Here is a 55,885-nt window from a genome sequence, read left to right as displayed (position 1 = left end):
GCCGTGCGCCTCCAGCCTGGTCACGAACTGCTGGACCGCGGTGATGTAGTTCGCGCCGGCGTACTCCGGCTTGACATGCGAGAGGCCGAGCCAGCACTCCTCGTTGAGCGGTATCCGTACGGTGTTGACCTTCCAGTCCGCGATGGCCCGCACCGACGCGTCGTCCACCGGGCCGTCGAAGACGCCGTAGCCCTGGACGCACGCGAACTCGCCACCGGAGCGGTTGACCCCGAGCATGCGGCGGGTCGCGCCGTTCTCGTCGACCAGTTTGTTGCCCGAGGCGCGCAGCTTGGGCGGGGCGCCGCCCGGCCCCGGTGGATCGGTCGGTGGATCGGTGGGGGGATCCGTCGGCGGGTCGGTGGGGTCGCCCGGTCCCGGACCGCCGTCGCACGCGACGCCGTTGAGCCTGAAGGCGGTGGGCGCCGGGTTGGCCCCGGACGTGGAGGCGAGGAACCCGGCGCTGAGCGAGCCGCCGGTGGCGATCTTCCCGTTCCAGCTCTCGTTGACCGCGGTCACGGTCCTGCCGGACTGCGACCACTTCCCGTTCCAGCCCTGGGTCACCTGCTGACTTCCGGGGAAGTCGAAGGTGAGCGTCCAGGCCTCGACCGGTGAGCCGTTGTTGGTGAGCGTGACAGCGCCCTGGAAGCCACTGTCCCATTCGTTGGTGGTGCTGTAGGCGACGGTGCAGCCGGCCGCGGTTCCCGACGCGGTCAGCTGCGGTGCGAGAGCGGTGCCGGCCACGGCCAGGGCCCCGGCGGCCAGCAGTGCGGTGAGGCGCGGTGGTGCTCGCATGGAGCGACTCCTCGATGGCCGATACGCCGCCTGACACGGCGTATGACTGATGGAAGCGCTCCCACTGGTTGGCTTCCGACGGTAGCGCCGAAGTCGCGTGAGTCAACAGTCCAGTTGAATTCTTTTATCTGGCGACTCGCCCGGACGTGCGTCGTGTTCAAACTCTTGACAGGTGCACGGTCCCGCTCAACGCTTGGGAGCGCTCCCACTGGTTCGCACCCCCCACACCACCCGCACCGGACCGCGAGGAGGACCACCCCATGCTCGGCTTACGAGGCTCACCATCAGGGGCACCACCGCCATCCGGAAGATCCGGCCGATCACGTGGCATCCGGCGGCTGCTCACCGCGCTGGCCGCCGCCCTCTCCCTGCCGCTCGGTCTGACCGCGGTCAACAGCACCCCCGCGCACGCCGCGGCCCTCCAGTGCGGTGTCGACTACAAGACCAATGACTGGGGCTCCGGCTTCACGGCCGACCTCACCCTCACCAATCGCGGTACGGACCCCATCGACGGCTGGACACTCAGCTACGACTACGCCGGCAACCAGAAACTCACCAGCGGCTGGAACGGCACCTGGAGCCAGACCGGCAGGACCGTCACCGTCAAGAACGCCCCGCACAACGCGAGCATCGCGCCGGGAGCGGCGGCGACCGCGGGTGCCAACTTCGACTACAGCGGCGCCAACGCCAAGCCCACCGTCTTCGCCGTCAACGGCGTGACATGCACGGGCCCGCATCAGCCGCCCCTCACCGTACTGACCAGCCCGGCGCCCGGCGCGGTGTTCACCGCGGGCGGCACCATCCCGATGGCCGCCACCGCGGTCGCCGCCGACGGCGCGGGGATCTCCAAGGTCGAGTTCTACAGCGACACCCAGCTGCTCGGCACGGACACCACCTCCCCGTACACCTTCGACTACGCGAACGTCCCCGCGGGCGATCTCTCGCTCTACGCGAAGGCGTACGACGGCCAGGGCGCCGCGGCGGAGTCCACGCCGGTCGGGGTACGGGTCACCGCGGGCCCGTCATTGGTCGCGAGCCCCGCCCAACTGGGCGTACAGCAGGGCAGGACCGGCACCTTCGGGGTGAAGCTCTCCACCAGGCCGGCCGCCGATGTCACGGTCACCGTGGCCCGCACCGCGGGCAACCCCGGCCTCACCGTCACCTCCGGCTCCACCCTCACCTTCACCGGCGCCAACTGGAGCACCGCCCAGCAGGTGACCGTCTCCGCCGCGGCCACCGGCACCGGCGCCGCCACCTTCACCGCGACCGCGCCCGGCCAGACCAAGGCCGAGGTGACCGTCACCCAACTGGCCGCGGCCGGTACCTATGACGCCCGGTTCCTCGATCTGTACGGCAAGATCACCGATCCGGCCGCCGGCTACTTCTCGCCCGAGGGCATCCCGTACCACTCGGTGGAGACCCTGATCGTCGAGGCGCCCGACCAGGGCCATGAGACGACCTCGGAGGCGTACAGCTATCTGATCTGGCTCCAGGCCATGTACGGCAAGGTCACCGGCGACTGGAGCAAGTTCAACGGCGCGTGGGCCACCATGGAGAAGTACATGATCCCCACCCACGCCGACCAGCCCACGAACAGCTTCTACAACGCGTCGAAACCGGCCACCTACGCCCCCGAGTGGGACCTGCCCTCGCAGTACCCCTCGCAGCTCAACAGCAATGTGCCGGTCGGCAACGATCCCCTCGCGGGCGAACTGAAGAGCGCCTACGGCACCGATGACATCTATGGCATGCACTGGATCCAGGACGTCGACAACGTCTACGGCTTCGGCAACTCGCCAGGCAAGTGCGAGGCGGGACCGGCCGACCAGGGGCCCTCGTACATCAACACCTTCCAGCGCGGACCGCAGGAGTCCGTCTGGGAGACGGTGACCCAGCCGACCTGCGACGCCTTCAAGTACGGCGGCAAGAACGGCTATCTCGATCTGTTCACCGGGGACGCCTCCTACGCGAAGCAGTGGAAGTTCACCAACGCTCCGGACGCGGACGCCCGTGCCGTCCAGGCCGCCTACTGGGCCTCGGAATGGGCCAAGGAACAGGGCAAGGGCGGCGAGGTCGCGGCCAATGTCGCCAAGGCGGCCAAGATGGGGGACTACCTCCGCTACGCGATGTACGACAAGTACTTCAAGAAGATCGGCGACTGTGTCGGCGAGACGGCCTGTGCACCGGGCAGCGGCAAGAACAGCTCGCACTATCTGCTCTCCTGGTACTACGCCTGGGGCGGTGCCACCGACGCCTCGGCGGGCTGGGCCTGGCGTATCGGGTCGAGTTTCAGCCACAGCGGCTACCAGAACCCGATGGCCGCCTGGGCGCTGAGTTCGTACGCCGATCTCAAGCCGAAGTCCGCCGGCGGTCAGCAGGACTGGAACACCAGCCTCAAGCGGCAGTTGGAGTTCTACCGCTGGCTCCAGTCCTCGGAAGGCGGTATCGCGGGCGGCGCCACCAACAGCTGGCAGGGCAGATACGCGCAGCCCCCGGCCGGCACCCCGACCTTCTACGGCATGTACTACGACGAGGCGCCCGTCTACCACGACCCGCCGTCCAACCAGTGGTTCGGCTTCCAGGCCTGGTCGATGGAGCGCGTCGCGGAGTACTACCACCAGACCGGTGACAGCGCCGCGAAGGCCGTGCTGGACAAGTGGGTCGCCTGGGCCCTGTCCAAGACCACCGTCAACCCCGACGGTACGTACCGGATCCCGTCGACCCTCCAGTGGTCCGGCAAGCCCGACACCTGGAACGCCACCACGCCCGGCGCCAACACCGGTCTGCATGTGACCGTCGCCGACTACACCAATGACGTCGGGGTGGCCGCCGCGTATGCCAAGACCCTCTCCTACTACGCGGCGAAATCGGGCAACGCGGCGGCCAGGACCACCGCGAAGGCGCTCCTCGACGGGATGTGGGACCACCACCGCGACGCGCTGGGGATCGCCGTCCCCGAGACTCGCGCCGACTACAGCCGCTTCGACGACCCGGTCTACGTACCGAGCGGCTGGACCGGCACCATGCCCAACGGCGACGCGATCAACGGGAGTTCCACCTTCGCGTCGATCCGCTCCTTCTACGAGAGCGATCCGGCCTGGTCCAAGGTCGAGGCCTATCTGAACGGCGGGGCCGCGCCGAGCTTCACGTACCACCGCTTCTGGGCGCAGGCCGACATCGCGCTGGCCCTCGGCTCGTACGCCGATCTCTTCGAATAGAGGTGTCCTTTCGGGGTGTTCGACCGATCGCTCATGTGGGGCCCCGCGCGTCATGGGCGCGGGGCCCTCCCGCTGTCAGGACCCCTGCCCGTGCGACCGATTGATGTCTGTATGCCGCACTCAATTGACAACACCAGGTCAAATCCTGGTATTTGATCTGTCCCTACGAGTCCGATCGATGTCACTCTCTGGACGGCTCAGGGCGCGTGGATCACGCGGTGAGCCAGTTCGTGGCATTCGCACAGCTCAGCACAGCTCAGCACCATCGGGCGGCGGTCCACCCACGGCCGTCGCTTCCCCACACAGGGCCGTTCCCGACGGCCCGGCACCCTTGGAGACTGAGTGAGACTCGTAGCTTCCACCCCCCGCTCCCACACCCCCCGCAAGAACGTCGTCCGTGTCGCGGCCCTGGTCGCCTCCGCCGCCATGGTGGTCGTCGGCGTCCAGTCGGGACCGGCCGCCGCCCAGCCCGACCCCACGCGGGAAAGCGGCGCCACGGCCCTGGAGCTGAGCCCGGCCCAGCGCGTCGACGCCATCAAGTCCGCCCAGGCGGACGCCGCGAGCGAGGCCGGTGCCCTCGGCCTCGGCGCCCGGGAGAAGCTGGTCGTCAGGGACGTCATCAAGGACGCCGACGGCACCGTCCACACCCGTTACGAGCGGACCTACGCGGGCCTGCCCGTCCTCGGCGGCGACCTCGTCGTCCATCAGGCCCCGGCCGGCGGGCGGGACGTGACCAAGGCGACCACCGCCCGAATAGCCGTGCCCTCCACCGACGCCGGGCTTCCCGCGGCCACCGCCAAGTCGAGCGCGCTGAAGGCCGCTTCGGCGGAGAAGACCGCCAAGGCGGCGGCGGACACCGCGCCCCGCAAGGTGATCTGGGCCGCGACCGGCAAGCCCGTGCTGGCCTGGGAGACCGTCGTCAAGGGCGTCCAGCCCGACGGCACCCCGAGCGAGCTGCACGTCGTCACCGACGCGGCCACCGGCGAGCGGCTGTTCACCGACGAGGCCATCGAGGCAGGCACCGGCACGGGCAAGTACAACGGCTCGGTGACGCTCGGCACCACCAAGAGCGGCACCACGTACAACCTCACCGACGGCGGTCGCGGCGGCCACAAGACGTACGACCTGAACCAGGGCAGCTCGGGCACCGGCACGCTCTTCACCGACGCCGACGACATCTGGGGCGGCGGCAGGCAGAGCGCCGCCGTCGACGCGCACTACGGCGCGGCCGAGACCTGGGACTTCTTCAAGAACGTGCTGGGCCGCAACGGCATCAAGAACAACGGGGTCGCCTCCTACTCCCGCGTCCACTACGGCAACAACTATGTGAACGCGTTCTGGAGCGACAGCTGCTTCTGCATGACCTACGGTGACGGCTCCGGCAACGCCAACCCGCTCACCTCGCTCGACGTGGCCGCGCACGAGATGAGCCACGGCGTCACCGCCGCCACCGCCAACCTCACCTACAGCGGTGAGTCCGGCGGACTCAACGAGGCGACCTCCGACATCTTCGCCACCGCGGTCGAGTTCTACTCCAACACCGCGAGCGACCCGGGCGACTACCTCATCGGTGAGAAGATCAACATCAACGGTGACGGTACGCCGCTTCGCTACCAGGACAAGCCGAGCAAGGACGGAGCGTCGAAGGACTACTGGTCGTCCACCCTGGGCAGCATCGACGTCCACTACTCCTCGGGCCCGGCCAACCACTTCTACTACCTGCTGTCCGAGGGCAGCGGCGCGAAGACGATCAATGGTGTGAGCTACAACAGCCCCACCTACGACGGCTCCACGGTCACCGGCATCGGCCGCGACAAGGCCACGCAGATCTGGTACAAGGCGCTCACCACGTATATGACGTCCTCCACCAACTACGCGAAGGCGCGCACCGCGACGCTGAGCGCGGCGGGCGCCCTCTACGGCACGACCAGCGCCGAGTACAAGGCGGTCGGCGCCGCCTGGACCGCCATCAACGTCAAGTGACCCCGATGGCCCGGCACAACGGCTGATCTCCGGGGTACGGGCCCGTGCGCTCCGAGCGCGCGGGCCCGTACCCCTTCCGGGCCTCCGGGTCCACCGGTCGGCGCGCTCCGGATGAGGGATCGGAGCGCGCGAACTAGGGTGCGATTCATGGCCGGAGATACAGGGCTGGGGAGCGGACGGGGCGCCGCCGCGGCACCGGACCCGCGCCGCTGGAAGGCGCTGGCCGTATGTCTGGTGGCGGGCTTCATGACGCTCCTCGACGTCTCCATCGTCAATGTGGCCCTTCCGTCGATCCGTGAGGGGCTGCGTACCCCGGTCTCCGACCTCCAGTGGGTGCTGTCCGGCTACGCGCTCGCCTTCGGCCTCTTCCTGATCCCCGCCGGGCGGCTGGGCGACGCCCACGGGCGGCGGCCGGTCTTCATGATCGGGCTCGCCCTCTTCACCCTGGCCTCCGCCGCCTGCGGAGCGGCCCAGTCCAGCCTCTGGCTGGTGATCGCCCGGCTGGTACAGGGCTTCGCCGGAGGCATGGTCACCCCACAGATCTCCGCGCTGATCCAGCAGATGTTCGCCGGCCGTGAGCGGGGCCGGGCCTTCGGCATGTTCGGTGTGGTGGTCGGCCTCTCCACGGCCGTGGGCCCGCTGCTCGGCGGTCTTCTCATCCAGCTGGCGGGCGCCCGGGAGGGCTGGCGCTGGGTCTTCTACGTCAATCTGCCGCTGGGCGTCGTCTGTCTGCTGCTGGCCCGGCGACTGCTGCCCGACACCCCCTGTGCGGGCCCGGCGCGCCTACGCGATCTCGACCCCTTCGGGGTACTGCTGCTCGGCACGGGCGTTCTGGCGCTGCTGCTGCCCTTCGTCCAGTCGCAGCAGTGGCACGGCTGGGAGAAGTGGCTGCTGCTGATCGTCGCCGCCGTGCTGCTGGCCGGGTTCGTGAAATGGGAGTCCCGGTGCCGGCCCGGCGGCACCCAGCCGGTGCTGGACCTGCGGCTCTTCCGCATCCGCTCCTACTGGCTGGGATGTCTGCTGAGTCTGCTGTACTTCGCCGGGTTCACCACGATCTTCTTCATCAGCACCCTCTATCTCCAGAGTGGACTGCACTACACCGCTCTGGAGGCCGGACTGGCCATCACCACCTTCGCGGTGGGCTCCGGCGTCGCGGCGGGCATCGGCGGACGGCTGGTCAACCGGTTCGGGAGACCCCTGGTCGTGGTCGGACTCCTCATCGTCACGGTCGGACTCGCGGCCACCACGGTCGCCGTACATCTGGTGCCGGGGCGGGGCGCGGGCTGGGCGATGGCGGCTCCGCTGCTGGTGGCCGGTCTCGGCAGCGGCCTCGTCATCACACCGAACCAGACACTGACCCTCGCGGAGGTGCCGGTGCCCATGGCGGGCAGCGCGGGCGGCACGCTCCAGACCGGCCAGCGGGTGGGATCCGCGATCGGTATCGCCGCCGTGGGATCGGTCTTCTTCGCCGAGGTGGGGCCGGACGGCTGGGCCACGGCGTTCGACCACGGGCTGATCGTCTCGGTGGCGTTCGTGATCGCGGCCCTGCTGGTCGCCGTCGCCGACGTACTCACCGGACACCGGGACAGAAAGCGGGGTACGGAACCGAAGAGGCCCTTCACCCACCGAACGTCCGAACCGCCGGAAGGAGACCAGCGATAGGTGCCACCGGCGGGACGCCCCTGAGACGCCCGCTCCGCCGGCCCCAAGACGCCCGCTCCACCGGCCCCGAGACGGCCGCTCCACCGGCCCCGTCAGCTCTCCAACGGGTGCCTGCGCAGCAGATACACCGCCACGCACGCCACCAGCACCATCACGCAGGCCGTGAACGTCAGCCCGGCGCCCTTCAGCCCCAGCCCGAGCGTCAGCGCGCCGACGCCGACGACGGGCAGCGAGATTCCCGTATAGGCCACGACGAACAGCGCGGAGACCGTGCCGCCCCGGTGCTCGGGCGGCGCCGCGCCGCTGACGGCGGTCATCGCCGCGCGGAAGGCCAGCCCCTGGCCCAGGCCGCCCAGGACCGCGCCCACGACGAGCAGCGCCAGCGACTCCACCGCGAGCGACGTGCCGACCAGCACCAGACCGGCCACCAGCACCAGACAGCCGTCCGGCAGCGCCCGGCGTACCCCCAGACGCCCCATCAGCGACTGGCCGATCGTGGAGGCGAGAAACAGGGAGAAGACGATCGCTCCCGAGACGGCCAGATTGTGCACGTTCAGGGTCTGGGCCACAAAGGACGGCGTCACCGCGGTGAACAGTCCCAGCAGGGCGAAGCCCGCGAACGCGGCGAGCGCGGACGGCGCGAACACCCCACGCACCTCGGGCGGCACCGCAAGCCCCCGCGGTTTCAGCCGGGGCCGCCGCGTCGGGTGCGCGACGGTCTCCGGCAGGAACCAGGTCAGTACGGAGGCGACGGCCACCAGCGCGAGATGGACGAGGAAGGGCAGCCGCAGCGGCCATGGCGCGTACTGCGCGAGCAGCCCGGCCAGCAGCGGGCCACAGCCCAGACCGCCCATGTTCGCCGCGGTGGCGGCGAGCCCGGCCCGTGCCTCGTGGCCGGGCGGCGCCAGCTCCAGCACGGTGACGGTGGCCGCGCCGCTGAGCAGCCCGGCGGCGAAGCCGGACAGCAATCGGCCCGCGAACAGCAGCGGGAGCCCGCCCTCGAAGAGGAAGCAGAGGGCGCTCGCGGCGGACAGCCCCAGCGCGGTCAGCAGCACCGGCCGCCGGCCCACCTGGTCCGAGAGATCGCCCGCCAGCAGCAGTACGGCGATCACCCCGAGGGCGTAGACGGCGAACACGACCGTCACGATCAGTTCGGAGAAGCCGAGTTGTGCGCGATAGAGCCCGTACAGCGGGGTGGGCAGTGTCGTACCGGCCATACCGACGGCGAACACCCCGGCGGCCACGGGATAGCCCAGGCGCCCGCTTCCCTGAGCGCGATCCGTCATACCAGCCCCGTCCGTCCTTCGCGCCCTGTGGGCCCTGTCCTTCGAGCCGGTGGGAGTCAGCTGTCGTTGGCCCTACCGGCCGTCCGCAGGTGGCGCATCAGGGCCGAGCCGCCGACGAGCGCGGCGACCTCGTCCAGCGGCCGGCCAGAGGGGCGCACGCTTGGATCCATCAAAGGCCCCTGTCGGACTTCTACGCCATCCGGGACCGGCCTAAGAGGTGACCGGCCCCCCGCCCGCCCCCCGCCCGGCCGGCGCCCTCGCCCGGCCCGCGCGCTATCCGACGGGAGCGCCGCCGGTGCCCCGGGTGAGGTCGGCGGTCAGTGAGGGGTCGGGCTGGGGGACCTCACCGAAGTCCTCGTCGGCGCTGTCGACACGGAGCCGGTTGATGACGGCCTCCAGCGCCGCCGGCAGCGTGGGGTGACGTCCGTGATGACACTGACTGAGCAGATCGTGCCTGACCGTCTCGGGCAGCAGCGAGGAGAGCGCGGGCGGCGCCGCGGGCCTGCCCGACCCGGGCAGCCGACGGGACTGACGGCGCCAGTACGCCGCGTCCTTGAACTCGGCCCGCTGCTGATGGGCGAGGAAGAGACAGAAGGCGGCGGTGCGATTGCCCCCGCCGGCGGCGAACTGCCACCAGAACTGGGCCGCGTCGCGGTGCCCGGTCAGATGCAGGAGCGCGGCGAAGACGACGGCGCCCTCGGGGTCGATACGGTCATGGTCCACCAGCCGGGACAGACTGGCCGCCGCCTCGGGCGCGTTCAGGACGAGGGCCACGGCGAGGCTGAGGTCGTGCGCGGCCTGTTCATGGGCCGAGGGATAGCGGCGCGGCGCCGCGCCCGGATCCGGGCGGCACGCCGCTCCCCGTACCGTCCGCCGGGCCCCGGCCCGGCTCCGCGCCGCGGCCGTGTCGTAGTCGTCGTAGGTGCTGGTGAGGACTTCCGCGTCGTCGAGCAGTGCGTCGATCGGTCCGGGATCGGTCTCGTCTGTGTGGCGCACGGTCTACTCCTCCGCCTCGGTCTCACCTACGTCGAGGTCTTTGGCCAGTCGCCTGCGGGCATGCCGTACATGGGACCGTACGGTGGCGACTTCGATGCCCATGTACTCGGCGACCTCTTCGTCCGGGACCTGGAGGACATGACGCAGTACGACCACGTCGTACTGCCGCTCGGGAAGCCGGGCGATGGACCGGTACAGCCGGATCTCCCGTTGCAGCACGTCGAATTGATCGCGCTTCTCGTGGTGGAGCAGCTTGCGGACCGCGGCGTGGAAGGCGGCGGTGTCGACCAGGGCCGGTTCCCTGGCGTGGTCGTCCAGCCACCACGCCACCTCCTCCTTGAGGAGCGCCCACGCGTACCGGGCCACGGATTCCTGGGTCAGCACATGCGGCCAGTGCTCCAGGAGCCGGGCGCAGGTGGCGTCGACCACCGTCTCGGCGGCGGCCCTACTGCCCACCTGGGTATGCGCGTAGCGCAGCCACACCGTGTGGTGGCGCGCGTCGAACGCGTCGAAGGTGAGCGCCAGCCGGTGGACCGTCCCGTCCGGGGAGACCTGATCGCCGCGGTCCTCCACGCAGTGCGCGCCGTGGGTGACGCGGACCACCGGACGTTCCGGATCAACCTGCACGCATGCCCCGTTCCCTGGACACCGCGCCGCTCCACGGCGGAGGGCGTCGGTGCGAGAGGTGTGCCTCTCTCCACCAGTCAGCCAACCGGATGAGCGCCGTCAATGTGCGGGACACACCCGGGGGTTTCTCGCGGACAGCCATCATATGATTACTGGGCGGTAGAACGGGTGGCGTTTCCCGAATGTTTCGCCGCCTCGTGCGCCGGTTCTCTCTCATATGGCCTGCCCGCGAGGAGAGTTGGGTCATCTCGTACGGTTGTCCGCGTGCGGTGGCGGGAAGTCACCGACTGTTATGCGGTGTTGTCCGGCGATGAGAACGGGGGTCGCGCGATGAGCGACAACGGTGCGGTGGATCTTGAACTGGACCGGGCGCATTCAGCCCGGATGTACGACTACTACCTGGGCGGGACGACCAACTTCCCCGCGGACCGCGAGGCCGCCGCGAGGGCCATTTCCGCCTTCCCCTCCATTCTCTCCACGGCCCGCATCAACAGGCGCTTCATGCACCGCTCCGTCCGCTTCCTCGCACGGCGGGGTATGCGGCAATTCCTCGACATCGGCACCGGAATCCCCACCTCTCCGAATGTCCACGAAGTTGCCCAGCGGGAGGTGCCGGAGGCACGCGTCGTCTATACGGACAACGATCCGATCGTGCTGGCCCACGCCCGCGCGCTGTTGCACAGCCACCCCGCCGGACGCACCGCGTACGCGGAGGCCGATGTCACCGCCCCCGAGGCCCTGTTGGCCGCCGAGGAGATACGCTCGACGCTCGACTTCACCCGCCCCATAGCGCTCAGCCTCAACGCGCTGCTGCACTTCGTCACCGACGAGCACGACGCCCACGACATCGTCGAACGGCTCAAGTCCGCACTGCCGTCCGGCTCCACGCTCGCCATAGCGCATGTCACCACCGAGTTCGACCCCGAGGGCATCGCGCGGCTCACCACCGCCTACCGTGCCGCGGGCACACCGGGACAGGCGCGCACCCGCGAGGAGATCGCCCGTTTCTTCGCCGGCTGGCAACTCCTCGACCCGGGGATCACGCCCTCGCACGAGTGGCGCCCCGACCCCGGCGAGCAGAGCGGGAACGTCACCAACAAGGAAGCCGCCTGCTACGTCGGGGTGGCGCGCAAACCCTGACCGGCACCCGCCGCCGTGCGGTGGTGCCCGTCGCTCTCGCCGTTCGCCACCGCGAGTCCGGCCTCGACATCATCCAGCGCACGGCGCGCGGCGGCGATCCGCGCGAGCAGCACGGCCCGCGACTCGTCGATGGCCGGCACCACCGGTACGGCAGGGCTCTCGCGGGTCCGCTCCTCCTCCAGTTCGCGGGCCTCCTCAAGGGAGTTGATGACGACCCCGATCAGCAGATTGACGAGCAGGAAGGACCCGAGCAGCACGAACGAGGCGAAGTAGACGATCGTCCAACGGGAGATCTCCAGGCCGCTCCGTACCGCGTCACCCAGGCCGTCGAGGGTGATCAGCAGAAAGAGGGTGAGGGCCGCGCGGCCCAGCGAACCGTAGTGTTCCGGGTCGGCCGCGGCGAAGAAGACCCAGCCGAGCATGGCGTACACGTACAGCAGCAGCGCACCGACCAGGACGAAGCTCAGTGTGCCCGGCAGACTCTTGCCGACGGCGACGATGACGATGCGCAGTTGGGGCAGGAAGCGCGCGGCGCGCAGCACGCGCGCGAGCCGGAGCAGCCGCAGGACCGTGGCGTTCTCGCGGGCGAGGGGCGTGAGGGCGAGCCCGACGACCGCCAGATCGAAGATGTTCCAGGGATCCCGGAAGAAGTCCTTGGGGCGCTCCGCGTAGGTGGCGGCGCGCAGCAGGATCTCCACGGCGAAGGCGGCGAGGAAGAGATGCTCGGCGACCTTCAGTTCCGTGTGCCACTGGTCGACCGCGCCGGTGTAGGTCTCGATGCCCAGCAGGACGGCGTTGCCGACGATGAGGCAGAACACCGCGGTGTTGAAACCGGCGGACTCCACGACGCGCCGGCTGCGATCGGCGAGAGCCGGCTGTAACCGGCTCGTCCTGTCGGACATCAGATGAACCCATTCCCCACTACGGAAGGTGACACAGACACAGACACGGATACGGAAGCTGATGGGGACCGGACACAGGCCCGGAGCCGGCACCCGGACCGGACCCGGGCAAGAGAAGCGGCCGGTGCCCGGGGCGGGGCACCGGCCGCTCTTCCACCGCGCGGCTACGCGGCGGTCGGTGAGCCGGCCGCGGGGCCGACCAGTTCCTCCAGGACGTCTTCCATGGTCACGAAGCCGATGACGGTCCCCTTGTCACCGCTGACCGCGGCGAGGTGCGTACCGGCGGCGCGCATGGCCGTCATGGTGTCGTCGAGCGGGGTGTCGATCTCGACCCTGATCACCGTGTGCAGCGCGCTGCGCGGGAAGGGCTGGGTCCGGTCGGCGGCACCGAGGGCGTCCTTGATGTGGAGATAGCCGAGGATCGTGTTGTCCGGCCCGGTGACCGGCAGCCGTGAGAAGCCGGAGGACGACGCGGTGCGCTCCAACTGCTGCGGAGTGACCTCGTGGTCGACGGTGATCGTCCGGTTGAGCGGGACCATCACCTCACCCACCGGACGTGTGCCCAGCTCCAGGGCGTCGCGCAGCCGCTCGCCGTCCGCGGGGTCGAGCAGCCCCGCCTCGCTGGAATCCTTGACCAGCCGGGCGAGTTCGTCGTCGGTGAAGACCGACGCGACCTCGTCCTTGGGCTCGACCTTCAGCAGCCGCAGGATGGCGTTGGCGAACGCGTTGATCCCGAAGATCACCGGGCGCAGCGCCCGGGTCAGCCAGACCAGCGCGGGCCCCAGCGCGAGCGCGGTCGGGGCCGGCGCGGCCAGCGCGATGTTCTTCGGCACCATCTCGCCGATCAGCATGTGCAGATACGTCGCCAACGTCAGCGCGATCACGAACGCGATCGGGTGGATCAGCGCCTCCGGCACACCGATCGCCTCGAACGGCGGCTCCAGCAGATGGGCGATCGCCGGTTCGGCGACGGCGCCGAGCACCAGCGAGGAGATGGTGATACCCATCTGAGCCGTGGCCATGGCCGCGGACAGATGCTCCAGACCCCACAGGGTGCTCTTGGCCCGGCGGCTGCCCTTGATCGCCTGGGGCTCGATCTGGCTGCGCCGTACGGAGATCAGGGCGAACTCGGCGCCGACGAAGAACGCGTTGGTGAACAGGGTGAGCACGCCGATGGCGAGCTGTAGGGCGGTCATCGGTTCTCCTCCACGAGCCGGTCGGCCGGGGCGGGCTCGGTGACCCTGACCCGGTCGGCCCGGTGGTGTTCGACGCGCAGGACCGCGAACTGCCAGCCCTCGATCTCCAGCGTGTCGGTCAGCACGGGCAGCCGCTCCAGCCGGGTCGCGAGGAGCCCGGCGAGCGTCTCGTACGGGCCCTCGGGCGCGCCGAAGCCGATCTCCGCGAGCTGGTCGAGACGGACACTGCCGTCCGCCTCCCATACGCGCCGGCCGTCGCCGGCCGGCCGGCCCGGTGCCAGGTCGGGGGTCTCGTGCGGATCGTGTTCGTCACGTACCTCGCCGACGACCTCCTCGACGATGTCCTCGACGGTGGCGACGCCCGCGGTGCCGCCGTACTCGTCTATGACCACGGCCATCGTCCGCGACTCGCGCAGGCGGCGCAGCAGCCGGTCCACCGACAGGGAGTCCGGGACGAGCAGCGGGCTGGTGGCCAGCTCGGTCACGAGGGTGCCGTCGCGCTTGCTCTCGTCCAGGGCGAGGACATCGCGGATATGGATGGTGCCGATCACCTCGTCGAGGCTGTCGCGGTAGACCGGGAACCGGGACAGGCCGGTGGCCAGCGTCAGGTTCGCCGCGTCGGTGGCGGTGGCGTGGGACTCCAGGGCCCGCACGTCCACACGCGGTGTCATCACGTTCTCCGCGGTCAGGTCTGCCAGATGCAGGGTCCGTACGAACAGCTCGGCGGAGTCCGCCTCTATGGCGCCCTCCCGCGCGGAGTGCCGCGCCAGGGCGACCAGTTCCTCGGGGGTACGGGCGGAGGCCAGCTCTTCGGCGGGCTCCAGCCCGAAGCGGCGTACGAGATGGTTCGCGGTGTTGTTGAGATGCCTGATCAGCGGGGCGAAGGCGGCGGTGAAGCCACGCTGGGGCCCCGCCACGACCTTGGCCACCGCGAGCGGGCTGGAGATCGCCCAGTTCTTCGGGACGAGCTCGCCGATGACCATCAGCACGACGGTGGACATGGCCACGCCCAGCAGCGTGGCGATGGTGGGCACCGCGCCCGCGGGCAGGCCGGTCGCCTCCAGCGGGCCGCGCAGCAGCACGGCCAGGGACGGCTCGGCGAGCATGCCGATGACCAGCGAGGTCACCGTGATGCCCAGCTGGGCGCCGGAGAGCTGGAACGTCAGCCGCTTGGCCGCCGCCAGCGCGCTGGCGGCACCACGCTCACCAGCGGCGGCGGCGCGTTCCAGCTCGCCGCGCTCGATGGTGGTCAGGGAGAACTCGGCCGCGACGAACACCGCACAGGCGAGGGTGAGCGCGAGGGCGAGGAGCAACAGAAGCACTTCGGTCACCGTGCCACCTCCGGTCCATCGCTCGACGGGACGGGGACGGCACGGCTCGTACTGGGAGGCTCACCCATTGCGGGACCGCAGCTCCTTCTCAGGTCAGATGGTAGGGACGGGGTGGGCACCCCGTCCATCAATAGTAAAGGAATCGCAAAGCAGTGCAATGGCGTGTCCGATTTATCACCATCGGTCAGCTCATCGGACCGCGTTGAAGTCCTTGCCCACGGTCAGTGTCACCACTCCCGGGGCGGCCTCCGCGTCCTGCCTGGCGACGCTGCCGGGCAGTCGTGAGGCCAGTACCTCGGCCGGTTCCGCCAGGTCCTGCGGATAGCCGACCGTGGTCTTCTTCGTGTCCTCGGGCGCGTCGCCGATACCGACGACGGTGAATCCCGCCGACCGCAGCGTCTCCGCGACCTCCGCGGCCCGGCCGGTCGTGCCGGAGCCATTGAGGACCTGGACCCGGACCGTACTCGCGTAGACCGGGCTCTTCGCGTCGGCTTCCAGCTTCTCCTTGTCGACCTCGGTGTCCTTCGCCAGGGCGGCGAACAACTCCGCCGCCTGCGGATACTGCCAGACGACGTTCGCCTTGTCGGTCGGCACATCGGCCTCCCGCGGGTAGTTCGGCACCGTGAGGAACGTCAGCCGGTCGGTGGGGATTCCCTTGACCTCGGACGCGAGACCCGAGAGGGGCTTGATCCCCGCCAGCGCCTTGTCCGTGGTCAGCGACTTCGTCGCCGAGTCGAGGAACCCGTAGAGCGCGTTCGGGCTGGTCAGCTTCTCCTGAGCCTTGGCGGCCAGGGCCTCCATGAACTCCTGCTGCCGGCCGATACGCCCCAGATCGGAGCCGTCGCCGACGCTGTAGCGCGTACGTACGTACCCGAGGGCCTCCTCGTCCCTGACCGTCTGGCACCCGGCGTCCAGGTTGATATGCGCCTTCTTGTCATTGATCGCGCTCTCGGGGCAGACCTCGATGCCGTCCAGCGCGTTGACCATGCCCTTGAAGCCCTGGAAATCGACCGACATGAAGTGGTTGATGCGCAGGCCGGTGTTCTGTTCCACCGTCCGGATGGTGCAGGCGGCGGCGTCGACGACCTCGCCGGTCATACCGCCGATGGCGAACGCCTCATTGATCTTGAACTTGTGCGGCGTCGACGTGGCGCCGTCCCCCTTGTCGCAGGACGGTATGTCCACCCACGAGTCGCGGGGGAGCGAGACGACCGTGGCCCACTTACGGTCGGCGGACACATGCAGGACCATCAGCGTGTCCGACTGCATGGTGGTCAGGCCCTTGCCGTACTTCGCGTTGTCGCCGTCCCGTGAGTCGGACCCCACCACGAGGATGTTCTTGGACCCCGGGCTCAGATTGACCGGCCGGTCGCCGCCGATCTTGTTGTCCACGTCGGCGGAGTGGATATTGCCGTTGAGATCCTGGTACACCCAGGCCGCCGCGCCGGACACACCGATGAGCAGCACGACCAGTGTCCCGCCCGACCACATGGCTATTCGGCCCCGCCGGGTCAGCCTGGCCTTTCGGCGCGCCCTCCGGCCGCCGCGGTGACCCCCGCCCGCCGAGCGGCCCCGCCGCCCGCTGGATTCCCTGCCCACGCTGATCCTCCGTGCCCCGTTGCCGGCCGCCGTTCGTCCGGACAGGCTGGTTATCGCCCCGTGCGACGAATGGCACTCTACTGGCTCTACAAGCCTGTAGAAGCAACTGGGTGTTCCGTCGGCGTTCACAGCGGCGCGGCGGCTTCGAGAGCGACGAAGAGCGCGAGGGCCGCGTTGAAGGCGGAGAGTGTGGAGGCGGCGGTCCCCGCGGCCGCCACACAGGCGGCCATCCCCGCGCGGATCCCCGCGGACGTCCAGCTTCCGCGTGGCGGCACAGGACCGAGCAGCGCGGCGACCCGGCGCGGCACCGGGCCCGCCGCGGCGAACGCCGCCAGTCCCGGCGTGGTGACCCGGCGGGAGAACAGCGCGGCCTTGCCCACCGCGCGCGCCGTGGTCCGGCGGTCGCCGGTGACCCGCGCCGCTTCCTCGTCCGCCCAGCGCTCCGTGCCGTACATCACCGCGGCGCGCAGTGGCCGCAGGAACGGGTTGGCGCAGCCGGCCAGCTGAACGGCGAGCAGCAGCCGGTGATGCCGTCCGGCCAGATGGGCGCGTTCGTGGGCGAGCAGCGCCCGCTGCTCGGCCTCGTCCAGACAGGACAGCATCCCCGTGGAGACGACGATCCGGCCGGGGGAGCCGGGCAGCGCGTACGCGTAGGGCTCCTCGTCGTCCAGGACGGCCACCTCGGCGGAGCCGACTCCGACGCCGACTCCGACGCCGACCCCGACGCCGGCCCCGAGCCCGGCCAGCGCCCGGTGCGCGCGGAAGCGGAAGCGCACATGCCGCCGTACGGTCAGCGCACACGCCACGACGACCAGGGCCAGCGCGACGATCGCAGCCTCGCCCGCGACCTCGTCGTACGGCACGGCCGCCCGTACCTCGGGATCGGACCAGCTGTCCGGGAGTGGATTCCCCGGCAACTGCGCGGTGCCCACGACCACGAGCAGACCGAGACAGAACGTGCTGCACGCCGCCAGCACGACGGCGACGAAAGTCACGAACACCGAGGCGCTGCGCGGATGCAGATGGTGTTCGGCCAGCCGCGCGATCGGCAGCGCGGTCAACGGCAGGACGAGTGGCAGGAAGACGAAGACGCCCATGGATCAGCTTTCGGGGCCGGGTTCGGATCGGGTCTCGGGGCCGCCGGTGTCCTTGAGCAGCGAGCGCAGCACCTGCTCGTCATCGGGTGACAGCGCCGACACGAAGCTGGAGAGCACCGCGTCGCGATCGTCCCGCTCATCGAGCAGACGCCGCATCCGCAGAGCCGTCAGCCCCGCCTCGTCCGCCACCGGCGTCCACAGGAAGGAGCGCCCCGAACGGCTGCGGGTCACGGCCTGTTTGCCGAGGAGACGCGTGAGGATGGTGATCACCGTGGTGTACGCCAGCTCGCCGTCGAGCCGTTCCTGCACCCAGGTCGCCGCCACCGGTGAGGTTGCCGAGCCCAGTACGGCCAGTACCTGGGCCTCCAACTGACCCTGGCCGCGTCTGCCCGTACGGGACGCCCCGTCCCGGTCGTCCATGTTCCCGACCACGAAATGGCCTCCTCCCACACCGCCGCCCCGGCCACCCTCGGGCCGGACCATCATGACCAGCTCTTCGCGGCGCACCTTTACGGCGGCCAACTTCTACAGTGTTGTAGATTTACGATGGTGCCACACGGCACCGCGTTGCGCCGGAACGTCCGGCGTGCCCGGTTCCGGGACCGAGGAAGGGAAGCAATATGGGTGTGAGCCTCGCCAAGGGCGGCAACGTCTCGCTGAGCAAGGAGGCTCCCGGTCTGACCGCCGTTCTGGTCGGCCTCGGCTGGGACGTACGGACCACCACCGGCGCCGATCACGATCTGGACGCCAGCGCCCTGCTGGTCGACGGCTCCGGCAAGGTCGTCTCCGACCGTCACTTCGTCTTCTACAACAACCTGACCAGCCCGGACGGTTCGGTCGAGCACACCGGGGACAACCTCACCGGTGAGGGCGAGGGCGACGACGAGACCGTCAAGGTCAATCTGGCCGGTGTGCCCGCCGATGTCACCAAGATCGTCTTTCCCGTGTCGATCCATGACGCGGAGTCCCGCGGCCAGTCCTTCGGACAGGTCCGCAACGCGTACATCCGGGTGGTCAACCAGGCGGGCGGCGCCGAGCTGGCGCGCTACGACCTCAGCGAGGACGCCTCGACCGAGACCGCGATGGTCTTCGGCGAGCTGTACCGCAACGGCGCCGAGTGGAAGTTCCGCGCCATCGGCCAGGGGTACGCCTCCGGCCTCGCCGGTATCGCCTCCGACTACGGCGTCAACATCTGACCTCCGTAGCCGTATCCGCCGTACCGACCGGCGCACCCGACCCCCACGCCTTCCCAGGAGCGAACGATGAGCGTCAACCTTGCCAAGGGCCAGCAGATCAGCCTGACCAAGTCCGGTGGAGGTGAACTCACCGTCGTCCGCATGGGCCTGGGCTGGCAGGCGGCCCGCAAGGGCTTCTTCGCCCGTATGACCGCCCGCGAGATCGACCTGGACGCCTCGGCGCTGCTCTTCGCCGGCAAGGAGGCCGTCGATGTCGTCTTCTTCCAGCATCTGACCAGCGATGACGGCTCGGTGCGGCACACCGGGGACAACCGCGTCGGCGGTGCGGGACAGGGCGGTGACGACGAGTCGATCGTCGTGGACCTCCAGCGGGTCCCCGTCCATGTCGACCAGATCGTCTTCACCGTCAACTCCTTCACCGGCCAGACCTTCGAAGAGGTCGAGAACGCCTTCTGCCGGCTGGTCGACGAGACCAACGGCCAGGAACTGGCGCGCTACACCCTCACCGGCGGTGGCAAGCACACCGCGCAGATCATGGCCAAGGTGTACCGCTCGGGCGGTGGCTGGCAGATGTCCGCCATCGGCACCCCCGCCGATGGACGGACGTTCCAGGACCTCATGCCGGCCGTCGTCCCCCACCTGTAGGCCGTGCCCCGGACGTCCCGTCCGGCATTCATCACACCCCGCCACTCACTATCCAGGAGACTCCACGTGGCCCTGTGGGACCGCATCAAGGATTCCGCCGCGTCGATGCAGACGCAGCTGAACGCGAAGAAGAACGATCTCAAGAGCGGCGCCTTCCGTGACGCCAGCATGGCGATGTGCGCCCTGGTCGCGGCGGCCGACGGATCCATCGACCCGTCCGAGCGCCAGCGCGTCGCCTCGCTGATCATGACCAACGACGTGCTGCAGAACTTCCCCGCGGACGATCTGCAGGCGCGCTTCAACGACTACTGCCAGAAGCTGACCGCCGACTTCGACTTCGGCAAGGTCGGCGTGTTGCAGACCATCGGCAAGGTCGCCAAGAAGCCCACCGAGGCCCGCGCGGTCATCCAGATCGGCATCGTCATCGGCGGCGCCGACGGCGACTTCGACGAGAGCGAGCGCGCCGTCGTCCGCGAGGCCTGTTTCGCGGTCGGCATCGCGCCGAGCGAGTTCGACCTCTGACGGTCATGAACCGGGGCGTGCCGTTTCTCGTACGGCACGCCCCTCAGACGTTCTCCGCGGTACTCCGCCCCGGCGGTCCGCCGGGGCGTCAGGAGCCCCCGGCCTCGCCGGGCCGGTCCTTCCCGTCGCCACGGCCCGTTCCGTCGCCACGGTCCGTCTCGTCGCCGCGGTCCGTCTCGTCGTCCGCGTTGAGACTTCTCTGGATCCGCTTGTGCGTGCGGTGTTCATGGAAGAGACGACCCACCAGCGCGCCGCCGTAGACGACGAAGCCGACGCCGACCAGCCAGGACTGGATGACCAGAACCGTTCCGAACGGGCCGTAGGTGACCGCGTTCGCGGCGATCAGCGGGGAGAAGACGACGCGCGAGAACACCCGCAGCCCGAGCAGCCCCAGCGCGGTCGCGACGGCGCCCGGCAGGAGGGCCGGCCAGCGGACGCGGCCCGCCAGGAGCACCCGCTGCGACCACCAGAAGAAGAGGCACGTCCCGATCAGATCGCCCAGGGTGGCGAACACGATCTCGACGACGGACTCGGAGGTGACGGGTGTGTTGACGAAGGCCAGCAGGAAGACGACGAGCACCGCCAGCCACAGGACATGGCGCCACATGGTGTGCCAACGCGCCGTCGGCAGCTCCCAGACCCGCTCGTAACCGGTCTGTACGGCGGAGCCGAACGTCAGCCCGAACACCGCGAGCGCGGCGAGTCCGAACGCCGTCGTACGCTGCAACGCCTGACCCGGCCTGCCGAACAACTGCTGGATCTCCGCCTGCGCGGAGGACGACACCCCGAGCCCCTGACCCAGCCAGCGGGCGAACCCCTGACCGCTCGCCGGATCGGCCGCGGCGACGAGGATCAACAGCGGCACGAGAGTGAGGAATCCGAGCGCGGCGAAGCTCATCGCCCGATGTATCAGCTCCATCTCACGCCCGCGGTTCCAGGCGAGCACGGCGGCAGACGTGCCGATCCAGCGATAGAGGCTCTGGAACCGGTGTCTGTGCTCCGTCGCACCGAAACGCTTGCGGGTCATAGGTCGTCTACTACCCGCCGGGGCCGCCGGGGGCGTGCACGGCCCCCCGGATGGGTGCCGCGCGCCCCGCCCGGCCCCGCCCACGCGGACAGGCCGTGGACGGGACGGGGCGAGAAGCGCGTACTACCCGGGCTCTCCAGGGGATTCGGCCTCCTCCAGGGCCCAGACACGTTCGGCGCGCAGTGGCCCGCTCCGGGCCATCACCCGCCCGTGGTCGATGGCGAGCGGGGCCAGTTGCGAGGCGTAACAGAGCACCACCGCGCGCTTGACCGCCCACTGCTCGTCGGACAGGGTCAGATCGTGAACGGCCCGTGTCCGGTAGCGGCTCGCGATGTCCCGATAGGCGGATCCGAAGTGCTCGTCCCCGGCGAGGGCCGCGTCGGTCTCCGCGCCGCCCCACTCCTTCAGGTGGCCCGTATAGGGGAGGTCGGCATAGATAAGGGGGAGCGGCCTGCCGAGTTCGCCGAGGACCCGCAGCGCATGGTCGCGTACCTTCGTGTGATCGGCCTGGTTGGTGCCCAGGGGAAGCAGCAGCCGTGTGTCGGGGGCGAGATCGGCGAGATACGTGTCGATCTCATGGAGCGGGCCGCCGTCCCCGTACGGACCGTCGGGATGTCCCAGGACGACCCGCTCGACCCCGAGCAGCGCACAGGCCCGGGTGTCCTCCGCCTCCCGGGCGAGATGTGCCTCGCCGCCGGAGGAGAAGCCGCAGGTGGTGTCCCACCAGGAGACCTCCTGTCCAGGACAGGGCGCGCCGCCGTACACGGTCACGACGGTGACGGGCGAGTCGAACGCGGCGATCAGACCCGCGAGTGACAGCGCGGCGTCGTCGAAGTGCGGGGAGACGATCACGGTGGAGGGCGGGGGCGGTGTCATACGGACGTGCTCCTGTCGGTGACGGACGGAAGGGGCGTGGTGAAGGCTCCGGACGGTACGGATGGCTCCGGCGAGGGCGAGGGCGAGGGCGAATTCGAGGGAGAAGATGAAGACGAGGGGGAAGGTGACGGCGCAGGCGAGGCGAGGCGCACAGCGCGGAACGCGGCGTCCCACTCGGCGTCATCGCCCTCCCACCGCCCGGGGGCGGCCGCGACCGTGCCCCAGCTGATCCCCGGGCCGAGAGCGGCGCCGTCCGGCGGCGGGGTACGGCGCAGCCAGAGCAGATCGAACCGATGGCGCGGATACGCCGTCGCGATGACCAGCCGCAGCCTGCGCAGATCGGCCGCGGTGAGTTCGTCGAAGGCGTCGTGGTGGACGTACAGCACGTGCGCCGACGACCGCGCGAGCGTACGCCAGCGGTCGGCCAGCGCCCGGAACTTGGCGCGCACGCCGTCGACCTGCCCGTCGATGTCGGACTGCGTGAGCGCGGTGCCCGACGTGGGGTGGAAGTCGTGGAAGAAGCGGATGTCGGAGCCCCGGTCCAGCGCGCACAGACCGTCGCTGAACGGCTCGACCATCCCGGGCCGCAGTACATCGGCGAAGTCACCGGCGATCGTCTCCACGACGGACTCGAAGTCGAGATCGAGCCAGTCGAAGAAGTGCGCGCGGTCATGGCCGGTGATCCGGCGGATCTGATGGGTGGACTCGCAGTGGTAGCCCAACCCGACACAACGGTCGTACATGTCGCACATCTCCGGTCTCCCCGGGCGGTCAGCCGTTCGTACGCCGCAGGAGCAGCCCCACGCTGCCGCGCTTGCTCAGATAGGCGCGTCCCGCGCAGACGGTCTCCAACTGCGGCGGCACGAGAACGGTCTCCTCTTCCGCACGCCAGGTGGCGGACCGCTCCAGCCAGGGGCGTACGCGCGAGGCCAGCGCATCGGGTTCGAGGGCGACGAAGACGAGATCCGTGGCCAGATCGTCGAGGAGCGCCAGATCCTGGCCGTAGTAGAGCATTTCGATCAGCAGGTGCGCGGCGGCGCGGGGAGCGTCTTCCTTGGCCAGTTCCGCGAGATCGGCGCCGTCCACGGTGACCGCGTCGGTGCCGGCGAGCGCGGCGGTGAGCCTGGACCTGAACACCGCGTTGGGTTCGGTGGCCCGTACGGCGAAGCCGGCGGCGACGAGCCGGTGGGTCAGCGCCCCCTCACATGCCCCCACCTCCACGAGCGCGCCGGCGGGGCCGGAGCCGAGGTCGGCGCATCGGTTCCGTACCCAGGCCGCGGTGGCGTCCAGCCGGCGCCCCTCGTACCGCGAACTGCCGAACTCCCAGGGGTCCACCACCGACGCCGCCTCGTCGTCCAGGCTGGCGAGCAGCGCGAAAAGCCGCTCACGCTGATCGGGGTCGGTGTCGAAGAAGCGCTCGACGGCGGGGACACGGGGGGTCTGTACCACGAACTCGGGGTCGGCCTCGGCCAGCAGATGCCCGCAGGAGCCGTTGACGAAGTCCAGCTTGGCGGCGATGTGTTCGCGCCCCAGCGGGCGGTCGAGATCGCTGAGGATCTGAAGGTACGGCGAGAACCCGACGGCGTGCCGCAACGTGGCCGTCGCGAGGCCGGCGCCGGAGTCTTCGGCGTCGGCGTCGGCGGCGTGGGCGAGGGCGGCGTGGGCGAGGGCGGTGTCACGGCCGAGACGCCCGCGGCTGCGCCGGTTGTCCGCGGGGGAATGGGCCCAGATCCGGCAGGGCCCTCCGGCAGCCGCCCGGCGCAGGAGTGTGGCGAGTACCTCGGGCCCCGGCGAGGCGATGCCGTCCGTCACGGGCCCGACATGGGACGCGATCAGGGCGAGCCGTTCCGGCGCTGTCATGCCCGCGCCGAGGATCAGCGTCTCGGCGCGATCGGCGAGGATCACCCGGGTCTCGCCACCACCGTCGTCGGTGAGTACGGACAGGAAGTCGAGGACGGCGTCCTCGGCCCGGAGTACGACAACGATATCAATCACGGTACTTCGGTCCTTGGTACGGAGCCGACTGCGGGAGCGGGGCAGGTGGGGCCGGTCGGGGGGTGCTCGGTACGGGTGTCGGCTGGCAGGGACCCTAGCGGTCACCGCGTATGTGGTCCAGACCAATTGGGCGCGGAGGCATCGAGTTTCGGCCACCTCGCCCCGGCTGGACCGAGGTCGCCGCACGCGCCGGTATGCCACGTGCGCTTCCGCGCGCCGCCCGCGTGGGTGAACGCGGTGATGCGGCCCCTCCGGAGAATGATCAATCATCGGACGCGTCACCTCACGCCCGTGTTCGTGTACCCCCGGAGGTTCGCCATGCCCGTAGCCCCGCTCGACCATCGGACGACCGGCTATCAACTGGCCCATGCCTACTGGCTGGCGAAGGCCGCGGAACTCGCCTACCGCGAGGAGGACGAGGCGCGGACCGTTCTCGCCGACTGGGGGTTCGACCGGTTCCGGCACTTCGAGGCACGCCATGAACTGCCGTTCCCCCTGGAGGACACCCAGGCGTATGTCGCCGCGAGCGACCGGATGATCATTACCGCGTTCCGCGGCACCCAGCCGGAGGAGATCCGCGACTGGTTGACCGACGTCAACACTCCGCCGGTGCCGGGGCCGGGCAACAAGGGCTTCGTCCACTTCGGCTTCCACCGGGCACTCGCGTCGGTGTATCCGGACGTACGCTCCGCCATCGAGACGTTCCGTACCGGCGGACAGACCGTGTGGTTCACCGGGCACAGCCTGGGCGGCGCCCTCGCCATGCTCGCCGGTGGCCGGCTGTACTTCGAGGAGCCGAGGATCCTCGCCGACGGCATCTACACGTATGGACAGCCCCGCACCTGCGACCGGCTGCTCGCCGCCGCGCACAACACCGCGCTGAAGGGCCGTACCCACCGCTTCGTCAATAACAACGACATCGTGCCGCAGGTCCCGCCGGCGCCGGTGTTCACCCATGTGGATCACGTCAGGTATTTCGACGCCGACGGCGTACTCCACGATCGGATGCCGCTGATCGACGGGCTCAAGGACCGAATCAAGGGGCGTACCGCCGATCTGTTCGCGCCCGCCTCCGACGGAATTCGCGACCACTTCATGCCCGCGTATCTGGCGAATATCGAGAAGAATCTCGCCTGATCCCGAGCGGCCCCGGCGGCGCGTGACGCGGTACGCACACCGCGCTCCGCGCCGCTTTTTTCAGCGGCGGCCCAGTCGGCGCTCGCCCTGCGTGCCGGTCGAGTAGGGCAGTCCGTAGTGGGCGAAGATCCGCGGCTCGTCCTCGGCGAGCAGTTCCCCGTCGGTATCGATCGACGGGGCGTTCTTGGCGAGTTGCCTGTCCCACGGGATCTTCAGGTAATTCGGCCCGACGGTGGCCTCGGCGAGCGGAACGAAGACGAGCCGCCGTTTGGTGGGCAGGCCGACCGTGACCGTGGCGAACGACGGGGCGTCCGTGGCGGTGTCGACATAGATGGCTTCCAGCGAGCCGATCTTCCGCTTCTCGCCATCGACCACATCGTGACCGCGGTACTCCCGGATGTCCTCGGCTTCGAACATGCGCGACTCGCCTCTCCTCTGCTTATCCTCTGTTTATCCGTCTTTCCAGGACGGTATCGGGCCATGACATCGAACCGATGCCGACCGCGCCCGTATCCGCCGTCCGGGGGGCGGACGGTTACCCACGAAAAACATTCCCGGTCGGTGTACGAAATCAACACAGTTGGCTCAAGACGGTCGGGATCGACCCGAAAGGCGTTCACCACGGCGTGAGCGGCCAAAGCGCTGGCGGGCGCGCGGTACATACAGGCATCCTGGCGCCATGTTGATCAGGGAAGCCACCACCGAGGACTGGCCCGCCATCTGGCCGTTCTTCCACCGGATCGCCGCCGCCGGCGAGACCTTCACCTACCCCGTCGAGCTCAGCGAGACCGACGGGCGGGACATGTGGCTCGTCGCGCCCCCGAACCGTACCGTCGTCGCCGTCGACGACGCGGGTACGGTCCTGGGCACGGCGAAGATGAACCGGAACCACATGGGCAACGCCTCGCACATCGCGAGCGCGAGCTACATGGTCGACCCGGCGCACGCGGGGCGCGGGGTGGGCAGGGCGCTCTGTACGTACACGATCGACTGGGCGCGGGCGGCCGGGTTCCGCGCGATGCAGTACAACGCCGTCGTCGAGACCAACACGCACGCGGTGAAGCTGTACAGGTCACTCGGCTTCGAGGTGGTGGGCACGCTCCCGGAGGGCTTCCTGCACCCGGCGCACGGCTATGTCGGGATGCACATCATGCACCGCGCGCTCTGAGCGCGGGACCCTACGTACACGACACGCACTAGCGGTCCTGGAGCACGGACAGGATGTTCCCCGCCGGGTCCGTGAACCACGCGATGTACGGGCCGCCGCCGCGGAAGATGGCCTTGTCGTCCGCCTCCATACCGGGATAGCGCCGGAAGGTCACGCCGCGGCGGCCCAACTCGTCCACCGCCGCGTCGATGTCGGCCACCGGGAAGTTGAGAATCGTGAATGTCGCGGGTGTGTGGTCGGGCTTCGGGTAGATCAGCACGTCCGCGCCGCCCGCGAGGCGCAGACGCAGCAGGCCGTGCTCCTCTTCGACCTTCAGTCCCAGCGTCTCTCCGTAGAACCGCCTCGCCTTCTCGATGTCGTTCACCGCGAATCCGCTGAACGCCTTGCTGTCGCCGAACATGACGGCCGTCCTTCCTCGATAGGGGCCGATGTGGGCTGTCGAAGAGGTAGACACCCGCGGGGCACGAGACTCATCGGTCGTTCCGGCGGTGATCGCGGACGGCGCTCACGGAGGCGACGGTCGGGCCCGTCGGGCCCGACCGGGCCGTCCGAGCTGTCCCGGCGGTATGAAGGACGCGCCCAGACCGAGCCAGGTGGCGGCGAAGAGCCATCCGCCCACGACATCCGTCGCCCAGTGCACCCCAAGATAGATCCGGGTCAGCCCCACCGCGACGGCCCAGCAGACGAGGAGCGCGATGAGCACTTCTCTCAGTCGGCCGGGGATCGCGTGGGAGCCGCGGCCGAACCGGACGAGTCCCCAGATCAGCAGACCCGCCGCGAGCGCCGACGTGGTCGTGTGTCCGGAGGGGAACGCGAAACCGGAGGCATGGGTCAGCCAGTCCGCCTTCGGCGGCCGGGGGCGGGCAGCCGCCGCCAGCAGGCCGTAGCGGGCGGCCTGCCCCGCGAGGAGGAACACCAGCGCGCCGGCCGCCGCCAGCAGCCGGTGCCGTGGATCGCGGCCCGCGAGCAGCCCGGCCACGATGGCGCAGAGATAGGGGTACGGGCCGGTGCCGCTGGCCGTTACGGCGCGCGCCGCCGTGATGCCCGCGGGGGACGAGCGGTGCCCCACCGACCAGTCGAGCGCGGCCGTGTCCAGCCGAAAGGGGGCGCCGTCGCGCGCGGTCGTGAAGACGGCCAGCAGGGCGAGGGCCGCGGCGCACAGCGCGGTGACGGCCAGCGGCCCCGTGCGGACGGCTCTGCGGATCGGCGGCGGTGCCGTACGGCTCACCGGCGGGCGACCAGTGGGCGCAGCGGGGTGTCGTGGAGCCGTTCGGCCAGCGGAGCGGTGCGTCGCGCGAGACTCATCAGCGCCCCGGCCACCACCGCCCCGACCAGCAGCCCGAGGACGACATCGTGCGGGTAGTGCGCCCCCACCCAGACCCGTGATCCGGCCATCAGCAGCGCGGCGGGGACCGCGAGCGCCGCGAGCACGGGGTCGACGAACAGCAGCGCGACGGCCGCCGCCCCCGCGATCGCGGCGTGGTTGCTCGGCAGCGACCAGTCGCCCAGCGGCGGGCAGGCCTCGATGGTGAGCGTGTGCAGCGTCTGACAGGGCCGTCGCTCCCGCATCACCGACTTGAGGGCCAGACCGGTGACATACGCCAGGACCAGCGCGAATGGGGCGGCGAGCGCCATGACGGGCCGCGCCGAGGACCGCGGGGCCCCGGCCGTCGGCCGGGCGCGCCACCACGCGGCCAGCAGGAGCCCGCCGAAGAAGACCAGACCGTACGTGGACCAGAAGGAGACGGCGGTGTCCAGCCGGCCGGGCGAGCGGTCCGCCAGGCTGGTCACGGACTTGTACAGACCCTCGTCGAACCATCGGTCCTCGGTGGCGGACGCGGCCCGCGGGCTCACCATCAACGTGCCTCCTCGGGGGAATCGGGCACGGTCCCGGCGGCTGGTGTCCCGGCGGTTCCGGTCCCGGCCGGGGAGGTGCCTGCCCGGCGCGAGCGCAGCACCTCAAGGCCCAGCGGAATGAGCGAGATGATCACGACCACCGCGACGATGGGCAGCAGATAGCGGTCGACATGGGGTACGGACGAGCCGAGCGCGTATCCGGCGAGCACGAGCCCGACGGTCCAGACCGCGCCGCCGATGACCTGCCAGAGGGTGAAGAGACGCGCGGGCACGTTCAGGGCGCCGGCCAGCGGGTTCAGCACGGTGCGTACGACCGGGACGAAGCGGGCGAGCACGATGGCCTTGGCGTGGCCGTACCGGTCGAGCAGTTCCTCCGCGCGGGCCGCCCCCTCGTGGAGCTTGCGGGCGCGGCTGCGCGCCAGCAGCGCCCGGCCGCCGCGCCGCCCGATCCAATAGCCGGTCTGCGCCCCCAGCAACGCTCCGAGGACCGAGGCGATCAGGACCTGCGCGAGCGAGAGACGCGCGGTCCCGTCCGCCCCGGAGACACAGAGCAGCCCCGCGGTGAAGAGCAGCGAGTCGCCGGGGAGGAAGAAGCCGACGAGAAGGCCGGTCTCGGCGAAGAGGACGAAGGCGATGCCGAGGGCGCCGAACGCGGCGAGCAGTGATCCCGCGTCGAGAGGGTTCACGGCCTGCGGCATCGTCGCGAGGGTGGATACGTCCATTGAAGGGCTGCTCCCATAATGGTGGACGGAGGATGGACAGGGATGTCCGTACGACGATCCGGTTGACTACAGTTCTGTAGACGGTCTACTTCACTGTAGACGAAGAGAACGGGAGGAGCGTTCCCATGGGCGACGACGGCGCGGAGCGGCGACCGGCGGGGGAGTTGGAAGCCGGTGTGCTCGCGGCGCTGTGGGCGGCCGAGGAACCGCTCACGCCCGGACGCGTTCAGGAAGCGCTCGGCGGATCGCTCGCCCGCACCACCGTCACCACGATTCTGTCCCGGCTGTACGAGAAGGGCAGTGTCACGCGCACCCGATCGGGGCGCGGCTACGCGTACTCCCCGACCGAGGACGCCCCCGGGCTGACCGCCCGCCGTATGCACTCCGAGCTGGCGAAGGACGAGGACCGCAGCGCGGTGCTCGCCCGCTTCGTCTCCCAGCTCAACGACGAGGACGAGCGAATGCTGCGCTCCCTGCTCGACGGCGGGGAGGCCGGATGACCTACCTCGTACTGATCCCACTGCTGATGCCGTTCCTCGCGGCCCCCGCCGCCTGCCGGGTCGCCGCCGTCCTCCCGCCGCGCCGCGCGGCCCAACTGCTCACCGCCGCCGCGCTGATCCTGGCCGTCAGCAGCTCGGCGGCCCTGGTGCTGCTGGTCGTACCGGGCGCGTCGTATCTGCCCGCCGTCGCCCTCCTCGGTGAACTCGCCGAGCCGCTGACGGCCGGACCGCCCCCCGTGACCATCGCGCTCGCACTCGTCGCCGGGGCTCTGCTGGTGTGGCGTACGGCGGCGCTCACCGCCGCCGCCCGGCGCGACCGGGCGGAGCTGCGCCGGGCAAGGACCGTCACCGGCGGTACGGACGGCGAGCTGGCGGTGGTGCGGGACGACCGGCCCGACGCCTACGCGCTGCCGGGGCGCCCCGGCCGGATCGTCGTGACCACGGGCATGCTGCGCGCCCTGGAACCGCCCGAGCGCGAGGCGCTGTTCGCCCATGAACGCGCCCATCTGCGCGGCCGCCACCATGTCCTGCTCAGGGCGGTGGAACTGGCCGCTCTCTGCCACCCCGCCCTGCGCGCGCTGCGCGAACCGCTCGGCTACGCGCTGGAGCGCGCCGCCGACGAGGCCGCCGCCGCGGCCGTCGGCGACCGGCGGCTCGCCGCCCGCGCGATCGGGCGTGCCGCGCTGGCCACCCGCGGTGCGCCGGGACTGTCCGGGGCGCTCAGACCCCGGACCGTACTCGCCGCGACCGCGGGCCCGGTGCCCCGGCGCGTCGCCGCGCTGCTCGGCACCGGCGCGAGCGGCCGGCCCGCGCTCACGCCCCGGACCCGCCGCCTCGTCGCGGGCGCCGTGCTGGTGTGTCTGACGCTGTCCGGCGGCTCGGCCATGGGGGCGGCGAACGATCTGCACACCCATATCGAGATCGCACAGGGAGAGAATCCCGGGCGCTGACCGGCGCTGCCGTCGCCGATACCCCGGGATTCCCCCGTCATTCGCCCGTCACCGGGAAGCCCGGCCGAACTCCAAGGTGTCCCCGAAGGAATCATCACCCCCTGTCCTCCGGCCAGGACCGCCGCCGTGTCTTCGATACTCGGGGGCGGAGGCCGGCGCGGAAGCGACCAGTGGGCGTTCCCGGCGAAGCGGCTCCGGCAGGGCTTCCGGTGTGATCAGAGTCGGCAGCGCGCGGTCCATACGCAGCGCGTCCACCGATTCCGCCAGCAACTCGTATTCCGTGGTGTCGTCGCGGGTGGCGACACGGATGAGACGCCCGGCCGCCAAATGCTCGGCGACCATGTCCTGATGGGCCGTGTCGTCCCGCCAGTTCCGAAGTGTCGTCGGTACGTCCGGCACGCTGCGCCCCACCGGAGTGAGTGCGGCGGCCGGAAAATGGTCGCTTTCCGGGCTGGGATCCAGCCGTTCCGCGATCCAGGTAGCTCGATCCCGCAACCACCACAGTGCAAGTGACAGAGTGGGAGCGCGATATGTTCCCAGCGGAACGCCGATTCGCTGTCCACCGCAGATTCCGTACGCGGTGACATGGCACAGGAATTCGTCATGCACGGCCGCTCTCCTTGCGCCGTTCTGTGGGCCTGATGGCCTGGGCCGCAGTGCTTTTGGAGTGACGTTGCGCGGGTACTGCCGGGCGCCGTGGCGGAGCGATTTCCCGGGGGAGTGGAAAACGACCCTGGAATGCCCGAACTTCCAACTATGAAGCCTTTACTGACTTCCTGTCACGACGCGGATCCGGCCAGATTCGGAGCGTAATCGCCGCCGCGTATGGCGGAAATTTCATGACACCGCGCCGCGCCGCCGCGCTCATCGGCGCCCGCCCATATGCCAGCATCTGCGGGTACCGCGCGACGCCGGCCTCGTCGGGGGCCGACAGGTCCCGACGCGATGGAGGACATCCCTCATGACCACGAACCCGCACGACGGCACCCCGTACGACCACACCTGGCACGACATCTCGCAGGACGACACGCTGATGACCGCCGTCGACGGCCGGACCGCCCTGCGGATGGAGCGCAGGCTCCCGCACCCTCCCGAGCGGGTCTGGGCCGCGCTCACCGAACCCGCCGCTCTCGCCCAGTGGTTCCCCTCGGAGGTGACCGTCGACCTCACCCCCGGTGGCGCGATGGGCTTCCACTTCCCCGGCGTCAGCGGACCGGGCATGACCGGCACCGTCACGGATGTCGACGAGCCCCGCCTCTTCGCGTTCACCTGGGGTGCCGACCATCTGAGCTGGTCCCTCGCGCCTGACGGCGAGGGCTCGCTGCTCACGCTCGTGCACACCTTCGACGATCTCCCGGGCGCGGCGAGCTTCGCCTCCGGCTGGCATCTCTGCATCACCGCCCTGGCCCAGCTGCTCGCCGGCGGCCCGGTCACCGTCGGCCGTGACACGGGCGAGCTGCACGAGACCTATGTACGCCGGTTCGGCCTCGGCCGTGGCACCGCCGAGACCGCCGAGACCACCGAGGGCGACGCCACCGGTCCGCGGATCCGGCTGGAACGTCAGCTGGTGCGGCCGGCCGCGACCGTCTGGGACGTCCTGTCGGCCGGTATCGAGCCGGTGGCGGGCCTGCCCGTGCCCGCCGGATTCACCGCCGGGAACGTCCCGGCGGGCCATGTCACGGAGGTACGGGCGCCGAAGTCGCTCACCTATACCTGGGAGCCGGCGGGATCGGTCACCTGGGAGCTGGGGGAGGGGACGGGGCACGGGGCCCGGCTGGTGCTGACCCAGACAGGTCCCGAGGGCGGCGACGCGGACGCGGCCCTGGCGGCCTGGCGGACCCGGATCGACCAGCTCGCGGCGGACCTCCTCAAAGCCTGACGACCGCCGCCCGGAGGTGCGCCTGCCGGCCGTTCCGGTCTTCGCCGCCAAGCAGGAGCCCGAGATGGCCTGGGCGTTGAGGACCGAGCCCGCCGAGCGGCGCGGCAAGAGCTGAGCGAGGACGCCGGGAGCTTCTGGAGCGCGCGCGGGGCGGTGGCCGGCGGCCACCGCCCCGCGCGTCACCCACCGGATGACCCGATCAGAGGTCGAACTCGTGCGGCGGCAGGTCGAGGGCGAAGCAGGCCTCGCGCACCACGGCCTGCTCCGTCTTGTCGAAGTCGCCGTCGGCGCCGCCGATGACGATGCCGATCTGAATGACGGCCCGCGCTTCGACGGGCTTCTTCCTGGCCTTGCCCACCTCCTGGAGGAGGCCCACCTTGCCGAACGTGAAGTCGGCGGCGAGCTTGTTCAGATAGTCGTCGAAGCGGCGCTGGAGGTCTTCCGCGGGGAAGTTCCGCAGCACCTCATTGGTGGCGATCAACGAGGCGACCCGCTGGCGCTCGGCGGGGTCGACGGAGCCGTCGGCCGCCGCGACCAGCGCGCACATCGCCATGCTCGCGTCGCGGAACGAGCCGCTCTTGAGGTCGTTCTTCTTCGCCATGAGCTGCGTCTGCATCGTCGCGGCGGATTCCTTGAACCGGTCCCACAGGGCCATTCCGTCATCTCTCCTCAGGTGTCACACAGAGCCACTCCGACAACGCGCGGGACCGGCGTCGCGTGCCCGTCGGGTGGAGCCGGTCGCGATCCGGAGAGGCGTTCGCCCTCAGGGCGCCCCCTTTCATACGATCGCGATGTCGTCCGTCACCGCACCAGAGCTGGGAGAGCACCTGCCATGGCCACCGAGCCGATCGACTCCAACGACTCCACCGCGCCCACCGAATCCTCGCTTCAGAACGTCTCGTTCCCGAGCGCGGGTACGACCGCCTACGGCTATCTCGCCGTACCGCCCGCCGGACACGGCCCCGGCCTGATCGTCATTCAGGAGTGGTGGGGCCTGACCGCCCACATCAAGGACATCGCCGACCGCTTCGCACGGGCGGGCTTTGTCGCGCTCGCCCCCGATCTGTACGGCGGCCGGGTCGCCCACGACTCCGGCGAGGCGCTGCGCATGATGAGCGCGCTGCCCACCGACCGGGGAGTCGAACTGCTCTCCGGCGCCGTCGACTATCTGCTCGCACGGCCCGAGACGGACGGCGACACGATCGGCACCGTCGGCTTCTGCATGGGCGGCGGATTCGTGCTCAGCCTCGCCGCCAAGGACCAGCGGATCTCCGCGGCCGTACCGTTCTACGGCGTCAACCGGGACGGCGTCCCCGACTTCTCGAACCTCAAGGCCGACATCCTGGGCCACTACGGCGCGGAGGACGACACCGTCTCGCCGTCGAGCCTCAAGGAACTGCGCACCGCGATCGAGTCCCAGTCCGGGATCGTGCCGGTCATCCATGTCTACCCGGGGGCGGGCCACGCCTTCTTCAACGACGGCCGCCCCGAGGCGTACCACGCCGAATCCGCCGCGCTCGCCTGGGAGCGTACGATCACCTTCCTCCGCGAGCGGCTCGGCGCCTCGGACTGACGTCCTACCGCGGCCGACGCGGGGCCGGCCGCCGGTCAGTTGAGCGCGGCGCCCCGCGACAGCAGCAGCGCGACATCGACACCCGCGACCACGATCGCCGCGAGGAACGGCGCCTTGGGACGGCGGCGGCCCAGCAGTGAGCCGCCGACCGCCGTGATCAGCGCCACCGTGACGGCGACGGCACCGAGCGCGCCCGCTCCGCCGAGCGCGAGCAGGACCGTCGCCGCCACCAGCGGGGCCGGCAGCAGCAGCCGTACCGCGGCCGGCCCCAGCCGCTGCGGCCAGCCCCATACCCCCCCGGCGAGATCCGTCTCGATGTCGGGCAGCACATTGCCGAGATGCGCGCCGACCCCCACCAGCGCCGCGGCGGTGACGACCCACCAGACCGGCCGGGGCTGCCCCGGCAGACCGAGCGTCACAAAGGCGGGCAGGGAAGCGAACCCGATCGCGTACGGCAGCCACGACAGCACCGTCGACTTCAGCCGGACGTTGTACAGCCAGGCCGCGGCCACCCCCACCAGATGCACCACGCCCGCGAGCGTCCCGTACGCCAACGACAACGGCACGCACAGAGCCAGCGCCATCAGCGCGGCGGCCCCTACGGTACGCACGCCGACGGCCCCGCCCACCACGGGCTTGGCGCGCCGTCCGGCCGCGGTGTCGCGCGCCGCGTCGACGGCGTCATTGCTCCAGCCGACCGACAACTGACCCGTCAGAACGGCGGCGGTCACCAGCAGACAGCCGGACGCGTCCTGCCCGGCGGCCACCGCGAGCCCCGCGACCAGCAGCGTCACCGCGACCGTGGGCCCCGGATGACACGCACCCAGCAGCGCGGCCACCCGGCGCGGCCGGTGCCCCGGCGGGCCTGTCGGTGTACGGACGATGCTCCCCGGCTGGTCGATGGCGTCCACGCGCTCATCGTAGGCAGCGCCACCGACAGCGGGCGGCCGTCACGCCGTAGCCCTCGCGAACGCCGAACCGCCCGTCACGGCGCGGTCGTACAACCGCCCCTGAGGGGCCGTACAGGCGACTTCGTGTGTGGCGCGACCGAGCGGGGGCAGGGATGGCACGTCAGTCGCCCCCCGACCCCGACCTCGGACCGCAGATGACAAGCATCGCAGCCGTCCACGGAGCCCTGGCTCCGCATCGGTACCCCCAGCACGAGATCACGGACATGGTCGCCAGGACCTGTCTGCCCGCAGGTGCCGACAGGAAGGTTCTCGACCGGCTGCACCGCGGTGCGCGCGTGGCCACGCGCCATACGGCCCTGCCCCTCGACCGGTACGACCGTCTTACGGACTTCGGGGCGGTGAACGACGCCTTCATCGCCGGGGCGTTACCGCTGGGAGCCGAGGCGGTCGGCGGGGCGCTGGAGGCGGCGGGGCTGTCCCCACGCGATGTCGATCTGCTGATGTTCACCTCGGTGACGGGTATCGCCGCGCCGTCGGTGGACGCGCGCCTCGTCGGGCGGCTCGGCCTGCGCTCCGACGTCAAAAGAGTGCCGGTGTTCGGGCTCGGCTGTGTGGCGGGGGCGGCCGGCATCGCCCGGCTGCACGACTATCTGCTCGGACGGCCCGACGATGTGGCCGTCCTCCTCTCCGTCGAGCTCTGCTCGCTCACCTTCCAGCGCGACGACGTCTCGTCCGCCAACCTCGTCGCCACCGCGCTCTTCGGGGACGGCGCCGCGGCCGTGGTCGCCTGTGGCCCCCGCCGCCGGGCCGCCGGCCCCGTCGTCGTCGACACACGCAGCCAGCTCTATCCGGACACCGAGCAGACCATGGGCTGGGACATCACGGGCTCCGGCTTCCGTATCGTCCTGGACGCGAGCGTTCCGGATCTTGTCCGCAAGAACCTCGCGGCGGACGTCGACGGATTCCTCGCCGACAACGGTCTGACGCGTGACGACATCACCGCGTGGGTGTGCCACCCCGGCGGGCCGAAGGTGCTGGAAGCGGTCGAGGAGGTGCTGCGACTGCCCGCCGACGCGCTCGACATGACCTGGCGTTCGCTGGCGGCGGTGGGGAATCTGTCGTCCTCGTCCGTGCTGCATGTGCTGCGTGACACGCTGGCCGAGCGCCCGCCACCGCCCTGTACGTACGGGCTGCTGCTGGCGATGGGGCCCGGATTCTGCTGCGAACTGGTGCTGCTGCGCTGGTAGGGCCGACGGCCGGCTCGCGGGCGGCGCCGGCGGCGCCGAGTGGGGACGGGGAGAGAGACCGACGGACGGGGAGAGATGATCTGGTACACCGCGCTGGTACTGGCCATGGGAGCGGAGCGCGTCGCCGAACTCGTCGTCGCCCGCCGCAACGCGCGCTGGAGTCTGGCGCGCGGCGCCGTCGAGCGGGGGCGGCGGCACTACCCGCCGATGGTCGCCCTGCACACCCTGTTGCTGCTCGGCTGTCTCGTGGAAGTGTGGCTGGCCGACCGGCCGTTCGACCCGTCGCTCGGCTGGCCGATGGTGGCGGTCGTGCTGGCCGCGCAGGCGCTGCGCTGGTGGTGCGTCCATACGCTCGGCCCGCGCTGGAACACCCGGGTGCTGGTCGTGCCGGGACTTCCGCTCGTGACGGGCGGCCCGTACCGGCTGCTGCGGCACCCCAACTATGTGGCGGTGGTGGCGGAAGGGATCGCGCTGCCGCTCGTGCACGGCGCCTGGGTGACCGCGCTGGTGTTCACCACGCTCAACGCGGTGCTGCTGACGATCCGGATACGGTGCGAGAACCGCGCGCTGGAGTCGGCCGCCGAGGGCGCTCTGCCGTGATCGATCTGCTGGTGGTGGGCGGCGGACCCGCCGGTCTCGCCACCGCGGTGCATGCCGCGCGGGCCGGCCTGGAGACGGTGGTGATCGAGCCCCGTACCACCCCCGTCGACAAGGCGTGCGGCGAAGGCGTGATGCCACGGGGCGTACGTGCGCTGTCCGCCCTCGGCCTCGGCCCGCTCCCGGGCCATCCGCTGCGCGGCATCCGCTATGTCCATGGCGCCCACCGGGCCGAGGCGCCGTTCGACGACGGCCTCGGACTCGGGGTACGGCGTACGGAACTCCACGCCGCGCTGGCGCGACGGGCCGCCGAGGCCGGCGTGAGGACGGTGACCGGCCGGGTCGACGAGGTGGAGCAGAGCGCGGACTCCGTGACCGCGGGCGGACTGCGGGCGCGCTGGCTGGTGGCCGCGGACGGGCTGCGCTCACCCGTGCGCCGCCGCCTCGGCCTGGACCTCCCGGATCCGCGGCCCCGGCGGTACGGGCAGCGGCGGCACTACCGGATGAAGCCCTGGACGGACTTCGTGGAGGTCCACTGGTCGTCCTCGGGACGGGCGGGGGAGGCGTATGTGACGCCCGTGGCGGACGATCTGGTCGGGGTGGCCGTACTGACCACGGCGAAGGGCGGTTACGACGACCATCTGGCCCGCTTCCCGCGGCTGCTCCCGCTGCTGGACGGTGAGCAGGTCGGCGCCGTGCGCGGCGCGGGCCCCCTGCGCCAGCGGGTACGCCGCCGCAGCGCCGGCCGGGTGCTGCTCGTCGGCGACGCCGCGGGCTATGTCGACGCCCTCACCGGCGAGGGCATCGCGCTCGCGCTGGCGTCGGCGGAGGCGGCCGTGCGGTGTCTGAGGGCCGGCCGGCCGCAGGAATACGAGCGGCGGTGGCGTGCGCTGTCCCGGCGCCACCGGCTGCTGACGGAGGGGCTGCTGAGGGTCAGTGGCCACGAGGCGGGAGCCCGGCTGATCGTCCCGGCGGCGGCCAGGATGCCCGCGGTGTTCGCGGCGGCGGTACGCGCCCTTCAGTGAGAGCCGGTCAGGCGCGGGGGCCGTCCGGCGCGGGGCCCCGGATCAGGGTGAGAGACCGCCCGTCGTGTCCGTCCCCGGAGGCGTCATCGCGTTCACCGAGTGCGGAAGTACGGTCACGAGATAGTCCGCGATCGTCGCCTCCAGACCGATGTCGCGCCCCGCCGCCTCCGAGAGGTACCAGCGGTGCTCAAGCACCTCGTGGTAGATCTGCGCCGCGTCCATCTCGCCGCGCGTCTCCAGCGGTACGGCCCGCACGGTCGGCCGGAAGACATCGCGGACCCAGCGGTGTGCGAGGACCTCGGGCCGTGCCCCCAGCGGATCGCCGGGTGCGTAGTCCTCCTCGCCGGCCATCCAGCTCTCCAGGTCGTTGAGCAGCCGGCGCGCCTGGTTCTCCTCGGCGTCCAGTCCGGTCAGCCGCAGCAACTGCCGCTGATGATGGCCCGCGTCCACCACCTTCGGCAGGAAGGTGACCGTGTCACCGACCGGGGAGCGCTCGATCTGCATCTCCGCGACATCGAAGCCCAGATCGTTGAGCCGGCGGATCCGGCGGTCGATGTAGTGCCGCTTGTCCACCGGGTACACCGACTCCCGCGTCACCTCGTGCCAGAGGTCCTCGTACCGCTGGACGATCGCCGCGCCGAACGGCACCGGATCGACGGAAGGGTGCAGCGCACCCGACGCCTCCAGGTCCATCAGCTCCCCGGCGATGTTCACCCGCGCCAGCTCGATGTCGTAATCGCGCTGTCCCGGGCTCAGGTTCTGCTGGATCTGCCCGGTCTCGGCGTCCACCAGATACGCGGCGTACGCGCCCGCGTCACGCCGGAAGAGCGCGTTCGACAGCGAGCAGTCGCCCCAGGCGAACCCGGCGAGATGCAGTCGCACCAGCAGCACGGCCAGCGCGTCCATCAGCCGCTTGACGGTGGTCGGCCGCATCGTCGACTCGAACATCGAGCGGTACGGCAGCGATCCCTTGAGATGCCGTGTGATCAGCGCGGGCTCCAGGGGCGCCCCGTCCGCGTCCACCCGCCCGGTCACCACCGCGACCGGGTCCACGGCCGGGACACCGAGGCGGTGCAGATCGCGGAGCAGACCGAACTCGCGCACGGCGCCGCGCTCGGATATCTCCTTCACCGCCACGACCTCGGGCCCGGCCGAGGCGAAGCGCACCACATGGCGCGAGATACCGCGGGGGAGCGCGACCAGACACTCCTCGGGCCACTGGTCGAGCGGGATGTTCCAGGGCAGATCCAGCAGCACGGCCGGCTGCTCCGGATTGGTCGCGCTGATCTGGAGCGCCATCGTGCCTCCCACGGCGGTCGTCGGCGGGCACCGGACACGGAACCGCCCCGGACAGTGTGCCGGGTCGGGTCGGCGGCCGGAGGGGCGCGGGGGTGCACAGGTGTATACCCTGAGGGTGAACGGTTGTGCACCCCTGCCGCTTTCCCTCAGTGCTTCCCCTTACGGAGAGAGATGCCCGAAGCGATATCCGAGCCCCCCGAGCCCTCCGAATCCTCCGAGCCCTCCGAATCCTCCGAGCCCCCCGAACCCTCCGCCTCCGAGCCCTCCGCACCGCACCCCAGATTCCTCGTCGCCGTCCTGGCGTTCTGCGGCGTGGTCGTGGCTGTCATGCAGACGCTGGTCATACCGCTCCTTCCGCACATCCCCGCGCTCACCGGCGCCACCCCCGCCGCCGCCAGCTGGCTGGTGACGATCACGCTGCTCACCGGCGCCATCTGCACCCCCGTGCTCGGGCGGGTCGGCGACATGTACGGCAAGCGCCGGGTGCTCCTCGCCTCGCTCGGCGTGCTGACCGCCGGCTCCGTCCTGTGCGCGGTCAGCTCCCACATCGGGGTGCTGATCACCGGCCGGGCCCTCCAGGGCGCCGCGCTCGCCGTCGTACCCCTCGGCATCAGCATCATGCGGGACGAGCTGGCACCCGACCGGGTGCTGTCCTCGGTCGCCCTGATGAGCTCGACCCTGGGCATCGGCGCGGCGGTCGGACTGCCCGTCGCCGCCCTGGTCGTCGAGCACTACGACTGGCACACGATGTTCTGGGCGTCCGCCGGGCTGGGCCTGCTCGACATCGTGCTGGTGCTGCTCTGCGTACCCGAATCACCCCTGCGCACCCGGGGCCGCTTCGACGCACTCGGCGCGCTCGGGCTGTCCGCCGCCCTGGTCGGCCTGTTGCTGGCCGTCACCCAGGGCGGGGCATGGGGCTGGACATCCGTCCCCACCCTCGGGCTGCTCGTCCTCGCCGTGCTGATCGGCCTCCTCTGGGGCCGCTACGAGCTGCGCGTCACCACCCCCATGGTCGATCTGCGGGTCTCCGCGCGACCCGCCGTGCTGCGGGCCAATATCGCCGCCCTGCTGATCGGCTTCGCGTTCTACGCCAACTCCCTGACCACCGCGCAGATGGTGCAGGAGCCCACGAGCACCGGTTACGGCCTGGGCGCCTCCCTCGTCGTCAGCGGACTGTGCCTGCTGCCCGGCGGCCTCACGATGGTCGCCCTGTCCCCGGTGTCCGCGCGGATCTCCGCCGCGTATGGCCCCAAGACCACGCTCGTGCTCGCCTCGGCCGTCCTGGCCGTCGGCTACGCGGTGCGCTTCTTCACCAGCCACCGGCTGTGGACGATCATCCTCGGTGCCACCGTCGTCGCCGCGGGTACCGCCATCGCGTACTCGGCGCTGCCCGCGCTCGTGATGCGCGCGGTGCCCGTCAGCGAGACAGGTGCCGCCAACGGCCTCAACACCCTGATGCGCTCGGTCGGACAGGCCTTCTGCAGCGCGGCGGTCGCCGCCGTACTCACCAGCCTCACCTTCGAGGCCGGGGGCCGTACCGCCCCCACACTCCACGCCTATCTGCTGGTCTTCGTCATCGCGGGCGGCGCCGCGCTCCTCGCGCTGGCCGTCACCCTGTGTCTGCCGCGTCAGCGGGGACGCGCGCCCGGTAGCGTCGCACGGGACAGGACGACATCGCTTGCCCGGGAGGGCGCATGAACGGGCAGGCAGCCGACGGGGCGGCGGGCGGCGTGGCGGCGGCCGAGGCGGGTACGGGACGGGACGCGATCCTGCGGGCGGCGCGGCGCGCGTTCGCCTTCCGGCCCTATGCCGAGGTCACGATGCGGGGCATCGCCGCCGACGCGGGGGTCAGCGCCTCGCTCATCGTCAAGCATTTCGCCACCAAGGAAAGGCTGTTCAACGCCGTCGCCGACTTCGAGGCCGCGGCGGACCAGCTCTTCGCGGCACCCCTGGACACGCTCGGCAGACATCTGGTGCTGACCATGCTGCGCAGCCGCCGCGAGCGCCAGGCGGACCCCCTGCTGCGCGTCGTGTTCTCGCTCGGCCACGACGACGAACGCACCCTGCTGCGCGAGCGCTTCGGCGCGCAGATCACCGAGCGGCTGGCCGGGGCGCTGACCGGCCGTGAACGCGCTCTGCGCGCCGAACTCATCTCCGGCCAACTGCTCGGGCTCGGCGCCACGCTCAGCCTGTACCGCGAAGGCGCCACCGGACGGGCCGCCCCCGAACGGCTGGCCGAACTGTACGCGCCCGCGCTCCAGCGTCTGATCGACGCCGGCTGAGCGGCTGAGCGCCTGATCGGCCCCCGGCCGGCGGCCGGCGGAGTCTCAGCGGCTCAGCAGCAGCTCGGTGTTGCGGTCCGTGGACTTGCCCGCGGGGGCGGTGGTGGAACCCGGTGCGTTGTGCGACAACTCCCGGTAGAGGGCGGCGAGACCGGTCTGCGAAAGGTCCTCGAAGTCCGTCCTGTGCGGCGCCGCCGACTCGATCAGCGTGGTGAACAGCGAGAGTGTGCCGTCCCCGTTGTCCGCGATCTCGATGACCCGGGCGAGCTGCGGGAAGTCGATGTGCGAGGCGGTGGAGATCTCCCAGAAGCTGCCGTGCGGCAGGATCGAGTTGCGGTGGCTGTGCCCGTTGACCCAGGCCAGCACATTGCGGTTGCGCTTGAGCAGCGCCAGGACCTCGTCGCCGCTGTGCCGGGCCTCGCCCGGGTGGGCGGGGTCGGGGTGGGTGTTGGTCATCGTCCAGCTGTTGTGATGGCTGAAGATGACGACGTATCCGTCCCGGTGCTCCGTGAGCTTGCGCTTCAGCCAGTTGAGCTGGGCGGTGTTGAGCGAGCCGGTGAAGTGCCCACCGCGGTCCGTGGTGTCGAGGCTGATGCCGGTGACGTTCTCGCCCATCGGGAACGTGTAGTAGAGCGTGTCGTTGTCCAGATTGGCCGCGGTATAGCCATGTCCGGCCGGACCGGCGCCCACCCGGGCCGGGTCGAGGTGCGCTTTCAGATACTCGCGCGGCCCGAACGGCGCCCTGCGCGGATCGGCGGTGATGGAGCGCATCGCGCGCTTCGAGCGGCGCAGCAGGCCGATCAGCTTCGCCCCGTTGGGGTCCCCGCCCTTCGAGAGGAGCTTCAGTAGCTGCTTGGCCTCGGCGTCGGGGATTCCGTACAGCTTCTTCGCACCGACGGCGAACTCCGCGAGGTAGCCGGAAGGGTCGGCCATCGCGCCGCTGGCCAACCCGTCGTGATTGCCGACGGTCGAGTACCACGGGATCCGCAGACCCGGGCTGTTCACCGAGCGGATCGCGGCGTCGAGGAACCCGTCGATACGCGGGTAACCGAGCCGCTTGTCGGTGTCGCGCCCGGAGTCCTCCGGATGCCAGAACAGTCGCTCGTCGGAGTTCTGCACCCCTTCGTAGCGCTGGAGGTCACCGGTGTTGGGGGTGATACGGCCACCGCTCATCACCGTGAGGAACCAGTCCAGTTCCGCCCGGGAGTTGTTGTCGGTGTTGTCACCGGTCGTCACGGCGAAGGACAGCGGCGCCCCGGTCACGGGCCCGGCCTTCAGCGCGTTGATCTGCTCGATCAGGGCCACCGCGCCCGGGACGGTGAGCGCCTCCTGCGGCCGCCACCCCGAGAGCTGCTGCGAGCGCAGATACTCGGTGCGTACCGGGTGCTGGACATCCACCAGATGCAGATCGGTGAGCTGGACGAACGAGCTGAGTACGGTACGCCGTTGGGCGCGGCCGGGGCGCGGGGCCGCCAGCGTCTCGCGGACGACCCTGCGCCAGCCGGGACCGTCGCCGAGCCGTCGGAAGGCCGCGGCGCTGTCGCGCGGCGCGGCCACCGTGTCCAGCGTCGTACGGGCGGGGACGGTACGCGCGGGCGTGGCCGGGGCGGCGGGGGTACGGGGGCCGGGAACGGAGGGCGTCGCGGTCGCTCCGGGCGCGGCGGCCGCCTCTCCGGGACCGCCGCCCGCGCCGAGCGCCAGCCCGATTCCGGCGGAGACGCCGACCGCTCCGGTGGCGGTGAGGAAGGAGCGGCGGTCGACGGCGGTGACTGCGGAGCGTATGCGTGTCATTCTGCGGCCTCCCGAGTGCGAGCGCATTGACGAGCGCGCCGGGGACGGCCCCCTGGCTACTCCTCGATGGTTGACACTGGGCGTGGCCTGCGCGTGAACGACGTTCCAACGGCCAACACCGATCACCACACAGGGATCACCGTGTCGGCGAACCGTCGCCGCGCCCATGGCCATAGGACCGGAGCCGGTCACTCACCGTTCACTCCGCGGGGAAGGGCGTCGGCCCGTACGGGTTCCTCGAAACTCGTGCGCATACGTCGTGGCGTGCCGGGCAGACGCGTCTCGGAGCGAAGCTCGCGGCCGCCCCCGGCCGCCTGAGCTCTCCCGGCCCTACCGGTGTGTCCCCCCCTCGCCGGTGGGGCCGCTCCTCTTTCCGGCCTCGCGGGTCTCGCGGGTCTTTCCGCGGCCTCGCGGTTCTCGCGGGTCGCGTGGCCCTCGTGGCTCTCGCGTCTCTCCGGCGGCTCGCGGGCCGGTCGGTTGTCAGACCCCCGTGGCAGGGTGTTTCCCGGGCCGGTGTTCCACCCGAACACCTCGCATCCCGACCTGAGGAGCTGTCATCATGACGGAGCGTCGTCCTGCTCTCACCCCCGCCGCCGAGGCACTCGCCGCGCTGGCCGAGCTGCTCGCGCCGGGCCGCGTGACCGTCGTCGACGAGGTGCTGTTCGCGTACGACGATCCGGACGCCTATGTACGGACCCACGCCGCGCGTCTTGAGGACCGCGGCATCGACGCGCCCATCGAGAACCTCGCGTGGATAGCGCTCGTCGACGCCCTGACGGCACAGGGGCTGCTGGCCGAGGTCAACTGGAAGGAGGGCTCCGAGGAGATCATCAGTCGGCTCCGGGGCCTGGAATCCCGTTCCACCGTCGACCCGTGGTCCCGGGCCGACGCCGACGGCACGGACGCGACGCCCCTGGACACGGACACCGCCGCCTTCCTGAACGACGCCGGCCGGCTCCATCTGAAGGTGGGGGTGGCGCTCGCCGTCCTCGACATAGAGTCGGACTGCTACCCCCTGGTTTGCTTCCCGGCCGAGCGGGCGGGTGAGCTGACGCCGCTCGCCGCGCGCGCCGGTTTCTACGCGGCGGTCCTGGGAGCCGACCACCTTTGAATCGAACCGGGCGCGCGACGCGACGGCCCGGGGCTCAGTCCGCGCTGATCACGATCGGGCCGCCGCCCGGATCGGCGCGGTCGATCCAGTCGGCGGAGGCGTACAGCGGCCGGTTCGGCACCGCACCACGCCGCAGCCGTTCCCGGTGCAGCACCCGTCCGTCCTGGATGACGACGAGGAATGACAGCCGGTCCGCCGAGCGCGCCGTACGGAGCGTGAAGCGGCCCAGCGGCGGACGTGGACCGCGTGGGTCGATACGGTTCGGCGCGACCCACCGCAGGGGTGCGTCCACCTCCACCGGCACCTGGCCGCCCGGCCACGCGCCGTCCGCCAGAAACCGCAGCACGGGCCCCGCGACGAGTCGGCCCTCCCGGGCGGCGGTGCCCGCGGGCTCGATGGCGTGCAGCAGATTGCCGACGGCGAAGACACCGGGCGCGGCGGTACGGAACGCGGTGTCGACCGCCGGGCCCCGGGTGCCCCGGTCGAGGGCGATCCCGCCCCGGCGGGCCAGTTCGTGGTCGGGGATCCAGTCCCCGGTGAAGACGACCGTGTCGCAGCCGATGGTCGCCGTCCTGCCGTCGTCGTGCCTCAGCGTGAGCCCGGTGAGCCGGCCCCGGCCGAGCAGTTCGGTGACGGTCGTGGCGGTGAGCAGCGGAACGCGGTGACGCAGTCGTGCCCCGAGCCCCGAGACCCAGGAGGACTGGTGGTGCGGCTGTTCGGTGACCATGGCCGCGATCTCCACGCCCGCGCTCCGCAGGGTGCGTACGGCGGAGTAGCTGACGGGTTCGGCCCCGATGACGACGGCCCGCGCCCCGATCCACTGATGGTGCAGATGGACGGCCTGTTGCAGCTCGCCGGTGGTGAACACCCCGGCCGGCCGTGTCCCCGGCACCAGCCGGGCGCCGCGCGGGCGTTCGCGTGCGCCGGTGGCGAGGACGACCGCCCCGGCGGAGAGGCTTTCAAGGCCCTCGGGGCCGGTGGTCTCCACGGTGAGCGGCCTGGGGCCGCCGGGGAGGACCTCGCGCCCATGGTGGCCCGCCCAGCCGGTCACCGAGACTCCGGTGCGCAGCGTCGCTCCCGCGTCGATCGCCAGATCGCGCCAGTGGCGGGCGTACGCGGGGCCGCTCAGCGGGCGACGCAGATCACGGACGCCGAACCCGGTGTGGAAGCAGTGGCGTGGGATACCGCCGGCCTGGTCCTCGCGGTCGACGACCTCGACCGTACCGGCGCCGGAGGCGGCCAGTCGTTCGGCCGCGGCCAGACCGGCCGGACCCGCGCCGATCACCAGCACATCGACCGCGCGCCGCCGCCGGCCGGGGTCGGGGGTGGAGGACACGGCGTCCCGGTCCGCTGTCGCGCTCATGGACCGACCTCCGGCCGCGGTGATGGTTGGTCGGGTGTGCTCGGGGCTCCGCGACCGTCGGGTGCTTCGGGAGCTTTGTGAGCTTCAGGAGCTTCGGGGGCTTCGTGGGCTTCGGGGGTGAGCAGGGCGCGCACCGCGGCGCCGCAGTAGAAGCCCTGGCACCGGCCGCCCCGGGCGCGGGTACGGCGCCGCAGCCCCTCCGGCGAGCGCGGCGGGACGGTACTGGCGAGGGCGTCACGGATCTCCCCGCGCGAGACCCGTTCGCAGTGGCAGACGATCCTGCCGTACTCCGGGTCCGCCGCGATCAGTTCGGCGCGTTGGTACGGTCGCGGCGACGACTCGCCGATATTCGGCATCCGTACCGGTTCGAGCTCCCGCGCCGCGCCCAGGTCCTGCCCCAAGTCGGCCAGCAGCTCGACGACATGGGCGGCGATCGCCATGGACGCGGTCAGCCCGGTGGAGCGGATACCGCCCACCGTGATGTACCGCTGCCCGGGATGGGAGCGGATGCGGTAGTCGTCGTACTCGGTCGCGGCGCGCAGGCCCGCGTAGACGGCCGTCACCTCCTCGTCGAGCAGCTCCGGCATGATCCGTCCGCCCTTCTCGCGCAGGAACTCCAGGCCCTCGGCCGTCGATCCGGTCGCCGTCTTGTCGGCCAGGTCCTCGGCGGTCGGGCCGAGCATCACATTGCCGTACACCGTGGGCGCCACCAGCACCCCCTTGCCGAGGGCGGTCGGCACCGGCAGCAGGATGTGCCGGACCAGTTCGCGGGCGAACTTGTCGAAGACCATGAGCTGACCGCGCCTGGGCGTCACGGTGAAGTCGGTGTGGCCGAGCAGCCGGTCGATCTCGTCGGCGTACAGTCCGGCGGCGTTGATCAGTGCCCGCGTCCGCAACACGCCGCGGCCGGTGATCAGTTCGTGCGGCGACACGCCGTCGAGCGCGCCGGTGACGTTCTCCACGGGGCAGTTGAGATGCAGGTCCGCCCCGGCCCGCACGGCCTGGGTGGCATAGGCGAGTGTTGTCGTCCAGGGGCAGATGATGCTCTCACCGGGGACTTCGAGCGCGCCGAGCGCGCCGGGGCCGAGGTGGGGCTCGCGGGAGTACAGCTCGTCCGGGCCGATGATCCGTGTCTCGCGGTACTCATTGCGCTCGGCCTTCTCCACCAGCGCGGGCAGCGCGGCCAGTTGTTCCTTGTCCCAGGCGACGAGCAGCGCGCCGACCGGCTCCACGGGGATGCCCGTTTGGGACGCGTACGCCGCCAGCCGCCGCTGTCCCTCGCGCACGAGCCGGGACTCCAGCGATCCGGGCACGGCGTCGAAGCCGGTGTGCAGAATGGCCGTGTTGGCCTTCGACGTACCGTCGCCGACATCGTCGGACGCCTCCACCAGCGCGATCCGCGGCCGGTAGCGGGTCAGTTCACGGGCGATGGCCGTGCCGACCACTCCCGCGCCGATGACGGCGACGTCGTACACCTCGTCCGGCAGCGTGCCCGAGGTCGTGACAGTCATGGTGCTCCAGGTCCGGGCCGGGACGGACGGAGGTCCGGGCCGGGGGTTCGGTTCTCTTCGGTTCGTTCCCGGCGGCTTCGCCGCGGGACCCGTGGTTCAGGGCGGGGGAGTACGGTCGAGCAGCGCCGCCACCTCCGCGCGGAAGACGCCCAGACGCTCCGCCGCCTCGTCCGCGCCGATCCTCGGCTCGTAGACCGCGGCGGGTTTCCACTCCGGGATCACCTCCCGCAACGACTGCGCCGGGTCGAGGCCGAGACGTGCGAGGGCGCCCACCCCCAGCGCCGTGACATCGGGCAACGCGGAGACCTCGACGGGCCGTTGCAGCAGATCGGCCTGGGTCTGCATGAGCAGCGCCGACCGGGTCAGGCCGCCGTCCACCCGCAGACTCGTCAGGGGCGTGCCGAGATCGGTGGCCACCGCGCCGGCCAACTCCACGACCTGGGCGGCGATGCCCTCGCACAGCGCGCGAACCAGCTGTCCCGGGCCGGTGTCCAGGCCGAGGCCGGTCAGCGAGCCGCGCAGATCGCCGCGCCACCAGGGCGCGGCGAGTCCCGCGAGCGCGGGTACGAAGGTCACGCCGCCGCTGTCCGGTACGCGGGAGCCGACCGTGTCGAGATCGGCGGCCCCCGAGATCACCCCGAGATCGGTCAGCCAGCGCACGGCGGACGCGGCCGTGTAGACCTGTCCGTCGAGGCAGTAGCTGGTGTCTCCGTCGAGCCGCCAGGCGACACAGCTGACCAGGCCCGTCGTCCCGCGGCGCGGTCGGCCGCCGGTCTGCGCGAGCAGGAACGCGCCGGTGCCGTAGGTGCATTTGGCGGTTCCCGGTTCGGTCACATCCTGGGCGAACAGCGCGGCCTGCTGGTCCACGAGCAGTCCGGTCAGCGGGATCTCGGCACCGAAGGCGCTGGTGGTGCCGACCGGTCCCGCCGCGTCGACGACGCGGGGCAGCGCCTCGTCGGAGAGCCCGAAGACATCCAGCGCCTCCGGCGACCAGTCGACCCGGTCGAGGTCGAGCAGTTGGGTACGCCCGGCGGTGGCCGCGTCCGTGACGAACGCACCGGTCAGCTGGTGGATCAGCCAGGAGTCGCTGGTGGTCACGGTGCCCTCGCGGGTCAGCTCGCGCCGGATCCAGGCCATCTTGGGCGCGGCGAAGTACGGGGCGAGCGGAAGCCCCGTCAGCTGCCTCAACCGGTCGTCGTACGGCGCGAGTTCGGCGCACAGTTGCTCCGAGCGGCGGTCCTGCCAGACGATCGCGTCGGTGAGCGGGGTGCCCGTCGCCGGATCCCAGGCGAGCACCGTCTCGCCTTGGTTGGCCAGACCGACGGCCGCGACCGGCTCCGCCGCGTCGGTGAGCGCCTGCTGCCCTGCGTCGAGTACGGAGCGGAGCAGGACCGCGGGATCGACCTCCACCAGTCCGCCGGAGCCGTAGCGGGGCGGCGCCGGCGCCGAACCCGTACCGATCACGCCTCGTTCGGGGCAGACGACCAGCGCCTTGGTGGACGAGGTGCCCTGGTCAATGGCGAGCACCGGCCGGGTGGTTGAGCCGGCGCGGGGGCGGGGCGAGTGCTGGGCTGGCGGCATATCCCGTTCTTCGGTCGCGGAGGGGCACGAGGCTGGCGTCGATCGCGGCGGGTACTGGCCGCCGGGCTGATCGCTGAGCGAAAGCGTGGTGCAGGTCAGACCGGGCGTCAAGGGTTCTCTGGACCGACCGGGTGCGGGTGCGGCGGCCGGAGGTCCCGGCGCTCCGGGAAATCGTCCGGGCGACGTCGCCCGGAGAGCCCCAATCCGCCTGGATCAACAGAGAGTTGCGAAAGATCAGCAAAGTGTTCGAGCCATGTCACTCTGACCCCTACACTGATCGCCGCAGTGGCAGGGAGTGCTCCTCGGTTCTCCCTCACCTGCGGCACGGCTGGTTCCTGCCTTCTGCGACGACGCCGGATCGCTCCACCCCCCACCGTCCTAGAGGATCTATGACGAACATATTTTCAGCCAGGCGCCTCTTCGGGCGTGCCCGGCTCAGCACGTCCTGTAGCCGGCCCGCGGTGGCGCCTTCCTCCCGGCCGCCGCGGATCGGGAGTTCCGTGACCCCGGGACGGGGGAGCATCCGCCACCCCCGGGTCCCAGGGCCGCCGGGGACAGGGACGGTGGGCCGGTGCTAGCTTCCCCCGCCCCGCCGTCCTCACGGCTTCCCAAGCGGCCGTCACCGTGGTTCGCCCGGCGGCCGTTCTCGCGCGCGCGGACAGGACCCAGCTGATGGCGAGCGACAACATGCGACCCGTCTACCACCCGGCGGGCCACGACAACGAACTGCGCGCCGCGGTCCAGGATCTGCGCACCGGACGCTGGGTCTCGATGCGCAACCTCCTTGCCGAGACGCGCGATTGGTCCCTGTGGACCCAGCGCACCCAGGTGCTCGCCGCCGTCGCCGCCGGCTCCGACGCCGTACAGGCATGGCTGTCGGAAGAGCCACGGAACGTCGCCGCGCTCGTGATGCACACCCGCGTCCTGGTGGAGCGCGCCGTACGGGCGCACCGTGAGGGACACACCCGCACACAGGAGCTGTGGCAGCAGGCGTGGGAGGCATGCGGCAACGCCGCGCGCCAGGCTCCCGCCGACCCGGTGCCCTGGGTATGTCTGCTGGCCCTGTCCCAACTCGACGGCAGACAGCGGCTGGAGGAACACCGGCTGGCGCCGCCGGGACCCATGCTCTTCCCCGGCCCCTGGGCGCTGCTCGCGGAGGCGGACAAGCGCGATCCGTACAACCGCGAGGCGTACCACCGCATGCTCCAGTTCGTCTACGCGCGGCGGGCCGACGGATCGCTCTCGGAAGCGGTCAACTTCGTCCAGTGGGCCGCCTCTTCGGCCCCCGAGGGCTCGGCGCTGCACGTCATGCCGCTGTTCGTGCGCGTCGAGCGCTACCGCCGGGACAACGGCCACGAGAAGGCGCTGGACCTCCACTGGGTGACGGAGGACGCCACCCGGGACGCGCTGCGGGCCCTGCATCTGTGGTTCGACCACGCCGTACTCGCCGAGGCCTCGCTGCTCGACCTCAACCAGCTGGCGCACGCGCTGTGGGGGTCGCTCCAATTCGTGCAGGGGGCCCGGGTGTTCGAGGCCCTGGGGCCGTACTACGTCTCCGTGCCGTGGGCGTATCGTACGCGCAGCCCCGGCGACGCCGCGCAGGCCGAGGACGTGTTCCTGCGCGCCCGCAGCCGGTGTCTCGCGGCTGCCCGTGATCCGCGGGACGGGCCGGCCGGCTGAGTGAACACCCCTCGCGGTGCCGCTCGTTGCCCCCGCCCTCGGCAGTACGTCCCGTAACCGTCCCCTATGTGTGGTTTCTTATCGGAGGTCCATTCCATGTCCACTTCACCACCGACCTGGTCGAAGGCCGGCCCCATACCCCAGAAGGATGAAGAGCAGCGGCTGCGCGAGCTCGGTTACCAGCCCGTCCTCGCCCGCCGCATGGGCGGCTTCGGCAACTTCGCCATCAGCTTCTCGGTCATCTCCATCCTGTCCGGCTGCATGACCCTGTACGGCTTCGGCATGGGCAACGGCGGTCCCGCGGTGATGCTCTGGGGCTGGGCGGGCGTCGGTCTGTTCGTGCTCTGCGTGGGCATGGCGCTGGCCGAGGTCACGAGCGCGTATCCCACCTCGGGCGCCCTCTACTACATGGCCGACCGGCTCGGCGGTCGCAAGTGGGGCTGGTACACCGGCTGGCTCAACCTGCTCGGACTCCTCGGCGCGATCGCGGGTATCGACTACGGCGCCGCGCTGTTCACCGGGGCCTTCCTCAATCTCCAGTTCGGTTTCGCCCCCAGCCCCGGCTGGACCTTTGTCATCTTCCTGTGCATCCTGCTGCTGCACGCCGTGCTGAACCTGTTCGGGGTCAGGCTGGTCAGCGTGCTCAACTCGATCAGCGTGTGGTGGCATCTGGTCGGTGTCGCCATCATCGTCGGTGTTCTGGCGATCGTCCCCGACCACCACCAGTCGCCGTCGTTCGTCTTCACCGAGTTCGTCAATGATTCCGGCTGGGAGAACCCGCTCTATGTGGCCGCCATCGGGCTGCTGCTCGCGCAGTACACCTTCTGTGGCTACGACGCCTCGGCCCATCTCTCCGAGGAGACCTCGAACGCGTCGGTCACCGCCGCGCGCGGGATCGTCAGGGCCATCTGGGTCTCCTGGATCGCCGGGTTCGCCCTGCTGGCCGGTCTCACCTTCGCCATCCAGGACTACGCGGGCGCCCAGAACAGCTCCACCGGCGTGCCGCCCGCGCAGATCCTGATCGACGCCCTCGGTACGAGCGGCGCCACCGCGCTGCTGCTGCTCGTGATCGTGGCGCAGCTGTTCTGCGGCAACGCGGAGGTCGCGGCGGCCAGCCGGATGGTGTTCGCCTTCAGCCGTGACAACGCCCTGCCGGGCTCGGCGCTGTGGCGGCGTGTCAGCAGCCGTACCCAGACCCCGGTTCCCGCGGTCTGGCTGTCGGTCATCGTCGCGGGTGTGCTCGCGCTGCCGTCCCTGTACTCCACGACGGCGTACGGTGCGGTGACCGCCATCAACGTCATCGGTATCACCCCGGCGTACGCCATCCCCATCTATCTGAAGCTGCGCGCCAAGAACCGCTTCGAGCCCGGACCGTGGACCCTGGGGCGCTGGAGCAAGCCGATCGGCTGGATCGCCGTGGTGTGGGTGGCCTTCGTCACCGTCCTGTTCTGCCTGCCCCAGTCGAACCCCGTGACGGTCGACTCGATGAACTACGCCGTGATCGCGCTGGCCGTGGTGCTGATCCTGGCGACCGCGTGGTGGTACATAGCCCGTGGCTCGTACAGCACCCCGCAGGCGTACGGCAGCGCGCGCGAGCAGTCGGAGATCTCGGAAGGCATCGTCTGAGCCATGCCGCCGTTCGGCGGGACGCGTGGTCTGCGGCGGGGGTCCGGCCCAAGGGCGGGGCCCCCGCCGCATGGGCCGGCTCCGGTTCCGGCTCCGCTCAGTTGTCCATGATGAATTGTTTCGCCAGCTCGTCGCCGCGCCGCGCGATGGCTTCGTGGTCGTCCAGCGGCGCGATCTCGGAGTCCTTGAAGACGATGTAGGTCACGCCCGAGGGCACTCCGCCGCCCGCGGGGTCGGCCACGATACCCAGCGCGCGGGCGGTCGCGTACGACGCCTCCCCGATGATCCCGGGCGGGCCGGTGTCGCCGACGACGGCGTACTCCACCTTGTCGCGGTGGATGACCGCCGCGACGGATCCGCCCCGGATGCCCGAGGAGCGGTAGTTCCAGATGGAGCTCGACAGGGGCACGACGATATACGGCAGCTCCTCCGGATTGAGCGCCCTGCCGTCCCCCTGGGTATAGGCGGTGGTGGGCTGGTAGTAGGGGTCCGCCGCGGAGTTGCAGTGGGCCGTGGTCTGGCCGTCGCAGTCGATGTCCATGTCGGCGTTCCAGAACACGGCGCCCTTGGCGTCGCAGACGGGGATCGTGGCCGCGGTGCCTTCGCCGGCCCGGTAGAGCCCGTTGGAGATCTGGTCGCAGCCGCCGGCCCTGGACAGCAGGGCCGCCGCGGTGACCGGTCCGTCCTCGGGGAAGCCGTCCTGCCTGAACGATTCTCTACCGGCGGGCGGTCCGGCCGCGGGCGGCGGCGCGCCGTGGCGTTCGGGCGACGGGGAGGAGGGAGGCGCGGAGGGGTGTGGTGCCGCGGAGTGCGGTGCGGAGGGGTGCGGAGCGGACGAGTGCGGTGCGGAGGAGTGCGGTACGGAGGAGTGGGGTGGCGAGGAGGGAGGCGCGGAGGGCAGCGCGGAGGACGGTACGGAGCGGTGGGCCGCCAAGGCGAGGTACGCGGGATCGGGCGACGCGCGGGCGGGAGACGCGGGGGTGTGCGGAGCCTCGGCGGGTACGGCCAGGGCGGGGAGCACGGTCGCGGGGATGACCGCGGCGGCGAGCAGCGCCGTACTGGCGGCTACGAAGACATGGGGGCGACGGGGCACGGAAACGATCCCTTTCCTGAATGAACCGGGCGGGACGGCGCGGCCTGGGCGGCACCGGGGTGGCGGGGTCAGCGGCGGGGCGGGGACGGCCTGCGGCCGTCACCTATGCACTCGCTCAGCCGGTCGAGGAAGACCCGCTGCCCCGTCACCAGTGGCTCCACGGCGTTCTCCAGGGAGAACCAGGCGACACGGTCCAGCTCGGGGAATTCGCGCAGGACACCCGATCCTCTCGGCCACTCCATGCTGAAAGTGCCGGGCGCGGCGAGGGCGGGGTCGAGATCCCCCTCTACGGCCCAGGCCGTCACCTTCTTGCCACCCCGCTGCCGGGCCTCGCCGAGCGGGATCCACGGTCCGTCGGGCGGTGGCAGGCCCAGCTCCTCCTGGAACTCCCGGCGCGCGGCGTCCTCCGGCCGCTCGTCCGGTCCGTGCTCACCCTTGGGGATCGACCAGGCGGCGGCATCGCGGCCGGACCAGAACGGCCCGCCCATGTGCCCGAGAAGCACCTCGGCACCGGTGTCCGTCACCCGGTACACGAGGAGCCCCGCGCTCTGTTTGCCCGACATGCCGTCAGTCTGGGCACAGTGGCATAACGGTGCATTCCGGACATCGGTTGTTCGTGCGAGTTCAGCCCGTATCTTCGACGCCGACGTCCGTTACCAGGCTCGTGGGCGGTGAGGCCCGCGGCGCATCATCGGGCGCGTCACAAGAGAGCGCAGCTCTACGGTGCGTCGCGCCGGGCTGATCGTATGAATGATTGCGCCGGACGAGGGTGCCGCGTCCGGTCGGTCCACGGCATGGGTTCGCCGGTCGTGTAACGGACCGCACGCGAGGAAGGGAATGGGGCGTCGATGGTCCGTCAGGGGGTAGGCGCGAGAAAAGCCCGCCCGACCCGGTCCCGGATCGCGGCAGACGACAGGGAGACGACATGCCCGGAATCATCGAGCGCATCAGGCGGTTCGCCGGCAGTCCGCAGGGGCGCCGCGTGACGGATCAGATACGCCGCGCCTCCGCTGATCCGAGGAAGCGCGCGCAGGCGCGTCAGCTGCTGAGCCGGCTCCGCGGAAGGCGCTGACGGAGCCGGGCGGCAGACGGGTGGCGGGCGGTAGGGCAACCAACGGACGGGCTCCCTGTCAGAGCAGCCTCCACAGATGGTCGTCCGTGCCGTTGTCGGCGAACTGGACCACCTGCGCGCTGTTGGCGGTCGACATCCCGTCGACGCCCAGCACCTTCCCGCTGTGCTTGTTGCGGATGCGGTACCAGCCGTCGCCGCTGTCCAGCAGCTGCCAGAGATGGTCGTCCGTGCCGTTGTCGGCGAACTGCACCACCGGCGCGCTGTCGGCGGTTGACATGCCGTCGACGCCGAGCACCTTGCCGCTGTTCCCGTTCCTGACCAGGAACCAGCCGCCGCCCGCGTCGATCAGCTGCCAGGCGTGGTCCGCGGTACCGGAATTGTCGAACTGCACCACCCGGGCGCTGTCGGCCAGCGACATCCTGTCCACCGCCAGCACCTTCCCGCTGTGCTTGTTCTGGACGCGTTGGTAGGCGGGCTCCGGTGTCCAGGCACGGCCATCGGGGTGCGCGGTGGGGAAGGCGGTGACCCGGAGCCTGGCCGCGCCCATCGGGATCAGCGTGACGCGTTCCACCGCCGAGGCGCTGCGGGCCGGGCTGTCCTGAAGGGGAGCGACGACCCGCTCGTTGTCCGCGACCCACTCGGTGATGCGCCGGGCGGGGGCGGTGATCCGGACCGGTGTGCCCTCCTGGGTGAAGGGGTCGCCGGACAGCGGACCGCTGTCGGCGGAGAACCGCAGATCCGTCGGTGGATCCTCGGGCCGGTCGGTGGCCAGGCCGTAGTTCCACGCTCCGCTCGCCCGCACGGCGAGTTCGGGGAAGTCGTCCGTCCCCGCGTAGCGCTCGTACCGTTCGCCGATCCGCAGGGAATAGGTCAGCGGGCCGTGGTCGATGCTGACGGCGCCGTGGTTGCCGTCCCAGCGGCGCACGGTGGTGCGCTGCGGCAGTCGCAGAGTCACCCGGTCACCGTCCCGCCACGTACGGTCGACCTTGACGAAGGCCGGGCCCGACGGGGCGGCCGTCCGCCGTCCGGCGACGGTGAGTTGGGGTTGTTCGCACCAGCCGGGTATCCGCAGATAGAGCGGGAAGCGGAGCGGGCGCGGGGTTGCGACGGTGAGAGTGACGGTCTCCTTGAAGGGATAGTCGGTGTCCTCGGTGACGGTGATCTCCGTGCCGTCGGCGACCTTCGCGCGGACGCGGCTCGCCGCGTACATCGCGGCGGCCAGCCCCTGGTCGGGGGTCGCGAGCCACAGCTCCTCGGTGAAGTAGGGCCAGCCCATGCCGTAGTTGTGCGGACAGCAGCGGTACTGGTCGACGCCGGGCTGATACGACTGCATCGCGAAGCCGTTCTGGAACTGCCCCTGTGTCTTACGGGAGTTGTCGAGATCGACGCTGTTCGCGGAGGTGATGTAGTGCACGCCCCGGCCCCAGGGGTCCGTGGCGGCCGGCAGCATGTTGAACGCCAGCTCTTCGCAGCGGTCGGCCCACGCCGGGTCACCGGTGATCCGGGTGAGCAGTTCGTGGCTGGCCATGAACTCCACGATTCCGCAGGTCTCGAAGCCCTGCCTGGGGTCGTCGAAGCCGGGCCTGGCGTTCTCGTCCCCCGCGAATCCGCCGCCGGGGAACTGGCCGTAAGAGCCCATGATGGAGGCGTAGTTGCGGTAGGTGGCGCGAGTGAGTTCGGCGGACCCCGAGCGCAGGGCGTACTGCGCCGGCTCACGGAAACCCTGCGCGATATTGACATTGTGCAGATCGGGGAAGCGGTCGACCCAGTTCGCGCCCCGCGTGTGCATCGTGTCGACCAGATCGAGCAGAAAGGGCTCG

Annotated in this window: 50 protein-coding genes and 1 pseudogene (2 of these 51 cut by a window edge); 21 read left to right on the top strand and 30 right to left on the bottom strand. The window is 70.9% G+C overall.

From position 1 onward, the window contains the following. Nucleotides 1-792, bottom strand: partial view of a cellulase family glycosylhydrolase gene (locus ABTZ59_RS13220; protein ID WP_351395332.1) — the 5' portion only. The gene continues 714 nt to the left of window position 1, outside the view; 792 of the gene's 1,506 nt are visible here — the first part of the coding sequence; the start codon lies at nt 790-792; its stop codon lies beyond the left edge, outside the window. Nucleotides 793-1,052: 260 nt separating this feature from the next. On the opposite strand from ABTZ59_RS13220, the gene ABTZ59_RS13215 reads away from it, so the two are divergent. The 3 genes from ABTZ59_RS13215 to ABTZ59_RS13205 all read left to right on the top strand — a co-directional run bounded on the left by ABTZ59_RS13215 (nt 1,053) and on the right by ABTZ59_RS13205 (nt 7,655). Next, nucleotides 1,053-4,010, top strand: coding sequence for a glycoside hydrolase family 48 protein (locus ABTZ59_RS13215; protein WP_351395329.1), 2,958 nt, complete (start codon nt 1,053-1,055; stop codon nt 4,008-4,010). A 426-nt stretch (nt 4,011-4,436) separates the two neighbouring features. Beyond that, nucleotides 4,437-5,993 (top strand): M4 family metallopeptidase, encoded by a 1,557-nt coding sequence (locus tag ABTZ59_RS13210; RefSeq protein ID WP_351395521.1) that lies wholly within the window; start codon nt 4,437-4,439, stop codon nt 5,991-5,993. A gap of 147 nt (nt 5,994-6,140) precedes the next feature. Beyond that, a complete protein-coding gene (locus ABTZ59_RS13205) occupies nt 6,141-7,655 on the top strand; it encodes an MFS transporter (RefSeq protein ID WP_351395326.1) in 1,515 nt (504 codons plus the stop codon). A gap of 92 nt (nt 7,656-7,747) precedes the next feature. On the opposite strand, the gene ABTZ59_RS13200 is transcribed toward ABTZ59_RS13205, so the two are convergent. From ABTZ59_RS13200 to ABTZ59_RS13190, 3 genes are all read right to left on the bottom strand, one after another. Further along, the gene (locus ABTZ59_RS13200; RefSeq protein ID WP_351395323.1) at nt 7,748-8,941 is read right to left on the bottom strand and encodes an MFS transporter; all 1,194 of its coding nucleotides are present in this window, start codon (nt 8,939-8,941) and stop codon (nt 7,748-7,750) included. A gap of 273 nt (nt 8,942-9,214) precedes the next feature. Continuing rightward, on the bottom strand, nt 9,215-9,937 hold the full coding sequence (locus ABTZ59_RS13195) for a hypothetical protein (RefSeq protein WP_351395322.1): 723 nt from the start codon (nt 9,935-9,937) through the stop codon (nt 9,215-9,217). Between the two features lie 3 nt (nt 9,938-9,940). Continuing rightward, the gene (locus ABTZ59_RS13190; RefSeq protein ID WP_351395319.1) at nt 9,941-10,564 is read right to left on the bottom strand and encodes an RNA polymerase sigma factor; all 624 of its coding nucleotides are present in this window, start codon (nt 10,562-10,564) and stop codon (nt 9,941-9,943) included. Between the two features lie 330 nt (nt 10,565-10,894). Between ABTZ59_RS13190 and ABTZ59_RS13185 the strand changes: the two genes are divergently transcribed. Further along, the gene (locus tag ABTZ59_RS13185) at nt 10,895-11,704 is read left to right on the top strand and encodes an SAM-dependent methyltransferase (protein ID WP_351395316.1); all 810 of its coding nucleotides are present in this window, start codon (nt 10,895-10,897) and stop codon (nt 11,702-11,704) included. Here ABTZ59_RS13185 and ABTZ59_RS13180 read toward each other — a convergent pair. The 6 genes from ABTZ59_RS13180 to ABTZ59_RS13155 all read right to left on the bottom strand — a co-directional run bounded on the left by ABTZ59_RS13180 (nt 11,677) and on the right by ABTZ59_RS13155 (nt 18,249). Beyond that, nucleotides 11,677-12,606, bottom strand: a complete 930-nt coding sequence (locus ABTZ59_RS13180; protein WP_351395313.1) for an ion transporter — start codon at nt 12,604-12,606, stop codon at nt 11,677-11,679. The two genes, ABTZ59_RS13185 and ABTZ59_RS13180, sit on opposite strands and share 28 nt — an antisense overlap. A 164-nt stretch (nt 12,607-12,770) precedes the next feature. After that, entirely contained in the window at nt 12,771-13,802 is a 1,032-nt protein-coding gene (locus ABTZ59_RS13175; protein WP_351395310.1) for a hemolysin family protein, read from the bottom strand. Further along, nucleotides 13,799-15,133 (bottom strand): hemolysin family protein, encoded by a 1,335-nt coding sequence (locus ABTZ59_RS13170; protein ID WP_351395307.1) that lies wholly within the window; start codon nt 15,131-15,133, stop codon nt 13,799-13,801. Before ABTZ59_RS13170 ends, ABTZ59_RS13175 begins: the two co-directional genes overlap by 4 nt. Before the next feature lie 189 nt (nt 15,134-15,322). After that, complete coding sequence (locus tag ABTZ59_RS13165) at nt 15,323-16,624, bottom strand: LCP family protein (RefSeq protein WP_351395518.1); 1,302 nt, start codon at nt 16,622-16,624, stop codon at nt 15,323-15,325. A gap of 233 nt (nt 16,625-16,857) precedes the next feature. Beyond that, the gene (locus ABTZ59_RS13160; RefSeq protein ID WP_351395305.1) at nt 16,858-17,829 is read right to left on the bottom strand and encodes a M56 family metallopeptidase; all 972 of its coding nucleotides are present in this window, start codon (nt 17,827-17,829) and stop codon (nt 16,858-16,860) included. Between the two features lie 3 nt (nt 17,830-17,832). Beyond that, nucleotides 17,833-18,249 carry a BlaI/MecI/CopY family transcriptional regulator gene (locus tag ABTZ59_RS13155; RefSeq protein ID WP_351395515.1) on the bottom strand — a complete coding sequence of 139 codons (417 nt, stop codon included), beginning with the start codon at nt 18,247-18,249 and terminating at the stop codon, nt 17,833-17,835. Between the two features lie 200 nt (nt 18,250-18,449). Between ABTZ59_RS13155 and ABTZ59_RS13150 the strand changes: the two genes are divergently transcribed. From ABTZ59_RS13150 to ABTZ59_RS13140, 3 genes are all read left to right on the top strand, one after another. Beyond that, nucleotides 18,450-19,025, top strand: coding sequence for a TerD family protein (locus ABTZ59_RS13150; RefSeq protein WP_249949984.1), 576 nt, complete (start codon nt 18,450-18,452; stop codon nt 19,023-19,025). Nucleotides 19,026-19,091: 66 nt separating this feature from the next. Further along, nucleotides 19,092-19,670, top strand: a complete 579-nt coding sequence (locus ABTZ59_RS13145; protein ID WP_351395301.1) for a TerD family protein — start codon at nt 19,092-19,094, stop codon at nt 19,668-19,670. A 66-nt stretch (nt 19,671-19,736) separates the two neighbouring features. Then, nucleotides 19,737-20,192: a tellurite resistance TerB family protein gene (locus tag ABTZ59_RS13140; RefSeq protein WP_351395298.1), complete on the top strand. Its 456-nt coding sequence runs from the start codon at nt 19,737-19,739 to the stop codon at nt 20,190-20,192. An 88-nt stretch (nt 20,193-20,280) separates the two neighbouring features. Here ABTZ59_RS13140 and ABTZ59_RS13135 read toward each other — a convergent pair whose 3' ends face one another. The 4 genes from ABTZ59_RS13135 to ABTZ59_RS13120 all read right to left on the bottom strand — a co-directional run bounded on the left by ABTZ59_RS13135 (nt 20,281) and on the right by ABTZ59_RS13120 (nt 24,090). After that, the gene (locus tag ABTZ59_RS13135; RefSeq protein WP_351395295.1) at nt 20,281-21,219 is read right to left on the bottom strand and encodes a YhjD/YihY/BrkB family envelope integrity protein; all 939 of its coding nucleotides are present in this window, start codon (nt 21,217-21,219) and stop codon (nt 20,281-20,283) included. Nucleotides 21,220-21,342: 123 nt separating this feature from the next. Beyond that, nucleotides 21,343-22,095, bottom strand: a complete 753-nt coding sequence (locus ABTZ59_RS13130) for a PIG-L deacetylase family protein (RefSeq protein WP_351395293.1) — start codon at nt 22,093-22,095, stop codon at nt 21,343-21,345. Then, complete coding sequence (locus tag ABTZ59_RS13125) at nt 22,092-22,847, bottom strand: DUF1796 family putative cysteine peptidase (protein ID WP_503002717.1); 756 nt, start codon at nt 22,845-22,847, stop codon at nt 22,092-22,094. The genes ABTZ59_RS13130 and ABTZ59_RS13125 overlap by 4 nt, the downstream gene beginning before the upstream one ends. A 19-nt stretch (nt 22,848-22,866) precedes the next feature. After that, nucleotides 22,867-24,090, bottom strand: coding sequence for a class I SAM-dependent methyltransferase (locus ABTZ59_RS13120; protein ID WP_351395290.1), 1,224 nt, complete (start codon nt 24,088-24,090; stop codon nt 22,867-22,869). Between the two features lie 318 nt (nt 24,091-24,408). Here ABTZ59_RS13120 and ABTZ59_RS13115 point away from each other — a divergent pair, with 318 nt between their 5' ends. Then, complete coding sequence (locus ABTZ59_RS13115) at nt 24,409-25,227, top strand: lipase family protein (protein ID WP_351395287.1); 819 nt, start codon at nt 24,409-24,411, stop codon at nt 25,225-25,227. 60 nt (nt 25,228-25,287) lie between these two features. Here the strand turns inward: ABTZ59_RS13115 and ABTZ59_RS13110 are convergent, their stop codons facing one another. Next, complete coding sequence (locus tag ABTZ59_RS13110) at nt 25,288-25,644, bottom strand: PRC-barrel domain-containing protein (protein ID WP_351395285.1); 357 nt, start codon at nt 25,642-25,644, stop codon at nt 25,288-25,290. Between the two features lie 262 nt (nt 25,645-25,906). Here ABTZ59_RS13110 and ABTZ59_RS13105 point away from each other — a divergent pair, with 262 nt between their 5' ends. Then, nucleotides 25,907-26,395, top strand: a complete 489-nt coding sequence (locus tag ABTZ59_RS13105; RefSeq protein WP_351395282.1) for a GNAT family N-acetyltransferase — start codon at nt 25,907-25,909, stop codon at nt 26,393-26,395. 28 nt (nt 26,396-26,423) lie between these two features. Here ABTZ59_RS13105 and ABTZ59_RS13100 read toward each other — a convergent pair whose 3' ends face one another. From ABTZ59_RS13100 to ABTZ59_RS13085, 4 genes are all read right to left on the bottom strand, one after another. Further along, on the bottom strand, nt 26,424-26,795 hold the full coding sequence (locus ABTZ59_RS13100) for a VOC family protein (RefSeq protein WP_351395279.1): 372 nt from the start codon (nt 26,793-26,795) through the stop codon (nt 26,424-26,426). Between the two features lie 105 nt (nt 26,796-26,900). Next, the gene (locus ABTZ59_RS13095) at nt 26,901-27,623 is read right to left on the bottom strand and encodes a phosphatase PAP2 family protein (protein ID WP_351395277.1); all 723 of its coding nucleotides are present in this window, start codon (nt 27,621-27,623) and stop codon (nt 26,901-26,903) included. Then, nucleotides 27,620-28,252: a phosphatase PAP2 family protein gene (locus ABTZ59_RS13090; RefSeq protein WP_351395274.1), complete on the bottom strand. Its 633-nt coding sequence runs from the start codon at nt 28,250-28,252 to the stop codon at nt 27,620-27,622. Before ABTZ59_RS13090 ends, ABTZ59_RS13095 begins: the two co-directional genes overlap by 4 nt. Further along, nucleotides 28,252-28,974, bottom strand: a complete 723-nt coding sequence (locus tag ABTZ59_RS13085) for a DedA family protein (protein ID WP_351395271.1) — start codon at nt 28,972-28,974, stop codon at nt 28,252-28,254. Before ABTZ59_RS13085 ends, ABTZ59_RS13090 begins: the two co-directional genes overlap by 1 nt. A gap of 125 nt (nt 28,975-29,099) precedes the next feature. On the opposite strand from ABTZ59_RS13085, the gene ABTZ59_RS13080 reads away from it, so the two are divergent. Further along, the gene (locus ABTZ59_RS13080; RefSeq protein WP_351395268.1) at nt 29,100-29,474 is read left to right on the top strand and encodes a BlaI/MecI/CopY family transcriptional regulator; all 375 of its coding nucleotides are present in this window, start codon (nt 29,100-29,102) and stop codon (nt 29,472-29,474) included. Next, entirely contained in the window at nt 29,471-30,424 is a 954-nt protein-coding gene (locus tag ABTZ59_RS13075; protein ID WP_351395265.1) for a M56 family metallopeptidase, read from the top strand. Before ABTZ59_RS13080 ends, ABTZ59_RS13075 begins: the two co-directional genes overlap by 4 nt. Before the next feature lie 201 nt (nt 30,425-30,625). On the opposite strand, the pseudogene ABTZ59_RS13070 reads toward ABTZ59_RS13075, so the two are convergent. Then, nucleotides 30,626-31,033, bottom strand: a pseudogene (locus ABTZ59_RS13070) (hypothetical protein); the annotation flags it as partial. Nucleotides 31,034-31,385: 352 nt separating this feature from the next. Between ABTZ59_RS13070 and ABTZ59_RS13065 the strand changes: the two are divergent. Beyond that, on the top strand, nt 31,386-32,303 hold the full coding sequence (locus ABTZ59_RS13065; RefSeq protein WP_351395262.1) for an SRPBCC domain-containing protein: 918 nt from the start codon (nt 31,386-31,388) through the stop codon (nt 32,301-32,303). A gap of 199 nt (nt 32,304-32,502) precedes the next feature. On the opposite strand, the gene ABTZ59_RS13060 is transcribed toward ABTZ59_RS13065, so the two are convergent. Next, entirely contained in the window at nt 32,503-32,958 is a 456-nt protein-coding gene (locus tag ABTZ59_RS13060) for a tellurite resistance TerB family protein (protein ID WP_351395259.1), read from the bottom strand. A gap of 177 nt (nt 32,959-33,135) precedes the next feature. Here ABTZ59_RS13060 and ABTZ59_RS13055 point away from each other — a divergent pair, with 177 nt between their 5' ends. Continuing rightward, complete coding sequence (locus tag ABTZ59_RS13055; protein WP_351395257.1) at nt 33,136-33,876, top strand: dienelactone hydrolase family protein; 741 nt, start codon at nt 33,136-33,138, stop codon at nt 33,874-33,876. Between the two features lie 35 nt (nt 33,877-33,911). On the opposite strand, the gene ABTZ59_RS13050 is transcribed toward ABTZ59_RS13055, so the two are convergent. Further along, nucleotides 33,912-34,787: a UbiA family prenyltransferase gene (locus tag ABTZ59_RS13050; protein WP_503002712.1), complete on the bottom strand. Its 876-nt coding sequence runs from the start codon at nt 34,785-34,787 to the stop codon at nt 33,912-33,914. 194 nt (nt 34,788-34,981) lie between these two features. Between ABTZ59_RS13050 and ABTZ59_RS13045 the strand changes: the two genes are divergently transcribed. The 3 genes from ABTZ59_RS13045 (at nt 34,982) to ABTZ59_RS13035 (ending at nt 37,656) form a co-directional block, all read left to right on the top strand. Then, entirely contained in the window at nt 34,982-36,034 is a 1,053-nt protein-coding gene (locus ABTZ59_RS13045; RefSeq protein WP_351395254.1) for a type III polyketide synthase, read from the top strand. A gap of 75 nt (nt 36,035-36,109) precedes the next feature. Continuing rightward, nucleotides 36,110-36,634, top strand: coding sequence for an isoprenylcysteine carboxyl methyltransferase family protein (locus ABTZ59_RS13040; RefSeq protein ID WP_351395251.1), 525 nt, complete (start codon nt 36,110-36,112; stop codon nt 36,632-36,634). Then, nucleotides 36,631-37,656 carry an NAD(P)/FAD-dependent oxidoreductase gene (locus tag ABTZ59_RS13035; RefSeq protein WP_351395248.1) on the top strand — a complete coding sequence of 342 codons (1,026 nt, stop codon included), beginning with the start codon at nt 36,631-36,633 and terminating at the stop codon, nt 37,654-37,656. Before ABTZ59_RS13040 ends, ABTZ59_RS13035 begins: the two co-directional genes overlap by 4 nt. Nucleotides 37,657-37,698: 42 nt before the next feature. Here the strand turns inward: ABTZ59_RS13035 and ABTZ59_RS13030 are convergent, their stop codons facing one another. After that, nucleotides 37,699-38,955, bottom strand: a complete 1,257-nt coding sequence (locus ABTZ59_RS13030; protein WP_351395245.1) for a DUF4032 domain-containing protein — start codon at nt 38,953-38,955, stop codon at nt 37,699-37,701. A gap of 171 nt (nt 38,956-39,126) precedes the next feature. Between ABTZ59_RS13030 and ABTZ59_RS13025 the strand changes: the two genes are divergently transcribed. Then, a complete protein-coding gene (locus tag ABTZ59_RS13025) occupies nt 39,127-40,653 on the top strand; it encodes an MFS transporter (RefSeq protein ID WP_351395242.1) in 1,527 nt (508 codons plus the stop codon). After that, a complete protein-coding gene (locus ABTZ59_RS13020; protein WP_351395239.1) occupies nt 40,650-41,237 on the top strand; it encodes a TetR/AcrR family transcriptional regulator in 588 nt (195 codons plus the stop codon). Before ABTZ59_RS13025 ends, ABTZ59_RS13020 begins: the two co-directional genes overlap by 4 nt. Before the next feature lie 45 nt (nt 41,238-41,282). Here ABTZ59_RS13020 and ABTZ59_RS13015 read toward each other — a convergent pair whose 3' ends face one another. Beyond that, the gene (locus ABTZ59_RS13015) at nt 41,283-43,028 is read right to left on the bottom strand and encodes a TIGR03767 family metallophosphoesterase (RefSeq protein ID WP_351395236.1); all 1,746 of its coding nucleotides are present in this window, start codon (nt 43,026-43,028) and stop codon (nt 41,283-41,285) included. A gap of 559 nt (nt 43,029-43,587) precedes the next feature. Between ABTZ59_RS13015 and ABTZ59_RS13010 the strand changes: the two genes are divergently transcribed. Further along, on the top strand, nt 43,588-44,139 hold the full coding sequence (locus ABTZ59_RS13010) for a DUF6630 family protein (RefSeq protein ID WP_351395234.1): 552 nt from the start codon (nt 43,588-43,590) through the stop codon (nt 44,137-44,139). Nucleotides 44,140-44,173: 34 nt separating this feature from the next. On the opposite strand, the gene ABTZ59_RS13005 is transcribed toward ABTZ59_RS13010, so the two are convergent. The 3 genes from ABTZ59_RS13005 to ABTZ59_RS12995 form a co-directional block, all read right to left on the bottom strand. Continuing rightward, the gene (locus ABTZ59_RS13005; RefSeq protein WP_351395231.1) at nt 44,174-45,502 is read right to left on the bottom strand and encodes an NAD(P)/FAD-dependent oxidoreductase; all 1,329 of its coding nucleotides are present in this window, start codon (nt 45,500-45,502) and stop codon (nt 44,174-44,176) included. After that, nucleotides 45,499-47,013 (bottom strand): FAD-dependent oxidoreductase, encoded by a 1,515-nt coding sequence (locus ABTZ59_RS13000; RefSeq protein WP_351395228.1) that lies wholly within the window; start codon nt 47,011-47,013, stop codon nt 45,499-45,501. Before ABTZ59_RS13000 ends, ABTZ59_RS13005 begins: the two co-directional genes overlap by 4 nt. 96 nt (nt 47,014-47,109) lie before the next feature. After that, complete coding sequence (locus ABTZ59_RS12995) at nt 47,110-48,594, bottom strand: FGGY family carbohydrate kinase (RefSeq protein WP_351395225.1); 1,485 nt, start codon at nt 48,592-48,594, stop codon at nt 47,110-47,112. A 672-nt stretch (nt 48,595-49,266) separates the two neighbouring features. Between ABTZ59_RS12995 and ABTZ59_RS12990 the strand changes: the two genes are divergently transcribed. Then, a complete protein-coding gene (locus ABTZ59_RS12990; protein ID WP_351395222.1) occupies nt 49,267-50,274 on the top strand; it encodes a hypothetical protein in 1,008 nt (335 codons plus the stop codon). Nucleotides 50,275-50,370: 96 nt separating this feature from the next. Beyond that, the gene (locus ABTZ59_RS12985) at nt 50,371-51,900 is read left to right on the top strand and encodes an amino acid permease (protein WP_351395219.1); all 1,530 of its coding nucleotides are present in this window, start codon (nt 50,371-50,373) and stop codon (nt 51,898-51,900) included. Between the two features lie 97 nt (nt 51,901-51,997). On the opposite strand, the gene ABTZ59_RS12980 is transcribed toward ABTZ59_RS12985, so the two are convergent. The 3 genes from ABTZ59_RS12980 to ABTZ59_RS12970 form a co-directional block, all read right to left on the bottom strand. Then, entirely contained in the window at nt 51,998-52,993 is a 996-nt protein-coding gene (locus tag ABTZ59_RS12980; protein WP_351395216.1) for a glycoside hydrolase family 75 protein, read from the bottom strand. 68 nt (nt 52,994-53,061) lie between these two features. Further along, nucleotides 53,062-53,556, bottom strand: coding sequence for an NUDIX hydrolase (locus ABTZ59_RS12975; RefSeq protein ID WP_351395214.1), 495 nt, complete (start codon nt 53,554-53,556; stop codon nt 53,062-53,064). A 567-nt stretch (nt 53,557-54,123) separates the two neighbouring features. After that, nucleotides 54,124-55,885, bottom strand: partial view of an RICIN domain-containing protein gene (locus tag ABTZ59_RS12970; RefSeq protein WP_351395211.1) — the 3' portion only. Its footprint extends 674 nt past the window's final position; the window shows 1,762 of its 2,436 coding nt (coding positions 675-2,436); the start codon falls outside the window, past its right edge; the stop codon is at nt 54,124-54,126.

Origin of the sequence: Streptomyces sp. NPDC094034 (assembly GCF_040303865.1) — a bacterium.
Lineage (GTDB): Bacteria > Actinomycetota > Actinomycetes > Streptomycetales > Streptomycetaceae > Streptomyces.
Note: the sequence above shows the minus strand (reverse complement) of the source record. Positions and strands in the feature narration are given on the sequence as shown.

Excerpts from the sequence above, each read along its gene's own strand:
- ABTZ59_RS13215 (WP_351395329.1), top strand. The coding sequence starts at position 1,053 with ATGCTCGGCTTACGAGGCTCACCATCAGGGGCACCACCGCCATCCGGA.
- ABTZ59_RS13210 (WP_351395521.1), top strand. The coding sequence starts at position 4,437 with ATGGTGGTCGTCGGCGTCCAGTCGGGACCGGCCGCCGCCCAGCCCGAC.
- ABTZ59_RS13205 (WP_351395326.1), top strand. The coding sequence starts at position 6,141 with ATGGCCGGAGATACAGGGCTGGGGAGCGGACGGGGCGCCGCCGCGGCA.
- ABTZ59_RS13200 (WP_351395323.1), bottom strand. The coding sequence starts at position 8,941 with ATGACGGATCGCGCTCAGGGAAGCGGGCGCCTGGGCTATCCCGTGGCC.
- ABTZ59_RS13185 (WP_351395316.1), top strand. The coding sequence starts at position 10,895 with ATGAGCGACAACGGTGCGGTGGATCTTGAACTGGACCGGGCGCATTCA.
- ABTZ59_RS13180 (WP_351395313.1), bottom strand. The coding sequence starts at position 12,606 with ATGTCCGACAGGACGAGCCGGTTACAGCCGGCTCTCGCCGATCGCAGC.
- ABTZ59_RS13175 (WP_351395310.1), bottom strand. The coding sequence starts at position 13,802 with ATGACCGCCCTACAGCTCGCCATCGGCGTGCTCACCCTGTTCACCAAC.
- ABTZ59_RS13165 (WP_351395518.1), bottom strand. The coding sequence starts at position 16,624 with ATGTGGTCGGGCGGGACACTGGTCGTGCTGCTCATCGGTGTGTCCGGC.
- ABTZ59_RS13160 (WP_351395305.1), bottom strand. The coding sequence starts at position 17,829 with ATGGGCGTCTTCGTCTTCCTGCCACTCGTCCTGCCGTTGACCGCGCTG.
- ABTZ59_RS13155 (WP_351395515.1), bottom strand. The coding sequence starts at position 18,249 with ATGGACGACCGGGACGGGGCGTCCCGTACGGGCAGACGCGGCCAGGGT.
- ABTZ59_RS13150 (WP_249949984.1), top strand. The coding sequence starts at position 18,450 with ATGGGTGTGAGCCTCGCCAAGGGCGGCAACGTCTCGCTGAGCAAGGAG.
- ABTZ59_RS13145 (WP_351395301.1), top strand. The coding sequence starts at position 19,092 with ATGAGCGTCAACCTTGCCAAGGGCCAGCAGATCAGCCTGACCAAGTCC.
- ABTZ59_RS13135 (WP_351395295.1), bottom strand. The coding sequence starts at position 21,219 with ATGACCCGCAAGCGTTTCGGTGCGACGGAGCACAGACACCGGTTCCAG.
- ABTZ59_RS13130 (WP_351395293.1), bottom strand. The coding sequence starts at position 22,095 with ATGACACCGCCCCCGCCCTCCACCGTGATCGTCTCCCCGCACTTCGAC.
- ABTZ59_RS13125 (WP_503002717.1), bottom strand. The coding sequence starts at position 22,847 with ATGTGCGACATGTACGACCGTTGTGTCGGGTTGGGCTACCACTGCGAG.
- ABTZ59_RS13115 (WP_351395287.1), top strand. The coding sequence starts at position 24,409 with ATGCCCGTAGCCCCGCTCGACCATCGGACGACCGGCTATCAACTGGCC.
- ABTZ59_RS13110 (WP_351395285.1), bottom strand. The coding sequence starts at position 25,644 with ATGTTCGAAGCCGAGGACATCCGGGAGTACCGCGGTCACGATGTGGTC.
- ABTZ59_RS13105 (WP_351395282.1), top strand. The coding sequence starts at position 25,907 with ATGTTGATCAGGGAAGCCACCACCGAGGACTGGCCCGCCATCTGGCCG.
- ABTZ59_RS13100 (WP_351395279.1), bottom strand. The coding sequence starts at position 26,795 with ATGTTCGGCGACAGCAAGGCGTTCAGCGGATTCGCGGTGAACGACATC.
- ABTZ59_RS13090 (WP_351395274.1), bottom strand. The coding sequence starts at position 28,252 with ATGGTGAGCCCGCGGGCCGCGTCCGCCACCGAGGACCGATGGTTCGAC.
- ABTZ59_RS13085 (WP_351395271.1), bottom strand. The coding sequence starts at position 28,974 with ATGGACGTATCCACCCTCGCGACGATGCCGCAGGCCGTGAACCCTCTC.
- ABTZ59_RS13080 (WP_351395268.1), top strand. The coding sequence starts at position 29,100 with ATGGGCGACGACGGCGCGGAGCGGCGACCGGCGGGGGAGTTGGAAGCC.
- ABTZ59_RS13075 (WP_351395265.1), top strand. The coding sequence starts at position 29,471 with ATGACCTACCTCGTACTGATCCCACTGCTGATGCCGTTCCTCGCGGCC.
- ABTZ59_RS13065 (WP_351395262.1), top strand. The coding sequence starts at position 31,386 with ATGACCACGAACCCGCACGACGGCACCCCGTACGACCACACCTGGCAC.
- ABTZ59_RS13060 (WP_351395259.1), bottom strand. The coding sequence starts at position 32,958 with ATGGCCCTGTGGGACCGGTTCAAGGAATCCGCCGCGACGATGCAGACG.
- ABTZ59_RS13055 (WP_351395257.1), top strand. The coding sequence starts at position 33,136 with ATGGCCACCGAGCCGATCGACTCCAACGACTCCACCGCGCCCACCGAA.
- ABTZ59_RS13045 (WP_351395254.1), top strand. The coding sequence starts at position 34,982 with ATGACAAGCATCGCAGCCGTCCACGGAGCCCTGGCTCCGCATCGGTAC.
- ABTZ59_RS13040 (WP_351395251.1), top strand. The coding sequence starts at position 36,110 with ATGATCTGGTACACCGCGCTGGTACTGGCCATGGGAGCGGAGCGCGTC.
- ABTZ59_RS13030 (WP_351395245.1), bottom strand. The coding sequence starts at position 38,955 with ATGGCGCTCCAGATCAGCGCGACCAATCCGGAGCAGCCGGCCGTGCTG.
- ABTZ59_RS13025 (WP_351395242.1), top strand. The coding sequence starts at position 39,127 with ATGCCCGAAGCGATATCCGAGCCCCCCGAGCCCTCCGAATCCTCCGAG.
- ABTZ59_RS13020 (WP_351395239.1), top strand. The coding sequence starts at position 40,650 with ATGAACGGGCAGGCAGCCGACGGGGCGGCGGGCGGCGTGGCGGCGGCC.
- ABTZ59_RS13015 (WP_351395236.1), bottom strand. The coding sequence starts at position 43,028 with ATGACACGCATACGCTCCGCAGTCACCGCCGTCGACCGCCGCTCCTTC.
- ABTZ59_RS13010 (WP_351395234.1), top strand. The coding sequence starts at position 43,588 with ATGACGGAGCGTCGTCCTGCTCTCACCCCCGCCGCCGAGGCACTCGCC.
- ABTZ59_RS13005 (WP_351395231.1), bottom strand. The coding sequence starts at position 45,502 with ATGAGCGCGACAGCGGACCGGGACGCCGTGTCCTCCACCCCCGACCCC.
- ABTZ59_RS13000 (WP_351395228.1), bottom strand. The coding sequence starts at position 47,013 with ATGACTGTCACGACCTCGGGCACGCTGCCGGACGAGGTGTACGACGTC.
- ABTZ59_RS12995 (WP_351395225.1), bottom strand. The coding sequence starts at position 48,594 with ATGCCGCCAGCCCAGCACTCGCCCCGCCCCCGCGCCGGCTCAACCACC.
- ABTZ59_RS12990 (WP_351395222.1), top strand. The coding sequence starts at position 49,267 with ATGGCGAGCGACAACATGCGACCCGTCTACCACCCGGCGGGCCACGAC.
- ABTZ59_RS12985 (WP_351395219.1), top strand. The coding sequence starts at position 50,371 with ATGTCCACTTCACCACCGACCTGGTCGAAGGCCGGCCCCATACCCCAG.
- ABTZ59_RS12975 (WP_351395214.1), bottom strand. The coding sequence starts at position 53,556 with ATGTCGGGCAAACAGAGCGCGGGGCTCCTCGTGTACCGGGTGACGGAC.